The organism is Pseudomonas sp. NPDC087598, assembly GCF_044743525.1.
Lineage (GTDB): Bacteria > Pseudomonadota > Gammaproteobacteria > Pseudomonadales > Pseudomonadaceae > Aquipseudomonas.
The window spans coordinates 1-57,460 of record NZ_JBIUWQ010000040.1; the positions used below are offsets into that span (position 1 = coordinate 1).

Genomic DNA, 57,460 nt, shown 5'->3' on the forward strand with positions numbered 1-57,460 from the left:
AAAGAGCGCGGTATTACCATTCTGGCGAAAAACACCGCCATCAACTGGAACGGCTACCACATCAACATCGTGGACACCCCGGGCCACGCCGACTTCGGCGGCGAAGTTGAACGCGTAATGTCGATGGTTGACTCCGTTCTGCTGCTGGTTGACGCTCAAGACGGCCCTATGCCGCAAACCCGTTTCGTGACCAAGAAGGCTTTCGAAGCCGGCCTGCGTCCAATCGTGGTAATCAACAAGGTTGACCGTCCAGGCGCGCGTCCGGACTGGGTTCTGGACCAGATCTTCGACCTGTTCGACAACCTCGGTGCGACCGAAGAACAACTGGACTTCCAGGTTGTTTACGCTTCGGCCCTGAACGGCATTGCCGGTCTGGATCACACCGCCATGGGCGAAGACATGACTGCTCTGTACCAGGCAGTTGTTGACCACGTTCCACCTCCGGCCGTTGACCGTGACGGTGCGTTCCAGATGCAGATCTCCGCTCTGGACTACAACAGCTTCCTGGGTGTTATCGGTGTTGGCCGTATCGCTCGTGGTCGCGTCAAGCCGAACACTCCGGTTGTGGCTATCGGTGCCGACGGCAAACGCCGCAACGGCCGTATCCTGAAACTGATGGGTCACCACGGTCTGCACCGCGTTGACGTTGAAGAAGCTGCAGCAGGCGATATCGTTTGCATCAGCGGTATGGACTCGCTGTTCATCTCCGACACTCTGTGCCACCCGGACACTGTCGAGGCGATGAAGCCTCTGACCGTTGACGAGCCAACCGTTTCCATGACCTTCCAGGTAAACGACTCGCCATTCTGCGGTAAAGAAGGCAAGTTCGTGACCTCCCGTAACATCAAGGATCGTCTGGACAAAGAGCTGCTGTACAACGTTGCTCTGAAAGTTGAAGAAGGCGACACCGCTGACAAGTTCAAGGTTTCCGGCCGTGGTGAACTGCACCTCTCGGTACTGATCGAAACCATGCGTCGCGAAGGCTTCGAGCTGGCCCTGGGCCGTCCTGAAGTGATCATTCGTGAAGTTGACGGCGTCAAGCAAGAACCGTTCGAAAACGTGACCATCGACATCCCTGAAGAAGCGCAGGGCAAGGTCATGGAAGAGATGGGTCTGCGTAAGGGCGACCTGAGCAACATGGTGCCGGATGGCAAGGGCCGTGTTCGTCTGGAATACAACATCCCTGCTCGTGGTCTGATCGGTTTCCGTAACCAGTTCCTGACCCTGACCAACGGTGCTGGCATCCTGACCTCGATCTTCGATCGTTACGACACCGTGAAGTCGGGCCACATGTCCGGCCGTCAGAACGGCGTTCTGGTTTCGGTTGAAACCGGCAAGGCGCTGACCTACTCGCTGGAAACCCTGCAGGCTCGTGGCAAGCTGTTCGTAGAACACGGTCAAGAGATCTACAACGGTCAAATCGTTGGTCAGAACAGCCGCGACAACGACCTGGGTGTAAACCCAACCAAAGGCAAGAAGCTCGACAACATGCGTGCTTCGGGTAAAGACGAAACCATCGCTCTGGTTCCACCAGTGAAGTTCACTCTGGAACAAGCTCTGGAATACATCCAGGAAGACGAGCTGTGCGAAGTTACTCCTAAGTCCATCCGTCTTCGCAAGAAGATCCTGGACGAAAGCGAGCGTACCCGCGCTGCCAAGAAAGCCAAGGCGTAAGATTTAGCCAGGCTTAAAAAAACGCCCCCGGTCGCGAGACCGGGGGCGTTTTTGTTTGTCCGGGATTTAACTGAGGTCTTTACGGTGTTTGTGCTGGCCTCTTCGCGAGCAGGCTCGCTCCCACAGGGGAATGCATTTCAATGTGGGAGCGAGCCTGCTCGCGAAGGCGACCGATCAGCCGCCGAAAACTTCAGAGGAGATCAAAACTTCTCGATCGCCCGCGAGTTCTGCACCCGCTCCACTTCCTTAGGCTTGTACGCGCAATACCCCGGCCGTGGACCGATCTTCGGGTGGTTGCGGCAAGTGTCCGGGCGCTTGTCATAAATGGTGCACAGGCGGCTCTTACGATCCAGGTAGTAGCAGTCGTTGTTGCTCATGCGCTGGAGGGTGAAGATCCCCGACTTCTGATTGAAACGCTCGACCAGACCTTCCTTTTGCAGGCGCTTGGCGATGTTCTTCGGCGGATCGCCGAGTTCGAACTCGTCGACCACACCGATGCGCACCAGATCCTTGATCTTCACCTCGACCGGCAGCGTGCAGCAGCTGGAGATGCAGGAACCGCACATCGGGGCCGAATATTTGGCCCACGTATCGAGACGGTCGATCTCGGCGGCGGCAATCAGGTTGGGCTTCATCATCGGGAGTTACCAGGCGTGTGTGCATCAGGGCGCGCGATCATACCGGGACTGGTGGATTTTTGAACAACCTTTCGCCAGATTTTTTCTCGATGCAGGCACATTGCCGGACAATTCGGCACGGCCCCTGCATTCATTAGCCCATACGCCAGGGTAATGCCGGGCCATCTCACCGTCTCAGGAAAAACTGCCGAACCAGAGCCGCTACCGTCGGTCAGACCGTCTAGGCTCAGACAATTCCCCGCTCGCTCGAGGTCCTATCGATGACTCAAGAACCACTAGTTCGCGAAGCAGAGGTGGCCGCATTCCGCGACGCCGTCTTGACCAAACTCACCTACGCGGTGGGCAAAGACCCTGATCACGCCTTCGACCATGACTGGTTCGAAGCCATCGCTTTGGCTGCGCGCGATCACATGGTCGAACACTGGATGGACCACACCCGGCAGATTTACCGCAAAGGCCAGAAACGGGTGTATTACCTCTCGCTGGAGTTTCTCATCGGCCGTTTGCTCTATGACAGCCTGAGCAACCTAGGCCTGCTCGACGTCGCCCGTGAAGCGTTGACCGAACTCGGTGTCGATCTTGAACGCATTCGTTTGCTGGAGCCGGATGCGGCGCTTGGCAACGGTGGCCTCGGCCGCTTGGCGGCGTGCTTCATGGAAAGCATGTCGACCCTCGGCATTGCTGGCCACGGCTACGGCATTCGTTATGAACACGGCTTGTTCCGCCAAGCGATCGTCGACGGCTGGCAGCAAGAACAGACCGAGCACTGGCTGGATTTCGGCAACCCGTGGGAGTTCGAACGGCCAGAAGTCGTTTACAGCATCGGCTTTGGCGGCAGTGTCGAAACCGTCACCGATGCCGGCGGCAAAACCAAACAAGTCTGGTCCCCCGCAGAAACCGTACGCGCAATTGCCTATGACACACCCGTGGTCGGCTGGCGTGGAGCGAGCGTCAACACCTTGCGCCTATGGCGAGCCCGGGCCATGGAAGATTTGCACCTGGAGCGCTTCAATGCCGGTGACCACTTGGGCGCCGTTGCCGAAGTGGCCCGCGCCGAAAGCATTTCCCGCGTGCTTTACCCGGCAGACAGCACTGAAGCGGGGCAGGAACTGCGTCTGCGCCAGGAATACTTCTTCGTTGCCGCCTCCTTGCAGGATTTGCTGCGCCGTCATCGCAACATGCACACCTCGGTGCTGACCCTTGGCGATCACGCGGCGATCCAGCTCAACGACACTCACCCCTCGATTGCCGTGGCAGAACTGATGCGGCAACTGGTCGACGTTTACGACGTGGCTTGGGATGCGGCGTGGCAAGTGACCGTCGATACCCTGTCGTACACCAATCACACGCTGTTGCCGGAAGCACTGGAAACCTGGCCGGTCGGCTTGATGGAACGCATGCTGCCGCGGCACATGCAGATCATCTACCTGATCAACGCCCAGCACATCGATTCGCTGCGGGCCAAGGGCATTCACGATTTCGACGTGCTGCGCGCGGTGTCGCTGATCGAAGAGGACAACGGCCGCCGAGTGCGCATGGGCAACCTCGCGTTCCTCGGTTCGCACAGTGTCAACGGCGTGTCCGGGCTGCATACGCAACTGATGCGCAAGACCGTGTTTGCCGAACTGCACAAGCTCTACCCGGAGCGGATCAATAACAAAACCAACGGCATTACTTTCCGCCGTTGGCTGTTCCAGGCCAACGCCGAACTGACCTCGATGCTGGTCGATTCTCTCGGCCCGGATGTGCTCGATAACCCGGAAGAACGCTTGCTCGATCTCGAACCGTTCGCCGAGAAAACCGCTTTCCGCAAAGCCTTTGCCGAGCAGCGCTTGCACAGCAAAAAAGCCCTGGCCTATCTGATTCACGAACGTCTGGGCATTGCGGTCAATCCGGCGGCGATGTTCGACGTGCAGGTCAAACGGATCCACGAATACAAACGCCAGTTGCTTAACCTGCTGCACACCGTGGCGCTGTATCAGGCCATTCGTGCCGAGCCTGAAGTCGACTGGGTGCCGCGAGTGAAAATCTTCGCCGGTAAAGCGGCGGCGAGTTATCACCAGGCCAAGCTGATCATCAAACTGACCAACGACATCGCCCGGGTGGTGAACAACGATCCGACGGTGCGTGGTTTGCTGAAGGTAGTGTTCCTGCCCAATTACAACGTCAGCCTGGCGGAGAGCATTATTCCGGCGGCGGATTTGTCCGAGCAGATTTCCACCGCCGGGTTCGAAGCGTCGGGTACCAGTAACATGAAGTTCGGTCTCAACGGCGCGCTGACCATCGGCACGCTGGACGGTGCCAACGTGGAAATGTGCGAGCGCATCGGTGCCGAGCACATGTTCATCTTCGGCCTCAGTGCCCAGCAGGTTGAAGCGCGCAAACAGAACCACGAGTTCAGCGCCGCACCGGACATTGCCGCCTCCCATCGGCTGAACGATGTGCTGCAAGCGATCCGCAGCGGGGTGTTCTCGCCGGACGACACGTCGCGCTATACCGGGCTGATCGATTCGCTGGTGGACTACGACCGCTTCCTCGTTTGTGCCGACTTCGATTCGTACTGGGAAGCGCAGAAGCGTGTTGAAGAGCACTGGCACGACAGCAACAACTGGTGGCGTTCGGCGGTGCTCAACACCGCGCGAATGGGCTGGTTCTCGTCTGACCGGACGATTCGCGAGTACGCCACCGACATCTGGAAAGCGCTGGAGTAACTTTCCGCAACAATTGTGCGCAAGGCCCAACGTTTGTTGGGCCGGATCGATATACTGAGCGCCGGTTACCGGCAGCTTCAGTCATCGCATATCACTGAAAGAATTGAACCCTGTGGCGAGGGAATTTATCCCCGATGGACAGCGCAGCTGTCCCAAGATTCTTGGGGCCGCTGCGCACCCCATCGGGGATGAATCCCCTCGCCACAAAGGCTCACTCCTACAGGGGTTTGTGCCTAGACTGATGCAATCGCCGGACTCGCCCCGCCTTGGGGCCGCTTAGGGATATCGACCATGCAATGGATGTTCATGTTGATCGGGCTGGTGCTTGGCTGGCTGCTCGATGAGTCGTTCAGCTCGGCGCTGTTGGGCGCGTTGCTGGGTTTGGCGATCGGGCAGACGCTGCGGATTGCTCGGTTGGGCTCGCAGGCTGCTGAACAACAGCGTCAATTTGAACAGGCGAAAGTCGCCTTGCAGGCCGTCGAGCAGCGTCTGTTTTTGCTGGAAGGCGCGCCGCTCCGTGCGGCACCACCGCCGAGCGCGACAGCGGCCGCCGAGCCAGTCGTCGAACCCGTCAAAGTTGCCGAAGAGGCCCCGCTTCCAGCCCCTGAGTTGGTCTGGGAACTGCCGCTCGAACTCGAACCGATATCCGCCGTCGCCCGGCAAACCGGCCAACCGCTGCCGGACGATGTCTGGCGTCTGGACGCCGTTACGCCTGAACCGCAACCCCGACAACCTGCCGAACCCCGTGGCCCGAACCTTATCGAGCGCGGTATCAGCGCCGCTCGCAACTGGCTGTTCGGCGGCAACACCGTGCTGCGTGTCGGCGTGGTGCTGCTGTTCTTCGGCCTGGCATTCCTGTTGCGCTATGCCACTGAAGGCATGGTTGTGCCGATCGAGTTGCGCTACGCCGGGGTCGCGGCGGCGGCGCTGGGCCTGCTGGCGCTGGGCTGGTGGCTACGACATCGCAACAGCAATTACGCGTTGATGCTGCAAGGCACCGGGATCGCGGTGCTGTACCTGACGGTGTTTGCGGCGATGCGTTTGCATCCGTTGCTTGATCCTTCGGCGGCACTTGGCTTGCTGGTCGCGGTGACGGTGTTCTCGGCGATTCTGGCGATCACCCAAGACTCGCTGGCGCTGGCAGCGGTGGCCGCACTCGGCGGTTTCGCCGCGCCGATTCTGACCTCGACCGGCGCTGGCAACCACGTCGCGCTGTTCAGTTATTTCGCGTTGCTCAACGCCGGCATCCTCGCCATCGCCTGGTTCAAGGCGTGGCGGCTGCTCAACTTGATCGGCTTCGTCGGCACCTTCGGCATCGGTTTCGCCTGGGGCCTGCGTTCGTACACGCCGGAGTTGTTGTGGAGCACCGAGCCGTTCTTGATTCTGTTTTTCCTGATGTACCTCGCCATCGGCCTGCTGTTCGCCCGGCGCAAGTTGCTCGACATGCCCGACGCCCCGGCAGACGGCGACCGTGAGGCGCTGCTGCAGTGGTCGGCGCGCAAGGGCGATTACGTCGACGGGACGATGCTGTTCGGACCGCCGATTGTGGGCTTCGGACTGCAATTCGCGCTGGTTCAGCATCTGGAATTCGCCGCCGCGTTCAGTGCGCTGGCGCTTGGCATGATCTACATGGCGCTGGCCAAGGTGTTGATGGGCGGCCGCGCTGTGCTGCTGGGCGAAACCTGTCTGGCGCTTGGGGTGATTTTCGCCAGCCTGGCGATTCCGCTGGGGCTCGATGCGCGCTGGACGTCGGCGGCGTGGGCGGTGGAAGGTGCAGGGATTTTCTGGCTTGGTTTGCGTCAGCATCGACCGTTCGCCCGGGCCTTTGCCTTGCTGCTGCAACTCGGTTCGGCGCTGGCGTTCCTCAGTCAGTTGCGCGTCGGCGAAAGCAGTTTGCTCGACGCCGCGCCGCTGGGCGCGTTGATGCTAGGCCTGGCGTTGCTGTTCAGCTTCTATCAACTGCGCAAAGCCTCGCCGGAGCAGGCGTCGCCGTGGGAGCGCCAGGGCCTGCCGGTGTTGGCGTGTCTGGGGCTGACTTTCCTTTATCTGTTGGCGCCGCTGTTCTTCTTCGTTCAGGGCACGGCGATCAGTTGGGCGCTGGCAGGTTTAGCGACGTTGTTTGTCGGGCTGCGCCTGCACTCACGCACGTTCCTGTTCACCGCGTTTGCCGTGCAACTGCTCGGCGGCGCGTTGTTCCTGTTGCGTCTGCAAGGCGCGGGTGAGGATTCGGCGGCGGTGTTCAGCGCTGGCTGGAGCGGCTTGCTCAGTGCGTCGCTGATCGGTCTGGCGCTGATCGCCGGCATGTTGCTGGCGGCCCGCGACGAGATGGTGCGCGGCGATGTGCGTCTGCTGCGCGGCTTGTCGGTGGTGCTGTTGGCCGGTCTGGTGCTGATCAATCTGGCGGTGCTGTTCGTGCTGCCGTGGCAGACCGCGAGCGCGGTGTGGGCGGCCAGTGGTTTGCTGATTATCTGGCTGAGTCTGTACCTCAAGCAGCGCGTGAGTTTTGTTTTCGGTCTGCTGTTGCAGTTGATCGGTGGCGCGGCGTTTCTGCTGGCCGGTCCCGAGTTGCTCGGGCCACTGTCCAGCGAAGGACTGAAGCCGTTGGCCCATGGTGGATTCTGGACGCCACTGGTGCTGGGTCTGGCCGCAATGATCGGCGCGTGGCGTCTGCAACTGGGTAATCACGCTTCGGCGTTTGATGCGCTGAGTTTGCAGCGCTTGTCCGAAGTCTTGCTGGTATGGGGCGCCGGTTGGTGGGCACTGGCGTGGTTCAGCGAAGTGATGCGTTTTGCGCCGGTGAATCTGGAAAATTCGCTATTGCTGCTCGTCGCCGCGTTGATGGTCGCGTTGTGGGCGGTGTTGGCATTGCGCCTGAAATGGCCGTCGCTCGGTCTGCTCTGCACCTTGCTGATTCCAGTGGCCGGGCTGGTGTTGCTGGTCTCGTGGCATTCGCGTTATCACCCGGCTGCCAATTTCGGCTGGCTGGCGTGGGCACTGGTATTCGCCGTGCACTTCTTCAGCCTGCGACGGTTGGAATCGATGCTGCCGGCCCGCGCCTTGAGCACTGCGCATGTGCTCGGTTGCTGGCTGTTGATCGGCGTGTTGGCGCTGGAGTTGCGCTACGGCTTGCTGCTGTTGTCCGAGCAATACAACGCCTGGCGCTGGCTGGGCTGGGCGATTCTGCCGAGCCTGTATCTGCTGATGGCGGCCGCGCCGCGTAACTGGCCGTGGCCGGTGGCGGCGTTTTCTCGCGAATACCGTTTGTACGCGGCAGCACCGCTGGCGGTGCTGATGCTCGGCTGGTTCTGGCTGGCCAACGGTGTCAGCGATGGCAACGCCGAACCGCTGCCGTACGTGCCACTGCTCAATCCGCTGGAGCTGGGTCTGCTGTTTGCCTTGTTTGGTGTTTACGTGTGGTCGCGCAGTGCCGTGTCGCAACTGTCGATCCGCCAGGACTACGCCGATTACGCCACGCAACTGATCGCCGGGGTTTCGCTGTTCGCTTTCTGCACGGCATTGGTGACCCGCGCTGCACATCATTGGGCGGGCATTCCGTTCGAACTGGATCAACTGCTGGGGTCGATGCTGGTGCAGGCCGGGTTGTCCATCGTCTGGACGCTGATGGCGCTGGGGCTGATGATCGGCGGGCATCTGCGTCACCGTCGTGAGGTGTGGCTGATCGGCGCGGCGTTGATTGCGCTGGTGGTGGCCAAACTGATTTTTGTCGAACTGAGCAACCGTGGCGGTCTCGCCCGGATCGTCTCGTTTATCGGCGTTGGCGTGTTGCTGCTGGTGGTCGGCTATTTTGCTCCGCTGCCGCCTAAACGCGTCGACGCCGAGCCGGCGGCGGACAAGCCTGTCCCGGAAACCGAAGGAGTTTCATCTTGAGTCGAATGCGAAATCTGGGGTGGTTGGCGTTGGGCGTGGCGATGGCCGCCGGCGCCCAGGAAAAACCGGCGGACTTTGCCACGCAAGTGCCGCTGACGGTGAGCGGCAATGGTCCGTGGTATCGCCTCGAACTGCCACTGAGCGCGCAATTGCAGGCGCGCCAGACCGATCTCAGCGATCTGCGCGTGTTCAACGCCGCCGGTGAAGCGCAGGCCTATGCCCTGGCCCGCGAATCGGCGCAGACCCGCGACGACGGGCAGTTGCATGACGTCAAATGGTTCCCGCTGTACAACGCCGCCGACGCCAGCGAGCGCGCGCCGAACGTGCGCGTGCAATCGACCACCAACGGCACGCTGGTCGAAGTGCAACCGTCCAGTCAGCTGGAGGCCGGTGAAGAAGTGCTGCGTGGCTGGCTGCTTGATGCCAGTGCGATCAAGGCGCCGCTGCAGCAATTGATCCTCGACTGGACCAGCGAGCGCGATGGCTTCCAGCGTTTCAGCATCGAGGCCAGCGACGACTTGCAGCACTGGCAGCCGTGGGGCGCAGGGCAGGTGGCGCGGCTGACCTTTTCCGATGAGCGTATCGAACAGCACGAAGTGACGTTGCCGGGGCAATCCGCACGCTATTTGCGCTTGCTGTGGGAATCGCCGAATTCGGCACCGATCCTGACCTCGGCGCAACTGAAAAGCAGCGACCCGCGCAACGTGCCGCTGCCGTTGGTCTGGTCGCAAGAACTGGCCGGCAGCAGCACCAAGGCTGGCGAATACAGCTGGCAATTGCCGATGGGACTGAACGTCGAGCGGGTGCAGATTGAGTTGAAACAACCGAACAGTCTGGCGCCGGTGACGTTGGCGGGGCGACGCGAGAGCAGCCTGCCGTGGCAGACATTGAGCAGTGGTTTGCTGTACCGCCTGACTCAGAATGGTCAGGACGTGGTGCAGAATGAATTACAGCTTTACGGGCAAACCGTGCAACAACTGAAACTGACGGTCGATGAACGTGGCGGCGGTTTGGGTGAGCAGTCGCCCAGTCTTAAATACGCGGTGCGGGCGACTCAGGTGATCTTTCTCGCACGCGGGGAAGGGCCGTACAGCCTGGCGCTGGGCAATCCGAGTGTGAAAACGGCGAACCTGCCGTTGTCGACGCTGATCCCGGACTTCAAACCGGAGAAACTGGCGGCGCTGGGTAAGGCGACGATTGAAGGTGCGCCAGTGGCCACGCAGACTTCGACGGCAACCACGGCGGCAGTGGCTGAAACCAACTGGAAAAAGATCGGCTTGTGGGCGGTGTTGTTGCTGAGCGTGGTGTTTCTCGGGGCGATGGCGTTCAGCTTGTTGCGCAAGCCTGCTGCCAAATCCTGAAAAGGCGGGTGCTGCGCACCCGATCGCGAGCAGGCTCATTCCTACAGTTGATTGCATTTCTCCAGATGGAATGCGATCCCTGTAGGAGTGAGCCTGCTCGCGATAGCGGTCTCCCAGCCAACAAAAATCCTCAAACTGGCGCTTCACTCAACCACCACCCGTCCCGAACCGGTCTACGCTGAATCCGCTACCTGAACTCTCCACCGACAATCACGTCTCATGCAGGCAAATACACCCCAACGCACGTTACCGGGCGTCTTCGCTCGCTACGTTTTCAGACTCCCTGTAAACTGCGCGGGTTTTTAGCCCCCCATTCCACCGGAGCCGTCCATGTCCCGCGTTACCTTGAGTCGCTATTTGATTGAGCAGACCCGCAGCAACAACACTCCTGCCGATCTGCGCTTCCTGATCGAAGTGGTGGCGCGTGCCTGCAAGGAAATCAGCCACGCCGTGTCCAAAGGCGCCCTGGGTGGTGTTCTGGGCAGCATGGGCACTGAAAACGTGCAAGGCGAAGTGCAGAAGAAACTCGACGTGATCTCCAACGAGATTCTGCTCGAAGCCAACGAATGGGGCGGTCACCTGGCCGGCATGGCGTCCGAAGAAATGGACAACGCCTACCAGATTCCTGGCAAATACCCGAAAGGCGCGTACCTGCTGGTGTTCGACCCACTGGACGGTTCGTCGAACATCGACATCAACGCTCCGGTCGGCACCATCTTCTCGGTACTGCGTTGCCCGAACGAATACCTGAGCCAGAACGAGCCGCTGAACGAAAAAGCCTTCCTGCAGCCAGGCACTCAGCAAGTGGCTGCCGGTTACGCCATCTATGGCCCACAGACCATGCTGGTGCTGACCTTGGGCGACGGCGTCAAAGGCTTCACTCTGGACCGCGAGATGGGCAGCTTCGTCCTGACTCACGAAGACATCACCATTCCTGAATCCACCCAGGAATTCGCCATCAACATGTCCAACCAGCGTCACTGGGAAGCCCCGGTACAACGTTACGTTGGCGAATTGCTGGCCGGCGAAGAAGGTCCGCTGAAGAAAAACTACAACATGCGTTGGGTCGCGGCGATGGTTGCCGACGTTCACCGCATCCTGACCCGTGGCGGTCTGTTCATGTACCCACGCGACAGCCGTGAGCCATCCAAGCCAGGCAAACTGCGTCTGATGTACGAAGCCAACCCGATGTCGTTCCTCGTGGAGCAGGCGGGCGGCGCGTCCACCGACGGTCACCAGCGCATCCTCGACATTCAGCCGGAAGGCCTGCACCAGCGTGTAGCGGTGTTCCTCGGTTCAAAAGAAGAAGTTGCACGCGCTACGGCTTACCACAAGGAATAAACCATGAACGCGCCCTGGCAGCCGTTGCTCGATTGGTGGTTCGGACACGCCGAATCACCCGACGAGATATCGGCTGACAAGGGCAAGTTGTGGTTCGGCAAGCGAGACAGCCAAGACCTCGAAGCGCGTGAGCGTTTCGGGGTCTTTGTCGATCAGGCCCTGGCCGGCGAATTGACCGAGTGGACGCAACGTCCCGAAGGTTGGCTGGCAGTGGTGCTGTTGCTTGATCAACTGCCGCGAATGATCTTTCGCGATACCCCCAAGGCTTTTTCCGGTGATCTGCGTGCGCAGAAGCTTGTTGCGCAAGGCATTGCTGCAGATTTTGATCGGCAGTTAAAACCAATTCAGCGGGTATTCATTTATCTGGTGTTTGAACACTGCGAAAACCTCGCGGTGCAGAACGAAGCGGTTTCGCGATTCATCGATCTGGTGGCTGAGCAGCCGGAAGCGCAGCGGGCAGTGTTTGCCGACAATCTGGACTATGCCGAGCGGCATCAGAAAGTGATTGCCAGGTTTGGCCGGTTTCCGCATCGCAATGCGGTGTTGGGGCGGGAATCTACCACTGAGGAGTTGGTGTTTCTCGGTCAGCCTGGATCAAGATTTTAGTTTGCTCAAATTAATGTGCCGGGCTGAGTCCAGTTCATCTAGCTCCAGAAAAATGTCTTCAGCGTTTGTATAGTTTCCGCGATCGATTTCTTCGCTACCCAGCGCAAGAATTGCCAAGAATGTAATTTGATCTGGATGAACACCATTGTGGTTCTTGTTCATCTGGCAAAACTCCTGATGTTTGTATTGAAGGCATTCTGCGTCATGGAGGCCGTCTTCGCGAGCAGGCTCGCTCCCACAGGTTTGTTCGGTGTTTACACAATTTGTGTTCCACCACAAAACACTGTGGGAGCGAGCCTGCTCGCGAAGAGGCCTGTGGCAGCGTCTTAAATCCTGAAGCTGCCGACCAACTGCTTGAGACGCGCCGCCTGCTGCTCCAGATCCGAACAAGCCCGCAACGTCGCCTGCAAGTTCTCCACACCTTCTTGATTCAACGTGTTGATCTCGTTGATGTCGACGTTGATCGACTCGACCACAGCGGTCTGTTCTTCGGTTGCAGTGGCCACCGACTGGTTCATCCCGTCGATTTCGCCGATGCGCTGGGTCACGCTGCCCAAACGTTCGCCGGCCTGATTGGCGATGCCGACGCTACTTTCGCTCTCGCGCTGGCTCTCGGTCATGATGCTTACCGCCTGACGCGCGCCGACTTGCAGCTCTTCGATCATCTTCTGCACTTGCTGCGCCGAATCCTGAGTGCGGTGCGCGAGGTTGCGGACTTCGTCGGCGACCACGGCGAAACCACGGCCAGCCTCACCGGCGCGCGCGGCTTCGATCGCGGCGTTCAGCGCCAGCAGGTTGGTCTGCTGCGAGATGCTGGTGATCACTTCCAGAATCTGACCGATGTTCACGGTGTTGCTGTTCAGGGTTTCGATGTTGCCGCACGAATCGCTGATCTTCGCCGACAGCTGTTGCATCGCGTGGATGGTTTTATCCACAACCTGCTGACCGTCGACCGCCAGGCTGCGCGCATCGCTGGAATGCTGCGAGGCGAGGGCGGCATTCTGGGCGATTTCCTGGGCGGCGGCGCCGAGCTGGTTGATCGCCGCCGCGACGCTGTTGGTGCGGGTCGCTTGCTGATCGGAGTTGTACATCGACGAGTTCGAGGCCGCGACCACGCGCAGGGCGACTTCGTTGACTTGCCCGGTGGCCGAGGACACTTCGCGGATCGAGGTGTGAATACGCTCGACGAAACGGTTGAACGAAGTGCCCAGCGCGCCGAATTCGTCGTTGCCGTGAATCACCAGACGCTTGGTCAGGTCGCCTTCACCTTCGGCGATGTCATGCATGGCACGGCCCATGGTCAGCAGCGGTTGCATCAGTACGCGGATCAGCATGCCGAGCAGGGCGATGATGATCACCACGGCAATGACCATGGCGATCAGCGCCGAGGTGCGGAATTCGCTGAGCATCGAGAACGCGGTGTCTTTGTCCAGCACCAGCGCCACGTACCAGTCGGCCGACGGCACGCCGTTGACGCGGGTAAAGGAGATCAATTGAGTCTTGCCGTCGAACTCGACTTCTTTCAGACCCGGGCTGACTTTCGGCGCGCCGTTGGGGTAGGCCTCGGCGAGGGTCTTGAGCACCAGTTTGCTGTCCGGGTGGATCAGGATTTTACCGTCGGCGCTGACGATGAACGCGTGGCCATGGCCGCCGAAGTTCAGCGAGTTGATGATCGCGCTGACACTGGTCAGGTCGATGTCGGCACCGGCCACACCAATCATCTGGCCCTGGCGCTGTACCGGAGTGGCGACGGTGATCACCAGTTTGCCCGACGAGGCGGCAATGTACGGCTCGGTGACGATGGTCTGCTGCGCGCTGTTGGCCGCTTTGTACCAGCCACGGGCACGTGGATCGTAATCCGGCGCGCGGTTGCCGGCGGGCACAGAGAACATCACGCCGTCAGCCCCGCCGAAGTAGCTCAGCTGGAAATTGCCGGTGTAGGCGGGCAGGTCGATGATGCGTTTCAGGCTGGCCGGTGCGTTACCGTCGGCAGCGACTTGCTGGGACAGCGATTGCAGCAATTGAATGCGGCTTTCCAGCCAGGTCTGGATATTGCTGGTGGTCAGGCTGCCCAGCTCCTGCATCGAGGCTTCGGTGCTGCTGCTCAGGGCTTCGCGTTGTCGATAGTCGTTGAAGAAAATGAAACAGGCGAACGCAACGGCCACCACGAGGGCGGCAGCCAACAAGATCTTGTGGCTGAATTTCATGTTTCTGGTCATCGAATGAACTACCGCGAAGGGGCTGGTCAAGAAAGGGCGGCAATTTGCCACACTCGGGGGCTTTGCGCTGCTCTTATTTCGACCGCGGCGCGCCAAAGATTAGGCGTCTTTTATGAAATGCGACGAAATGCTCAATAGCCCTACAAAGTGTCTGATTTACCGACAAATGCCGGACGAGTGGAGGGATAAATAGCCCTCGGTCGAGGGAACCAGATGAGGGTTTTCTCTTCTAAGCTTCTGGTTGGCACCATGCCATCCCCCCTCGTTCCAGGAGTTACACCATGTCGCTGCGATCCCTCGCCCTGCTGTCGTTTTGCGTGCTGTTGGCCGCATGCAGCAAGGTCAATCAGGAAAACTACTCGAAACTGTCTGCCGGCATGGCCAAGGCCGAAGTGGAAACGTTGCTCGGCAAACCGGCCGATTGTTCCGGTGCGCTCGGCATGTCCAGTTGCACCTGGGGCGACAAGAACAGCTTTATCAGCGTGCAGTACGCCGGTGACAAAGTGCTGATGTTTTCCGGCCAAGGCCTGAAGTAAACCGGGGCTTCGCGCCCACGGAGAAGAAAAATGAAGCGGTTATTGCTAATCCTTTTTGCTGGCCTGGTACTGGCCGGCTGCGCCAGTTCCGGCGTAGATCCGTTGGCGCCGAAGACCGTCAACAGCGTCAATCTCAAGCGTTACCAGGGCACCTGGTATGAACTGGCGCGTCTGCCGATGTACTTCCAGCGCAATTGCGCGCAATCCGAAGCCCGCTACACCCTCAAGCCCGATGGCAACGTTGCGGTGTTCAATCGCTGCATAACCACGGACTGGCAGTGGGAAGAGGTCAAAGGCACGGCTTATCCACAGGTGCCGGGCAAGACCGACAAGTTGTGGGTCGAATTCGATACCTGGTTCTCGCGGTTGATTCCGGGTGTGGCGAAGGGCGAATACTGGGTGCTGTACGTCAGCGACGACTACAAGACCGCCATTGTCGGCGATCCAAGTCGCAAGTACTTGTGGCTGCTGTCGCGTACGCCGACCGTCAACGGTGTGGTACGTGAGGAGCTGCTGAGCAAGGCGCGGCAACAGGGTTACGACACCACGCGACTGATCTGGCGAGCCTCGGATCGGCAGATGGCAAAGACTTCTAATTAAGCATCGCCACCCATCGAAATGTGGGAGCGAGCCTGCTCGCGAAGAGGGTGTGTCAGTCGACGAATATGTTGACGGATACAGCGCTTTCGCGAGCAGGCTCACTCCTACATTTGGTTATGTGTCAGCCTAAAAGGTCGCGCAGAACTTGGGTGAAGGCGCGAGCGCTGTCCTCTTCCCCGGCATGCCGGCCATCGCGCACCACCCACTGGCCGTTGACCAGCACGTCACGCACCTGACGATCCCCGCCAGCAAACAACCAGCGATTCAAAATTCCGTCACCACTGGCGGTCGCCAGATACGGATCGTTGCCATCGAGCACAATCCAGTCGGCACGCTTGCCGACTTCCAGCGCACCAATCGGCTGCCCCAATGCCTGAGCACCACCGTCCAGCGCCGCGTCGTACAGCGTACGGCCGACCATCGGCTGATCCGCGCCATACAAACGGTTACGCCGCTGATCACGCAGACGCTGACCGTATTCCAGCCAACGCAACTCCTCGACCACGCTGAGCGACACATGACTGTCGGAACCGATGCCCATGCGTCCGCCCTGAGCGAGGAAATCCACGGCCGGGAAAATCCCGTCGCCCAGATTCGCTTCGGTGGTCAGGCACAGCCCGGCAATGGCGCGACTCTTGGCCATCAGCGTGACTTCTTCCGGGTTGGCGTGGGTGGCGTGCACCAGGCACCAGCGCTGATCGACTTCGGTGTTTTCATAGAGCCATTGCAGTGGGCGACGACCACTCCAGCTCAGGCAATCGTCGACTTCCTTTTGCTGTTCGGCGATGTGGATGTGCACCGGGCATTGCTTGTCGCTGGCTGCCAGCACTTCGCTGATCTGCTGCGGAGTGACTGCGCGCAACGAGTGGAAGCACAGACCCAGTGATTGCGCCTTTTGCTGCGCCAGTAATGGCTGCAAGCGCGATTGCAGATTCAGATAGTTTTCGGTGCTGTTGATAAAACGGCGTTGGCCGTCATTGGGTGTCTGGCCGCCGAAACCGGAGTGGCTGTAAAGCACCGGCAGCAGGGTCAGACCGATGCCGCTTTCGCTGGCGGCCTGGCTGATGCGCAACGCCAGTTCGGCCGGATCCGCATACGGCTGGCCGTTGCTGTCATGGTGCACGTAATGGAATTCGGCGACCGATGTGTAACCGGCCTTGAGCATTTCGATGTAGAGCTGACGGGCGATGACGCCGAGTTGATCCGGACTGATTTTTCCGACGAGCCGATACATCAGATCGCGCCAGGTCCAGAAACTGTCGTTCGGGTTGCCGGCCACTTCAGCCAGTCCGGCCATTGCGCGCTGGAAGGCGTGGGAGTGCAGGTTGGGCATCCCCGGCAGCAACGGACCGCTCAACCGTTCGGCGCCATCTGCGGTGGAATCGGCCTGGATTTGGGTCAGCAGGCCATCGGCGCTGACCTCAAGACGTACATTGTTGGCCCATCCGTTAGGCAGCAGCGCGCGTTCGGCAAAGAAAGCGGACATGGTTCAGCACCCCATCGTGTGTTATTTGTATATACATATACAGACGTTTGCCTGCCCGGTAAACTCCGGCAAGCTAGCAACCTCTACCGACGAACAAGGATCAACCGTGCCGACTCCGCCTCCAGTTTCCCCGTTGGCCGCGAACATGGGCGACAGTCCGGCGCCCTTGTATGCCCGCGTCAAACAGATGATCACCCAGCAGATCGACAGCGGTAACTGGCCGCCGCACTACCGCGTGCCGTCGGAGAGCGAGCTGGTCAATCAGCTTGGTTTCAGCCGCATGACCATCAACCGTGCATTGCGTGAGATGACCGCCGACGGTCTGCTGGTTCGTATGCAAGGTGTCGGTACGTTCGTCGCCGAGCCGAAGAGCCAGTCTGCCTTGTTCGAAGTGCACAACATTGCCGACGAAATCGCCTCACGCGGTCACCGCCATACTTGTACGGTCATCACCCTCGAAGAAGAGGCCGCCGGTTCCGAGCGCGCCCTGGCGCTGGACATGCGTGAAGGGCAGAAGGTTTTCCACTCGCTGATCGTGCATTACGAAAACGACATTCCGGTGCAAATCGAAGACCGCTTCGTCAACGCGCTGGTCGCCCCGGAATACCTCAAGCAGGACTTCACCCTGCAAACGCCATACGCCTATCTGAACCAGGTCGCGCCGCTGACCGAAGGCGAGCATGTGGTCGAGGCGATTCTTGCCGAGCCGTCCGAGTGCAAGTTGCTGCAGATCGAGAAAGGCGAGCCTTGCCTGTTGATCCGTCGCCGTACCTGGTCGGGTCGCCAGCCTGTTACCGCTGCGCGTTTGATTCACCCCGGTTCTCGTCATCGTCTGGAAGGACGCTTTCATAAATGAGCAGTGAAGTGAAAGTTTTACGCGCCGAAGGCTACCCGCGCATGCCGTGGAAAAACGGCGGCGGCAGCACTGAAGAAATCACCCGTGACGCGGGTGCCGGTCTGGATGGTTTCGGCTGGCGGCTGTCGATTGCCGACATCGCCGAGTCAGGCGGCTTCTCCACATTCGCCGGTTACCAGCGCGTGATCACCGTATTGCAAGGCGATGGCATGACCTTGTGTGTCGACGGTGACGATACTCGTCCGTTGTTACCGCTGGACCCATTCGCTTTCAGTGGCGAGAGCCAGGTGTCGTGCACGCTGCTCGGTGGCGCGATCCGCGACTTCAACCTGATCTACGCGCCGCAGCGTTATCGCGCGCGGTTGCAGTGGCTGGACGGCGAACAGCGGTTTTTCAGTTCGGCATCGACCGTGTTGGTGTTCAGTGTCAGTGAACTGCTGCAAGTGAAGGTCGGTGACAGCGCTGCGCAACTTGGCCGGCATGATTGCCTGCAACTGGACGGTAACACCGCACTGGTTGAAGTCACCACCAATGCCGCTTGCTGCGTGATCGAACTGACGGCTCGCTGATTCCTGGATTCTGCAAAACCCCTGTGGCGAGGGAGCTTGCTCCCGCTGGGCTGCGAAGCGGCCCCAAAATCGGTACATGCCGAAATTGGGAGTCCTCCGGCCTCCAGCGGGAGCAAGCTCCCTCGCCACAAGTGCATTCACACTTCTTGTTTCTTCGGTGCACCAACTTGTTACCGAACGCCCCAGCGTGACGCAAAACCACGGCCACGTAACAACCATCAGCCTTCCGCAAAATCCCTCACGAAAAATTTCATCAACGCCAGAACCCTTGTTTCAGGCGCTCTCCAGCCCTGTCCGCGATTTTTCTTGAACACCCCTTCAACAAGTTGGCCGCTTGATTGCATATGCTTGTATGTACAAGTAAAGACGTATGCGTATAAGTCCGCAGCGTCCACTGATTCGCTTGTCGCGCATTGAAGCGCACAGGCTGCTTGCCCACTGCCAGGGTTGGTTTGAATTGATCGCTGAGGAGTCTTTTTCGTGACTGACAATAAGCCTACTAAATACCGCAACGTCGAGATCCGCGCTGCCCGCGGCAACAAGCTGACCGCCAAGAGCTGGCTGACCGAAGCGCCGCTGCGGATGCTGATGAACAACCTCGACCCGGAAGTCGCCGAGAACCCTAAAGAACTGGTGGTCTACGGTGGTATCGGTCGCGCCGCGCGTAACTGGGAATGCTACGACAAGATCGTCGAGAGCCTGACCAACCTGAACGACGACGAGACCCTGCTGGTGCAATCCGGCAAGCCGGTCGGCGTGTTCAAGACTCACAGCAATGCCCCGCGCGTACTGATCGCCAACTCCAACCTGGTTCCACACTGGGCGAGCTGGGAACACTTCAACGAACTCGACGCCAAAGGCCTGGCCATGTACGGCCAGATGACCGCCGGCAGCTGGATCTATATCGGCAGCCAGGGCATCGTCCAGGGCACCTACGAAACATTCGTTGAAGCCGGTCGCCAGCACTACAACGACAACCTCACCGGCAAGTGGGTCCTCACCGCCGGTCTGGGTGGCATGGGTGGCGCACAACCTCTGGCTGCAACCCTGGCCGGCGCTTGCTCGCTGAACATCGAATGCCAGCAGGTCAGTATCGATTTCCGCCTGAAGAGCCGTTACGTCGACGAGCAAGCCAAAGACCTCGACGACGCCTTGGCGCGCATCGACAAATACACCAAAGAAGGCAAAGCGATCTCCATCGCGCTGCTGGGTAACGCGGCAGAAATCCTTCCGGAACTGGTCAAGCGCGGCGTGCGCCCGGACATGGTCACCGACCAGACCAGCGCCCACGATCCATTGAACGGTTACCTGCCAGCCGGCTGGACCTGGGACGAATACCGTGCCCGCGCCAAGACCGAGCCGGCCGCTGTGATCAAAGCCGCCAAACAGTCGATGGCCGTGCACGTCAAAGCCATGCTGGAATTCCAGAAGCAGGGCATTCCGACCTTCGACTACGGCAACAACATCCGTCAGATGGCGCAGGAAGAAGGCGTCGAAAACGCGTTCGATTTCCCGGGCTTCGTACCAGCCTACATCCGTCCGCTGTTCTGCCGTGGCATTGGCCCGTTCCGTTGGGCGGCACTGTCGGGTGATCCGCAAGACATCTACAAGACCGACGCCAAGGTCAAAGAACTGATCCCGGACGATGCCCACCTGCATAACTGGCTGGACATGGCCCGCGAGCGCATCAGCTTCCAAGGCCTGCCGGCACGTATCTGCTGGGTTGGCCTGGGCCTGCGCGCCAAGCTCGGTCTGGCGTTCAACGAAATGGTCCGCAGCGGCGAGCTGTCGGCGCCCATCGTGATCGGTCGCGACCACCTCGACTCCGGCTCGGTGGCAAGCCCGAACCGTGAAACCGAATCGATGCAGGACGGTTCCGACGCAGTCTCCGACTGGCCACTGCTCAACGCTCTGCTCAACACCGCGAGCGGCGCGACCTGGGTTTCCCTGCACCACGGCGGCGGCGTCGGCATGGGCTTCTCGCAGCACTCGGGCATGGTGATTGTCTGCGACGGTACTGACGAAGCGGCCGAGCGTATCGCACGCGTGCTGCACAACGACCCGGCCACCGGCGTCATGCGTCACGCCGATGCCGGTTACCAGATCGCCATCGACTGCGCCAAGGAGCAGGGCCTGAACCTGCCGATGATTACCGGTCAATAAACGCAAAACCCCTGTAGGAGTGAGCTGCTCGCGATGAGGCCGGCCCATTCAGCAAATGTGCTGACTGACACACCGCAATCGCGAGCAGGCTCACTCCTACAAAAGCCAAAACAAGAACAAAACCCGGAACAATCCACAGAGGTTGAATCATGGCTGTTAACACCGATCGTGCAGGCAACAAACCGTTGATCGAAAGGCGTTCGATCGACTACATCCCGGAAGCGGAAAGACACGGTCGTCTGTTTAGCCAGTTCACCCTGTGGATGGGTGCCAACCTGCAAATCACTGCAATTGTCACCGGGGCCCTGGCCGTGGTGCTGGGCGGTGATGTGTTCTGGTCGTTGATCGGTCTGTTGATCGGTCAACTGCTCGGCGGCGGGGTGATGGCGCTGCATGCGGCGCAAGGGCCGAAGCTCGGTCTGCCGCAGATGATTTCCAGCCGTGTGCAGTTCGGGGTTTATGGCGCGGCCATTCCGATCGTGCTGGTGTGCCTGATGTATTTGGGTTTCACCGCCACCGGCACGGTACTTTCCGGTCAGGCGCTGGGCCAGTTGTTTGGCGTCAGCGACACCGTGGGTATCCTGCTGTTCGCCAGTGTCATTGTGGTGGTCACGGTGCTCGGTTATCGGGTGATCCACTGGATCGGCCGTGTCGCCAGTGTCGTTGGTGTGATCGCCTTCGTTTATCTGTTCAGCCGGCTGATCAGTCAGGTTGATGTGGGCGCACTCCTGCAGATCCGTCACTTCAGCTGGAGCAGCTTCCTGCTCGCGGTATCGCTTGCCGCGTCGTGGCAGATCGCTTTCGGCCCTTACGTGGCTGATTATTCCCGTTACCTGCCGAGCAAGACCTCGGCGGTAAAAACCTTCTTCGCCGCCGGTGCAGGCTCCGTGGTTGGCGCACAAGTGGCGATGATTCTCGGCGTGTTCGCCGCAGCGTCCTCCAACGGCCAGTTCGCCGGTCATGAGGTTGCTTACATCGTTGGTCTGGGCGGCGCCGGTGCCACCGCTGCGCTGCTGTACTTCAGCATCGCGTTCGGCAAGGTGACCATCTCGACGCTGAACTCCTACGGCAGTTTCATGTGCATCGCGACCATCATCAGCGGCTTCCGTGGCCACTTGCAGGTCTCGCGTTTGCAGCGTCTGGTCTTCGTACTGTTCATCGTTGGCGCAGCAACCCTGATTGCCTTGCTCGGTCAGCACTCTTTCCTCGGTGCGTTCAAGTCTTTCATCCTGTTCCTGCTCGCATTCTTCACACCGTGGAGTGCGATCAACCTGGTGGACTACTACTGCATCACCCGTGAGCGCTACGACGTGCCGGCGCTGGCCGATCCGAACGGTCGCTACGGCCGCTGGAACATCCTCGGGATCAGCGTCTATGTGTTCGGCGTGCTGGTGCAGCTGCCGTTCATCTCCACCAAGTTCTACACCGGTCCGCTGGTGGCAGCGCTGGGTGATGTGGATATCTCCTGGATCATCGGTCTGGTGTTGCCGGCCGTCGTCTACTACGTGTGCGCGAAAAAATGGCACAGCGCGGTACCTGATCAGCTGATTCTGCCGGTCGAGCAGAACAGCCATGCACAACCTGAAAAAAGCGGGGCCAGTCGCGTAGCGGCGCAGGCCTGATTGGACGTGGACAGGGCTGGATGCCTCTTGACTGCCGTAAGCCCAATTCATGATTAGGAGCGTCACGACAATGAAATCGAACAAGACCCTGCTGACCGCATTGCTTTCCATGGGCCTGCTTGCCAGTGCCGGCGCCACTCAGGCCGCCGGCTGGTGCGAATCGGGCAAACCGGTGAAATTCGCCGGGCTGAACTGGGAAAGCGGCATGCTGCTGACCGACGTGCTGCAAGTGGTGCTGGAAAAAGGTTACGACTGCAAGACCGACAGCCTGCCAGGCAACTCCATCACCATGGAAAACGCCCTGAGCAGCAACGATATTCAAGTGTTCGCCGAAGAGTGGGTCGGCCGCAGCGAAGTCTGGAACAAGGCCGAGAAGGCCGGCAAGGTTGTTGGTGTCGGCGCTCCGGTGGTTGGCGCGGTGGAAGGCTGGTACGTGCCGCGTTACGTGATCGAAGGCGACGCCAAGCGCAAGCTGGAACCGAAAGCCCCGGACCTGAAAAACATCGCTGACCTAGGCAAATACTCCGCTGTGTTCAAGGACGCCGAAGAACCATCCAAGGGCCGTTTCTACAACTGCCCGGCCGGCTGGACCTGCGAGCTGGACAACAGCGAAATGCTCAAAAGCTACGGTCTGGAAAACAGCTACACCAACTTCCGTCCGGGCACCGGCCCGGCACTCGATGCGGCGGTACTGTCGAGCTACAAGCGTGGCGAACCGATCCTGTTCTACTACTGGTCGCCAACCCCGCTGATGGGCCAGGTCGATCTGGTCAAGCTTGAAGAAAAACCGGGCGTCGACAAGAGCGTAAGCATCAAGGTCGGTCTGTCGAAAACCTTCCACGAACAAGCGCCGGAGCTGGTGGCCGTGCTGGAAAAGGTCAACTTGCCGATCGACCTGCTGAACCAGAACCTGGGACGCATGGCGAAGGAACGTATCGAGTCGCCAAAACTGGCGAAAATCTTCCTCAAGGAACATCCTGAGGTCTGGCACGCGTGGGTCAGTGACGACGCAGCCAAGAAAATCGACGCGGCGCTGTAGGTCGATACCTCCCGGCTAACCGTGAGGCTGGCCGGGAGATATGCCGTAATCGCTTGATTGAGATTTCTGATTGAGAGCCGCTTATGTTTCCCGAAAGCTTTACCTTTTCCATCGCCGACTGGGTCAACGGTTGGGTCGATTCGCTGGTCACCAACTACGGTGATGTGTTCCGTCACATCTCCGACACCCTGTTGTGGGCCATCGTCAATCTCGAAGGCCTGCTGCGTGCGGCGCCGTGGTGGTTGATGCTGGCGATCGTCGGTGTCGTTGCCTGGCACGCCACACGCAAAGTGCTGACCACGGCGGTCATCGTCGGTCTGCTGTTCCTCGTCGGCGCCGTTGGCCTGTGGGACAAACTCATGCAGACCCTGGCGCTGATGATGGTCGCGACGATCATTTCGGTGCTGATCGGCATCCCGCTGGGGATTCTCTCGGCACGCAGCAATCGCCTGCGTTCGGTGTTGATGCCGCTGCTCGACATCATGCAGACCATGCCAAGTTTCGTGTACCTGATTCCGGTGCTGATGCTGTTCGGTCTGGGCAAGGTGCCGGCGATTTTCGCCACCGTCATTTACGCCGCTCCACCGCTGATTCGCCTGACCGATCTGGGTATTCGCCAGGTTGACGGCGAAGTCATGGAAGCGATCAACGCCTTCGGTGCCAACCGCTGGCAGCAACTGTTCGGCGTGCAACTGCCGCTGGCCCTGCCAAGCATCATGGCCGGGATCAACCAGACCACCATGATGGCCCTGTCGATGGTGGTGATCGCCTCGATGATCGGCGCCCGTGGTCTGGGTGAAGATGTGCTGGTGGGGATTCAGACCCTCAACGTCGGACGTGGCCTCGAGGCCGGTCTGGCGATCGTGATTCTCGCAGTGGTCATCGACCGCATTACTCAGGCGTACGGTCGGCCACGGCATGAGGTGAGCAAATGAGCAACGCAACCGTGAGCAAGATCGAAGTCAAAAACGTCTTCAAGATTTTCGGCAACCGTGCCAAGGATGCGTTGGCCATGGTCGGTCAGGGCAAGACCAAGGATCAGGTGCTGAACGAAACCGGTTGTGTGGTCGGCGTTAACGACCTGTCGCTGAGCATCGGCACCGGCGAAATCTTCGTGATCATGGGCTTGTCCGGCTCCGGCAAATCGACGCTGGTGCGCCACTTCAATCGCCTGATCGACCCGACCAGCGGCGCGATCCTCGTCGATGGCGTGGACATCCTGCAATACGACATGGAAGCCCTGCGCGAATTTCGCCGGCACAAGATCAGCATGGTGTTCCAGAGCTTCGGCCTGCTGCCGCACAAGACCGTGCTCGACAACGTCGCCTACGGCCTGAAGGTGCGCGGCGAGAGCAAGCAAATGTGCTCCGAACGCGCGCTGCACTGGATCAATACCGTGGGCCTCAAGGGCTACGAAAACAAATACCCGCACCAGCTCTCCGGCGGCATGCGTCAGCGCGTCGGCCTGGCCCGGGCCTTGGCGGCGGACACCGACATCATCCTGATGGACGAGGCGTTCAGTGCGCTGGATCCGCTGATCCGCGCCGAGATGCAGGATCAGTTGCTGGAACTGCAAAAGACTCTGCACAAGACCATCGTCTTCATCACCCACGACCTCGATGAGGCGGTGCGCATTGGTAATCGCATTGCGATTCTCAAGGATGGGCGATTGATTCAGGTCGGCACGCCGCGCGAGATCCTGCATTCGCCAGCGGATGAGTACGTCGACCGGTTCGTGCAGCGGCGGGCGGCGGTGGTTTAAACAGTTTTGTGTTGGCTGAGCTGGCCTCTTCGCGAGCAGGCTCGCTCCCACAGGGGATTGCATTCCAATGTGGGAGCGAGCCTGCTCGCGAAAGCGTCGGCACAGCTGCATCAATGTTCGGATGAGGTTGAAGATGTCCCAGGCTGAAAAAATCGTCATCACCGGCAGCCCCCTGCGTTGGCAGGACGTGGTTGCCGTCGCCCGTCATGGCGCGCAACTGGAGCTGTCGAACGAGACCTGGGCGCGCATCGAAAACGCGCAGGGCATCGTTCAGCGCATCGTCGAAAGCGGCGAGCGCGCCTATGGCGTCAACACCGGTCTGGGCGGCCTGTCCAACGTCTCGCTCAAGGACGAACAGCTCAGCCAGCTCTCGCGTAATACCCTGCTCAGCCACGCCTGTGGCGTCGGCCCGGTACTCGCCGACGAGCAGACCCGCGCAATCATCTGCGCCGCCATTCACAACTACAGCCACGGCAAATCCGGGATTCATCGCCGGGTGGTCGAAGCGCTGCTGGCGCTGCTCAATCGTGGCATCACCCCGCAAGTGCCGTCGCAAGGTTCGGTGGGCTATCTGACCCACATGGCGCACATCGGCATCACGCTGCTGGGCGTCGGCAATGTCAGCTATCGCGGGCAAATCACTTCTGCGCAACAGGCGCTGGCCGAAGAAGGCCTGCAACCGGTGCAACTCGGTGCGAAGGATGGCTTGTGCCTGGTCAACGGTACGCCGTGCATGACCGGTCTCAGCTGTCTGGCGATTGCCGATGCCACGCGTCTGGTGCAGTGGGCCGACGTCATCGGTGCCATGAGTTTCGAAGCGCAACGCGGGCAGATCGACGCGTTCGATGCCGAGATCATCGCGCTCAAGCCGCATCCGGGCATGCAGCACGTCGGAATCAATCTGCGTGCGTTGCTCGATGGCAGTGAAGTGATTGCGTCGAGCAAAGGCATTCGTACGCAGGATGCGCTGAGCATTCGCTCCATCCCGCAGGTGCATGGCGCCGCACGCGATCAACTGGATCACGCGATCAAACAGGTCGAAGCCGAACTCAACGGCTGCACCGATAACCCATTGCTGCTCGGCACGCCGGACAATTTCCGGGTGATGTCGCAAGCCAACCCGCACGGCCAATCGGTGGCGATGGCAGCGGATCTGCTGGCCATCGCCATGGCCGAAATCGGCTCGATTGCCGAGCGTCGCCTCGATCGTCTGGTTAACCCGCACGTCAGCGGTCTGCCAGCGTTTCTGGTGGCCAATCCGGGGGTGAACTCCGGGATGATGATCGTGCAATACGTCGCCGCGTCGCTGTGTGCGGAAAACCGCCAATTGGCGCAACCAGCGGTGCTCGACAACTACATCACTTCAGGCCTGCAGGAAGATCATTTGAGCATGGGCACCAACGCCGCGCTCAAGCTGCACCGTGCACTGGAAAACTGCACGCAGATCCTCGCCATCGAATATCTGCTCGCGGCGCAGGCGTTTGAATTCCTCAAGGAACAACGCTTCGGCGCGGGCACTGATGTGGCGTGGCGACTGCTGCGTGAAAAGGTCCCGGCCTACGATCAGGATCGTTGGCTGGCGCCGGACATCGCCGCCGCTGCGAGCGTGTTGAAAGACCCGAATCTGCCGCACAACGTGTTACCGAATTTGCACTGACAACTACCCATACCAGCGTGCCAAGGCGTGGATCGTCCACAAGATGAGAAACGACGGATAACGGAATGCTCCGGAGCGACTGGTAGTTAATAACAATGTTCAAAAGGAGCATTTTAATGACTGCGCTGAACCTGATTCCCGGCCAACTGAGCCTGGCCCAACTGCGTGACGTCTTTCAGAACCCGGTCAAACTGAGCCTCGACAACAGCGCCTCGGCGCAAATCGAAGCCAGTGTTGCCTGCGTCGAGCAGATCCTCGCCGAGAACCGCACCGCGTACGGCATCAACACCGGTTTTGGCCTGCTGGCCTCGACCCGCATCGCCAGCGAAGACCTGGAAAACCTGCAGCGCTCGCTGGTGCTGTCCCACGCCGCCGGCGTTGGTCAGCCGATCAGCGATGAGCTGGTGCGCCTGATCATGGTGCTCAAGGTCAACAGCCTCAGCCGTGGTTTTTCCGGCATCCGCCGCGTGGTGATCGATGCGCTGATCGCGCTGATCAATGCCGAGGTTTACCCGCACATTCCATTGAAGGGCTCGGTCGGTGCTTCCGGCGATTTGGCGCCGCTGGCGCACATGTCGCTGGTGCTGCTGGGCGAGGGCAAGGCGCGTTACAAGGGCGAGTGGATGGAGGCGACCGAAGCGCTGAAAGTCGCTGGCCTGACCCCACTGACCCTGGCCGCCAAAGAAGGTCTGGCGCTGCTGAACGGCACGCAGGTTTCCACGGCGTTTGCGCTGCGTGGTCTGTTTGAAGGTGAAGATTTGTTTGCCGGTGCGATTGCGCTAGGCGGTCTGACGGTTGAAGCGGTACTCGGTTCGCGCTCGCCGTTCGACGCACGCATTCACGCGGCTCGCGGCCAGAAAGGTCAGATCGATGCCGCCGCCGCTTATCGTGATCTGCTCGGCGAGCGCAGCGAAGTCTCCGACTCGCACCAGAACTGCGAAAAGGTCCAGGACCCGTATTCGCTGCGCTGCCAGCCACAAGTCATGGGCGCCTGCCTGACCCAGTTCCGTCAGGCCGCTGAAGTGCTGGCGGTCGAAGCCAACGCCGTGTCGGATAACCCATTGGTATTCGCGGCTGAGGGCGACGTGATTTCCGGCGGTAACTTCCACGCCGAACCGGTGGCCATGGCGGCTGACAACATGGCCTTGGCGATTGCCGAAATCGGCTCGCTGAGCGAACGCCGTATCTCGCTGATGATGGACAAGCACATGTCGCAACTGCCGCCGTTCCTGGTGGCCAATGGCGGCGTGAACTCCGGTTTCATGATTGCTCAGGTAACCGCAGCGGCACTGGCCAGCGAAAACAAGGCGCTGTCCCATCCGCATTCGGTCGACAGCCTGCCGACTTCCGCCAACCAGGAAGACCACGTATCCATGGCCCCGGCGGCTGGCAAGCGCCTGTGGGAAATGGCTGAAAACACTCGCGGCATTCTCGCGGTGGAATGGCTGGCGGCGGTGCAGGGTCTGGATCTGCGCAACGGTCTGAAGACCTCGGCGAAGCTCGAACAGGCGCGGGCGATTCTGCGTCGCGAAGTGCCGTTCTACGAGAAGGACCGGTTCTTTGCGCCGGACATCAATGCGGCGACTGAACTGCTGGCTTCGCGGTGCCTGACCGAACTGGTTCCGGCCAAGCTTTTGCCTAGCCTGTGATGGACTCTTCGCGAGCAGGCTCGCTCCCACAGGGGTACGCATTCCAAATGTGGGAGCGAGCCTGCTCGCGAAATCGATTTTGAATACTGTGGAGACTAAGGGATGAAAACCCTCTGGCAACACTGCCACGTCGCAACCATGGCGCAAGGCGTCTACTCGATCATCGAGGATGCGGCCATCGTGACGTCCGGTGCGCTCATCGAGTGGATCGGTCCGCGTGATCAATTGCCGTCCGGCGAATACCCGGACGTCAATGATCTGCAAGGCGCATGGGTCACCCCCGGCTTGATCGACTGCCACACCCATACGGTGTTCGGCGGCAACCGCAGCGGTGAATTCGAAAAACGCCTGCAAGGCGTCAGCTACTCCGAAATCGCCGCGCAGGGTGGCGGTATCGCCAGCACCGTGCGTGCGACTCGCGAAGCGACTGAAGACGAGTTGTTTACCAGCGCCGCCAAACGCCTGAAAAGTCTGATGCGCGACGGCGTGACCACCGTCGAAATGAAATCCGGCTACGGCCTCGATCTGGCCAACGAACGCAAGATCCTCCGGGTCATCCGGCGCTTGGCCAAGGAGTTGCCGATCAGCGTGCGCAGCACTTGTCTCGCCGCTCACGCGTTGCCACCGGAATACAAGGACCGCGCTGACGATTACATCGATCTGATCTGCACCGAGATGCTGCCGGCACTGGCCGCCGAAGGTCTGGTCGATGCCGTGGATGCATTTTGCGAATACCTGGCGTTCTCGCCGGAGCAAGTCGAGCGTGTGTTCGTCGCGGCACAAAAACTCGGTCTGCCGGTGAAGCTGCACGCCGAACAACTGTCGTCGCTGCACGGTTCCAGCCTCGCTGCGCGCTATCACGCGTTGTCTGCCGATCACCTGGAGTTCATGGATGAGGCTGACGCCATCGCCATGGCCGCATCCGATACCGTCGCGGTGCTGCTGCCGGGCGCGTTCTATTTCCTGCGCGAAACCCAGTTGCCGCCGATGGATGCGCTGCGCAAGCACAACGTGAAGATCGCCATCGCCAGCGACCTCAACCCCGGCACCTCGCCAGCGCTATCGTTGCGCCTGATGCTGAATATGGCCTGCACCTGTTTCCGCATGACCCCGGAAGAAGCCCTGGCCGGCGCGACGATTCATGCCGCGCAAGCGCTGGGCATGGCCGCCACCCACGGTTCGCTGGAAGTCGGCAAGGTTGCCGATTTTGTTGCCTGGCACATTGATCGCCCGGCGGATCTGGCTTACTGGCTCGGTGGTGATCTGGACAAACGCGTCGTGCGTCACGGCGTTGAATCAAGTCTGTAGGAGAGCGGTTGTGGATAAGGTTCTGAACTTCAAACAAGGTCGCGTGCCGTTGCTGATCAGCATGCCCCATGCCGGTGTGCGATTGACGCCTGTAGTCGAGGCCGGACTGATCGCAGACGCGAAAAGCCTGCCGGACACCGACTGGCATATTCCGCAGCTCTACGATTTTGCTGAAGAGCTGGGCGCCAGCACCCTGGCCGCCGAATATTCGCGCTTCGTCATCGACCTGAATCGCCCGTCCGATGACAAGCCGCTGTACGCCGGCGCCACCACCGGCTTGTACCCGGCGACGCTGTTCGATGGCATCCCGCTGTTCAAGGAAGGGCTGGAGCCCTCGAAAGAAGAGCGCGCAACTTATCTGAAACAGATCTGGACGCCTTATCACCGCACCTTGCAGGAAGAGCTGGCGCGGCTGAAAGCTGAATTCGGCTATGCATTGCTGTTCGATGCGCATTCGATTCGCTCAATCATCCCGCACCTGTTCGACGGCAAGCTGCCGGACTTCAACCTCGGCACTTTCAACGGCGCGAGTTGCGATCCACAACTGGCCACGCAACTGGAAGCAATCTGCGCGCGTCACGGTGATTACAGCCATGTGCTCAACGGGCGCTTCAAGGGTGGCCACATCACTCGCCATTACGGCAACCCGGCCGAGAACATCCACGCCGTACAGTTGGAACTGGGCCAGTGCACGTACATGGAAGAGTTCGAACCGTTCCGCTATCGCCCTGATCTTGCCGAGCCGACGCGGGTGATCCTCAAGGAGTTGCTGCAGCACTATCTGGCCTGGGCAAAGTCTCAGTACACCGCATGACCCCCTGTGGGAGCGAGCCTGCTCGCGAAGGCGTCCGGTCAGCCAACATTTACGTTGACTGACACACCGCATTCGCGAGCAGGCTCGCTCCCACAGGATGGTGTACACACTACGAAGTTGATGGCTGACAAACGGTGACTGCGCTGGAGCATGCTCATTGATGTAAATCGGGTTTATGATGCCCAACGGCAGAATAATAGAAGTCCCCCCAGGGATGACCTCGACCCCTTACGGAGCGCGCAATGCAGACTTTGTTTCCGCAGATCAAACCTCACGCCCGGCACGATCTGGCTGTCGATGACACCCATACACTGTACGTCGACGAAAGCGGTTCACCAGAAGGCTTGCCGGTCGTGTTCATCCACGGCGGCCCCGGCGCCGGTTGCGACGCGCAGAGCCGTCGCTATTTCGATCCGAACCTGTATCGCATTGTCACCTTCGACCAGCGCGGCTGTGGCCGCTCCACGCCGCACGCCAGCCTGGAAAACAACACCACCTGGGATCTGGTCGCCGACCTTGAGCGCATCCGCAAACACCTGGGCATCGACAAATGGGTGCTGTTTGGCGGCTCGTGGGGTTCGACCCTGGCGCTGGCCTATGCGCAAACTCACCCGGAGCGCGTGCATGGCCTGATCCTGCGGGGGATCTTTCTTTGCCGTCCGCAGGAAATCGAATGGTTCTATCAGGCCGGCGCGAGTCGTCTGTTCCCTGATTACTGGCAGGACTACATCGCGCCGATCCCGCTGGACGAGCGCAACGACCTGCTCAGCGCCTTCCATAAACGCCTGACCGGCAACGACCAGATCGCCCAGATGCACGCGGCCAAAGCCTGGTCGACCTGGGAAGGACGCACCGCGACCCTGCGGCCGAATCCGCTGGTGGTCGATCGCTTCTCCGAGCCACAACGCGCCTTGTCGATTGCGCGGATCGAATGCCACTACTTCACCAACAATGCATTCCTTGAGCCGAATCAACTGATTCGCGACATGGGCAAGATCGCCCATCTGCCGGGCGTGATCATTCACGGTCGTTACGACGTGATCTGCCCGCTCGACAATGCCTGGGAATTACACCAGGCCTGGCCGAACAGCGAGCTGCAAGTGATCCGCGATGCCGGCCATGCCGCGTCTGAACCGGGCATCACCGATGCACTGGTACGCGCCGCGAGCAAAATGGCCCGACGCCTGCTCGACCTGCCGCCCGAAGAAGCATGAAGGGGCTTTTACAGCGCGTGCAGGGTGCGCGAGTCGAAGTGGCGGGCGAGGTGGTTGGCGCGGTTGATCAGGGTTTGCTGGTGCTGGTAGCGGTCGAACCCGACGACACGCGTGCGAGCGCCGACAAACTTCTGCATAAGCTGCTTAACTATCGGGTATTCAGCGACGCCGAGGGCAAGATGAACTTGTCCCTGGCGGATGTTGGCGGCGGGTTGCTGCTGGTCTCTCAGTTCACTCTGGCTGCCGACACCAAAAGCGGATTGCGACCGAGTTTTTCGACGGCGGCTCCTCCGGCCCTGGGCGAGGAATTGTTCGACTATCTATTAAGCAAAGCGAAACAGATGCATGGCACTGTGGCATCAGGTAGATTCGGCGCGGATATGCAGGTGCACCTGGTCAATGATGGCCCGGTAACCTTCCTGTTACAGACGTGAAAGCGCTTGAAACATCTTTTTAAGGGCATTTCGACTGAAAACAGGCATTTTTCGCGATAAATACTTTGTTACCCCTGATGCGTTGTCATGCGGGCTACTAGATAATCGCGCGCTACGGGGATCAGCGTTCGTTGGTCCATTTTGACTTAGGTAGAGACTTGTCCGGATCCGATTGGGGAATCATTTTGCCCCAGCGGAGTCGGAACAATGCTCGCCAACTTGGCAAGAGTGTTCTGGAAGGTCGGTTTTTTACTGCCGAAAACCCTACAGGCACTTCATCTGGCCGTTGGTTTATTGATCTGTTTTCGGCGAGGGTTGCTCGTGATTGTTAGTCCCTGTAATGCAGCAAAATTGTCTGCCAAACGCATGCGAAGTGCCCTGGTAGCGGGTTCGGCGCTCCTGTGCCTGCTCAGCGCCGGTCAGCTTTGGGCGTTCAATCTTGACGATGTATCGACCAAGGCCAAAGAGCTTGCCGGGCAGAAATTCGAAGCCCCGCGCAGCAACCTGCCGAACGAATTCCGCGATATGAAGTTCGCGGACTATCAGAAAATCCGCTTCCTCACCGAAAAGGCTGAGTGGGCTGATCAGAAGACCCCGTTCAAACTGTCCTTCTATCACCAGGGTATGCACTTCGATACACCGGTGAAAATCAACGAAATCACGGCGAACACCGTCGAAGAGATCAAATATGATCCTTCCCGCTTCGATTTCGGCGACCTGAAATTTGATCCTAAAGCCACTGAACAACTGGGTTATGCCGGTTTCCGTGTGCTGTACCCGATCAACAAGGCCGACAAGCAAGACGAAATCATGACCATGCTCGGCGCGAGCTACTTCCGCGTCGTCGGCAAGGGTCACACCTACGGTCTGTCGGCTCGTGGCCTGGCCATTGATACCGCGCTGCCGTCGGGTGAAGAGTTCCCGCGTTTCCGCGAATTCTGGATTCAGCAGCCGAAGCCGGGTGACAAGCATCTGGTGATCTTCGCGCTGCTCGACTCGCCGCGTGCCACCGGTGCCTATCGTCTGATTCTGCGTCCGGGCAGCGACACCATTGTTGACGTCAAGGCGCAGGTGTTCCTGCGTGACAAGGTCGGCAAACTGGGCATCGCGCCGCTGACCAGCATGTTCCTGTTCGGCGCCAACCAGCCGTCGAAAGTCCTCAACTATCGTCGTGAACTGCACGACTCCAGTGGCCTGTCGATCCATGCCGGCAACGGCGAGTGGATCTGGCGTCCGCTGAACAACCCGAAACACCTGGCCGTGAGCAACTTCAGCGTCGAGAACCCGCGTGGTTTCGGTCTGCTGCAACGTGGCCGCGACTTCAGCCACTACGAAGACCTCGACGACCGCTACGACAAGCGCCCAAGCGCCTGGATCGAGCCGAAGGGCGAGTGGGGCAAGGGCACTGTTGATCTGGTAGAGATTCCGACCGCCGACGAAACCAACGACAACATCGTTGCGTTCTGGAGCCCGGAAACCATGCCGGAGCCAGGCAAGCCTCTGGACTTCGCCTACCGCCTGCACTGGACCATGGACGAAGCGGCGATTCACGCGCCGGACAGCGCCTGGGTTTCGCAGACACTGCGTTCGACTGGTGACGTCAAGCAATCGAACCTGATCCGTCAGCCGGATGGCAGCGTTGCCTACCTGGTCGACTTCGAAGGCCCATCGCTGGCGGCTCTGACCCCGGACGCCGACGTGCGCAGCCAGGTCAGTGTTGGCGACAACGCCGAACTGGTTGAAAACAGCGTGCGCTACAACCCTGAGACCAAGGGCTGGCGTTTGACCCTGCGGATGAAAATCAAGGACGCGAGCAAGTCGACCGAGATGCGTGCCGCGCTGGTACAGCCAGTCGTGACCGCTGATCTGGCGAAATCGGTGCCGGCGTCCAATTCGTCCGTCGCCAAGGCCGACAAGGTCGCTGCCAAGCAACAAGAGAAACTCGACAAGGAAGCCAAGGCCGCCGAGGCCAAACAGGCTGACGCCAAGCCTGTAGCTGATGCCAAGGACAAGGCCAACAAAGACGCCAAGCAGCCAGCGGCTGCGGACGCGGCCCCAGCCACACCGGAATCGGCACCGACTGAAGAAGTCCTGACCGAGACCTGGAGCTATCAGTTGCCTGCCGATGAGTAACTCTCAAGTACAGCCAGAGACTCTGTCCGAGTACCTGGCGCATCTGCCGATGACCGACGAGCAGCGCGCGGAACTCGCGGGCTGCCAGTCGTTCAGCGAGCTGCACCAACGCTTGTCGTCCTCGACGTTCGACGCCCCTGCCGAAGCCGCCCAGGCTTCGGTGGGTAAGCGCCTGACCCTGAGCACCGCCGAAGAACTTGAAGATGCGGAGATGCTGGCGCTCGACGCCAGCGGTCGCGTCAGCATGAAGGCGACGCCGCCGATCCGTCGGACCAAAGTTGTGCCGGAGCCATGGCGCACCAATATTCTGGTGCGTGGCTGGCGCCGGCTGACCGGTCGCACCAACCCACCGCAGCCGCCGAAGGACGAGAACGTCCTGCCGGCCGCGCGCTGGCGCACCGTCGGTTCGATCCGTCGCTACATTCTGTTGCTGCTGATGCTTGGCCAGACCATCGTCGCCGGCTGGTACATGAAAGGCATCATGCCGTACCAGGGCTGGTCGTTCGTCGATCTCGACGAAGTCCTGCATCAACCGCTGATGCAAACAGCCACGCAAGTGCTGCCGTATGCGCTGCAAACCAGCATCCTGATTCTCTTCGGGATTCTGTTCTGCTGGGTATCGGCCGGTTTCTGGACCGCGCTGATGGGCTTCCTTGAGCTGCTCACCGGTCACGATAAATACCGTATCTCCGGCAAAAGCGCCGGCAACGAGCCGATTGCCAAAGACGCCCGTACCGCGCTGGTCATGCCGATCTGCAACGAAGACGTGCCGCGTGTATTCGCCGGTCTGCGGGCGACGTTCGAATCGGTAGCCGCGACTGGTGATCTGGATCGCTTCGACTTCTTCGTCCTCAGCGACAGTAACGACACCGACATCTGTGTCGCCGAGCAACAGGCCTGGCTGGACGTCTGCCGCGAGGCCAAAGGCTTCGGCAAGATCTTCTACCGCCGCCGTCGCCGTCGTGTGAAACGCAAGAGCGGCAACCTCGACGACTTCTGCCGTCGTTGGGGCGGTGACTACAAGTACATGGTTGTGCTCGACGCCGACTCGGTGATGAGCGGCGAGTGCCTGACCAGTCTGGTGCGCCTGATGGAAGCCACGCCGGACGCCGGGATCATCCAGACCGCGCCGCGTGCGTCGGGCATGGACACCCTGTATGCACGCATGCAGCAGTTCGCTACCCGCGTTTACGGTCCACTGTTTACCGCCGGTCTGCACTTTTGGCAGTTGGGTGAATCCCACTACTGGGGTCACAACGCGATCATCCGCATGAAGCCGTTCATCGACCACTGCGCCCTGGCGCCGTTGCCGGGCAAAGGCGCGTTTTCCGGTGCGATCTTGTCTCACGACTTCGTTGAAGCCGCGCTGATGCGCCGTGCCGGTTGGGGCGTGTGGATTGCCTATGACCTGCCGGGCAGCTACGAAGAACTGCCGCCGAACCTGCTGGATGAACTCAAGCGTGACCGTCGCTGGTGTCACGGCAACCTGATGAACTTCCGTCTGTTCCTGGTCAAAGGCATGCACCCGGTGCACCGTGCGGTGTTCCTCACCGGCGTGATGTCTTACCTGTCGGCGCCGTTGTGGTTCTTCTTCCTGGTGCTGTCGACCGCGCTGTTGGCGGTGAACACGCTGATGGAGCCGCAGTACTTCCTTGAACCGCGTCAGCTCTATCCGCTGTGGCCACAATGGCACCCGGATAAAGCCATCGCGCTGTTCTCGACAACTATCGTGCTGCTATTCCTGCCGAAACTGTTGAGCATCATCCTGATCTGGGCCAAAGGCGCGAAAGAGTTCGGCGGCAAGTTCAAAGTGACCCTGTCGATGCTGCTGGAGATGTTGTTCTCCATGCTGCTGGCGCCGGTGCGGATGATTTTCCACACCCGTTTCGTCCTGGCCGCGTTCCTTGGCTGGGCCGCGACCTGGAACTCGCCGCAACGTGACGACGACTCGACGCCATGGAGCGAAGCGGTCAAGCGCCACGGCCCGCAAACCCTGCTGGGTTTCTGCTGGGCGCTGCTGGTGATCTGGCTGAACCCGAGCTTCCTGTGGTGGCTGGTGCCGATCGTTGGTTCGCTGATGTTGTCGATTCCGGTGTCGGTGATTTCCAGCCGTGTCGGTCTGGGCCTCAAATCCCGTGACGAGAGCCTGTTCCTCATCCCCGAGGAATACAATCCGCCACAGGCGTTGCTGGCGACCGATCAGTACACCCATGAAAATCGTTACCACGCCCTCAACGACGGTTTTGTCCGCGCGGTGGTCGATCCACAGCAGAACGCTCTGGCGTGCTCGCTGGCGACTTCCCGTCACGGTCAGGCCGAGCCGATCGAGTGGCTGCGTCAGGAGCGTGTCCGTCACGCCCTGAAGGTGGGACCGGCGGCGCTGAGCAACCACGAGCGCCTGCAACTGCTGAGCGATCCGGTGGCTCTGGCGCGACTGCACGAGCTGGTCTGGGCCGAAAGTCACGCCGAGTGGCTGGACGCCTGGCGCGCTTCGGTGAAAGCCGATCCGCATGCGCCGTTGCTGCCGCTGCGACCGCTGAGCATGCAGGCGCAACCGGCCTGATGAAGAAACCCCGCTAATCAGCGGGGTTTTTTTATGGAGCTGAAAGCCCCTCACCCTAACCCTCCCGAAACGTCGGACCGCCCGTAGGGAGAGGGGACTGACCGAGTTGGATGTGCGAGTTACGCCGACCTGAGATATCGAGTCGAACTCAAGTTTTGAATATTCTTCGATCTGCTCCCTTTCCCCCTCGCCCCCTTGGGGGCGGTCCGACGTTTCGGGAGGGCTGGGGTGAGGGGGAGCGATCTTGATTGTTAAACAAATCGTCCATTAAACCTTGTGCAAAAAAACGAGTGCGTTAGCATCCGTCCCCGAATTGGCGCACCCGGGCTTTTTGGCCCGCCTCTGTTGGTTTTCGCGCCGCAAACGCAATGGTTTTGGGGACTTGAAGATGAAGAAGTATCTGTCGATGCTGCTGGTCGGCGTCACGGCACTGGTTGCAGTCAATGCGGCGCACGCTGGCGCAATCGATGACGCGGTCAAGCGCGGCACATTGAAAGTCGGTATGGATCCGACCTACATGCCGTTCGAAATGACCAACAAGCGTGGCGAGATCATCGGTTTCGAAGTCGACATCCTCAAAGCCATGACCAAGGCCATGGGCGTCAAGCTGGAGCTGGTCTCCACCGGCTACGACGGCATCATCCCGGCCTTGATGACCGACAAGTTCGACATGATCGGCAGCGGCATGACCCTGACTCAGGAACGCAACCTGCGCCTGAACTTCAGCGAACCGTTCATCGTCGTCGGCCAGACCCTGCTGATCCGCAAGGAGCTGGAAGGCACCATCAAGTCTTATAAAGACCTGAACACTGCCGACTACCGCATCACCTCCAAGCTCGGCACCACCGGTGAGATGGTCGCCAAGAAGCTGATCGCCAAAGCCAAATACCACGGCTACGACAACGAGCAGGAAGCGGTACTCGACGTGGTCAACGGCAAGGCTGACGCCTTTATTTATGACGCGCCGTACAACGTTGTGGCAGTGAACAAGGTCGGCGCCGGCAAACTGGTGTTCCTCGACAAGCCGTTCACCTACGAGCCGCTGGCCTTTGGTCTGAAGAAGGGCGACTACGACAGCATCAACTTCATCAACAACTTCCTGCACCAGATCCACGAAGACGGCACCTACGATCGCATCCATGACAAGTGGTTCAAGAGCACCGAGTGGCTCAAGGACATGGAATAACGCCGGTCAGTCAGACCGCGTCGCCCCTTTCGCGAGCAGGCTCGCTCCCACATTTGAAATGCATTCCAATGTGGGAGCGAGCCTGCTCGCGAAGAGGGCCTTGTAAGCAACACAAAATCCGGAACCTGCAATGAAACATAAAAAAGCCCAATGGCCCTGGCACGTCCTCACCGTGCTGGTGCTGATCGGCCTGGCCGGCGCGTTGTATTACGCGACGTCGCTGATGTCCTACGAATGGCGCTGGAACCGCGTGCCGCAGTACTTCGCCTATCAGGCCGAGGAAACCCAGCGCGCTGCCGATATTTCCACGGTCAGCGAACTGGTGCGCAAGGGTGGCAGCGCGCAAGTCACCCTGCGCAACGATGCCGGTGACGAGCAGCACCTGACCGTCGACGAAAACAGCCTGCAATTCGCTCAGGGCGACGATGTCGCGGAAGGCGACGTCGTGGGCGTGACCCGGCATTGGGCGGCAGGGCCGCTGTTGTGGGGGTTGTGGACGACGCTTTGGCTGTCGGTGGTCTCCGGGGTTCTGGGTCTGCTGATCGGCCTGGTCACCGGATTGTGCCGCTTGTCGAGCAACCCGACCTTGCGCGACTTGTCGAGCATTTACGTCGAGCTGGTGCGCGGTACGCCGCTGCTGGTGCAGATCTTCATTTTCTACTTCTTCATCGGCACGGTGATGAACCTGTCCCGCGAGTTCGCCGGGATCGCCGCGCTGTCGCTGTTCACCGGCGCTTACGTGGCCGAGATCATCCGTTCCGGCGTGCAATCGATTGCACGCGGTCAGAACGAAGCGGCGCGCTCGCTCGGTCTGAGTGCCGGCCAGTCGATGCGTCATGTGGTGCTGCCGCAAGCGTTCAAACGCGTGCTGCCGCCGCTGGCCGGGCAGTTCATCAGTCTGGTCAAGGACACCTCACTGGTGTCGGTGATCGCCATCACCGAGCTGCTGAAAAGTGGCCGTGAAGTCATCACCACTTCGTTCTCGCCGTTCGAGATTCTGTTCTGCGTCGCCGGCCTGTACCTGTTGATCAACCTGCCGCTGTCGAAAATCGCCAGCCGGCTTGAGCGGAGGCTCGCGCAAAGTGATTGAAGTCCGCGATCTGGTAAAAGTCTTCGACACCCGTGGCCAGGTGGTGCGCGCGGTGGATAACGTCAGCACGACGGTCGCCAAGGGCGAAGTGCTGGTGGTGATCGGCCCGTCCGGTTCCGGCAAATCGACCTTCTTGCGTTGCCTTAACGGCCTGGAAGAGTTCGACTCCGGTTCGGTGAGCATCGACGGCCTGCAACTGGCCGACCCGAAAACCGACGTCAACGCCTACCGCCGCGAAGTCGGCATGGTGTTCCAGCACTTCAACCTGTTCCCGCACATGACTGTGCTGGAAAACCTCTGTCTGGCGCAGAAAGTCGTGCGCAAGCGCGGCAAGAAAGAGCGTGAAGCCAAGGCCATGGAGCTGCTGAAAAAGGTCGGCATCGCACAGAAGGCCAACGAGTTTCCGTCACGTTTGTCCGGCGGTCAGCAGCAGCGCGTAGCGATTGCCCGGGCGCTGGCAATGGAGCCGAAGGTCATGCTGTTCGATGAGCCGACTTCGGCGCTCGACCCGGAAATGGTCGGCGAAGTGCTGGATGTGATGAAAAACCTGGCCGTGGAAGGCATGACCATGGTCTGCGTGACCCACGAAATGGGTTTTGCTCGGGAGGTAGCGGATCGGGTGCTGTTCTTCGATCACGGCAAATTGCTCGAAGATGCCTCGCCGGCAGAGTTCTTTGATGCGCCGAAGGATCCCCGGGCTCAGGCCTTCCTGCGTCAGGTTCTGTAACCGCGGCGTCTTTCAGAACGCCTTCGCGAGCAGGCTCGCTCCCACAGTTGACCGAGTTGTCCAAGCGGACACGGTCCAATGTGGGAGCGAGCCTGCTCGCGAATGGCATCACCTCGGTCCACAGCGAACCGAGGCAGATGAGTTACCTCAAACCTTGAACCGGCCCACCAGCATCTGCAGATGCGTCCCCAACCGCGCCAGCTCAACGCTGGACGCCGCTGTCTCTTCACTCGCCGCCGAAGTCTGGTCCGACACATCGCGCACATTCAACACGCTACGGTTGATCTCTTCAGCCACCGCACTCTGCTGTTCTGCCGCCGCCGCAATCTGCTGGTTCATCGCCTGAATCGCCGACACCGTGCGGGTGATGCTTTCCAGCGAACCACCGGCACGACGGGTCAGCTCGACGCTGCTGTCGGTCAGGGTGCGGCTGTTGTCCATGATCGTTGCGACTTGCTGGGTGCCGTTTTGCAGGCCGACGATCAGCTCTTCAATCTCTTCGGTGGACTTCTGAGTGCGCTGGGCGAGGCTGCGCACTTCGTCGGCAACCACGGCAAAACCACGTCCGGCTTCACCGGCACGGGCGGCCTCAATGGCGGCGTTGAGGGCCAGCAGGTTGGTTTGCTGGGCCACAGATTTGATTACGTCGAGGACGCTGCCGATCTTGTCGCTTTCGCGCTTGAGCTCGCCCATGGCTTCGGTGGAGTGACCGACTTCAACGGCCAGGCGTTCGATCTGCGCAATGGCTTCGCCGACCACTTTGTCGCCTTCGCGAGCTTGCTGGTCGGCGGCGACAGCGGCTTCGGACGCTTCCTCGGCGTTGCGCGCGACTTCCTGCACGGTGGCGGCCATTTCGTTCATGGCGGTGGCGACCTGGTCGGTCTCGATTTTCTGATTGTTGACCCCAGCGCTGGTCTGTTCGGTAACCGCCGACAGCTCTTCGGCAGCGCTGGCGATCTGGGTGACACCGTCGCTGATCCCGCCGATCAAGTCGCGCAGGCCTTGGGTCATGCTTTGCATCGAACGTTGCAACTGGCCGAGTTCATCGCGGCGCTGGGATACCAGGTTGTGCGTGAGGTCGCCGGCGGCAACGCGCTCGGCGACTTTCAGGGTCTGGTTCAGCGGAATGATGATCTGCCGGGTGATCGCCCAAGCCGCCAACAGACCGAAGGCCACGGCCAGCAAGGTAGCGATGATCAGCATGTTCTTGGCGTGAGCGGCGTCGGTGTCGCGCACCACGGTCTGCGATTCGGTGAGTTTCTTGCTGACGTCGAGAAGGATGTCGCCCTGAGTCGACATACGTGCCTGGGCCTTGGCATTGTTGACCTGCGAGTCGCGGAACTGAGCGACCGCCGCACGGTAGGCCTTGATCGAGTCGGTCGCCTGTTGCAGGTTGGCGATGTGCTGTTCCGGCAGTTTCGATGGCAGGCTTTCGAGGTTTTTCAGGGCATTGTCGATGGCGTCCAGCGCCGGCTGCTCAGCATCAGCCTTGCCGCTGTAGGTGTAGCCACGCACTTGATAGCGCGCCTGTTGCAGCAGTTTGCTCAGTTCGATCACGCTGTTGAATTGGGCGACGCTGTCACCCTGCAGCATGGATTTTTCCACTTCCGCGACTTTCGCCACGGCGTTGTCGGCACTGGCGCCGAGCTTGCTGCGGGCGTCTTCGCGTTGCACGGTGGCTTGGGTCATGTCGGCAAAGGCGCGCTTGTATTCGGCAACGGCAGCCAGTTGCTGATCGACCATCGCCGCGTCGGACGGTTGTTCAATCAGGCTGCGCGCCGTTTGCAGACCACTGTCGAGTTTGCTCAGCAGTTCATTGACCGCGCCCGGGCCTTGTTCGCCACGGCGCGCTTCATAATCCAGGCGCGCCAGGCGCAGGTCCTTGGTCAGCTCGTTGAGGCTGGAGATGAAACCGAGCTTGTCGCCACGGCTGATGATGCCGCTCATACCGGTCCAGCCGGTGAAGGTGATCAACAGTGTCAGCAACAGCACCAGGCCGAAACCGATTCCCAGCTTGCGTTTGACGCTGACGTTCCCAAGATTCTCGGCTAACCAACGGTACATGCGACGACTCCCCTCGGACCACTAATTGGACTTATGGGGACTGTATCGGCTGAGTGATGGCAATCTGTAACACCATTTATCTGATGCGGAGCGAGATCGCTGTGGCGAGGGAGCTTGCTCCCGCTCGGCGGCGCAGCCGTCGTAAACGGCTGAATGCGGTGTGCCAGCTGAATGAAAAGCGGTGGTCGCTGCGCGCCCAAGCGGGAGCAAGCTCCCTCGCCACAGAGGTTCTGTGGCGGGTTCTAGAAGAGGCGAGCGAGGAGGGCAGTGACGGCGGTTTCGACGCGCAGGATGCGATCGCCCAGTTGTACCGGTTGCAGGCCGGACTTGGCCAGCAGGTCGATTTCGTAAGGGATCCAGCCACCTTCAGGGCCGATGGCCAGGGTCACTGGTTCGCTTAGCGCACGTGGACACGGTGCGTAGTTACCGGGATGGCCGACCAGGCCAAGGGTGCCTTCGGTAATCGCCGGCAGCCGATCTTCGACAAACGGCTTGAAGCGCTTCTCGATGATGATTTCCGGCAGCACCGTGTCGCGGGCCTGTTCGAGGCCGAGGATCAAATTCTCGCGAATCGCTTCCGGTTCGAGAAACGGCGTCTGCCAGAAGCTCTTTTCGACGCGGTAGCTGTTGACCAGAATGACCTTCGACACGCCCATGGTCGCCACGGTCTGAAAGATTCGACGGAGCATTTTCGGACGCGGCAGGGCCAGCACCAGGGTCAACGGCAGTTTGGCCGGCGGTGGCTGATCGAGGCTGACGCGCAGTTCAGCCTCACCCGCCTCCAGTCGCAACAACTCAGCCGAACCCATCAGCCCGTTGATACGGCCAACGCGCAGGCTGTCACCGACTTCCGAGCGGTGAACCTCCTGCATGTGGGTCAGACGACGATCACGCAAGACCACGCGGTCAGCCGCAATGAAATCGGCCTCTTCGAGCAACAGCAGGTTCATGCCTGCGTCGCTGGCGGCTGGTCGTTATGATCGTCGGCGGTTTCGTCCGGGCGTTCGCGCTTGCTGATCAGACCACCGAACAGAATGCCGATTTCAAACAGCATCCACATCGGCACAGCCAGCAGCGTCTGCGAAAAGATGTCCGGCGGCGTCAGGATCATGCCGACCACGAAGCAGCCGATGATCACGTACGGGCGAATTTTCTTCAGGTATTTGACGTCGACCACGCCGATCCACACCAGCAGCACCACGGCCACCGGGATTTCAAACGCCACGCCGAAGGCGAAAAACAGCGTCATGACGAAATCGAGGTAGCTGGCGATGTCGGTCATCATTTCCACGCCGGCCGGGGTGGCGGCGGCGAAGAACTTGAAGATCAGCGGGAACACGAAGTAATAGGCGAACGCCATGCCGGTGTAAAACAGCAGGATGCTGGAGACCAGCAACGGCACCGCGATGCGCTTTTCATGCTTGTACAGACCCGGCGCAATAAAGCCCCAGATCTGATGCAGGATCACCGGAATCGCCAGAAACAGCGAAACCATCATCGTCAGTTTCAGCGGCGTCAGGAACGGCGACGATACGTCGGTGGCGATCATCGTCGCGCCGACCGGCAGGTACTGGCGCAGCGGCGTCGAGACGAAGGTGTAGATCTGCTGGGTGAAGGCGAACAGCCCGGCGAAGATGATGAAGATCGCCGCCACACAACGCAGCAGGCGGGTGCGCAACTCGGTGAGGTGCGAAACCAGCGGCATGTGCTGGTCGTTTTCGGGGAGATCGCTCATGGGGCTCGCGGCGGCAAAGTGGTGTCGTGAGGCGCTGGTGTGATCGGCGCGGCGTTTGGCGCAACGTGTTCAACCGAAGCTTCTGCGGCAACGGGCACAGGTTCTGTCGGCGCTACAACGGCAGCAGGTGCTGGTGTTGGCGCAGGTGCAGGTGCAGCAGGCGCGGTTGGCGCATGAATCGTCTGCTGTCCGACATGTTCAACTTCAACCGGCGTCGGCTCCTGCTGAACCGGCTGGAAGATCTTCCGTGCCTCTTGTTCCAGCGACAGAATGTGCTCGTTGTGCAGTTGCCGACGAATCTCGTCGGCACCGATTTCACGTTCAACTTCCTGTTTGATCGCGTTGAAGCTGCGCTTCAGCCGTCCGACCCACAGGCCAGCGGTGCGTGCAGCGCCCGGCAGACGCTCGGGGCCGAGCACCAGCAGGGCAACGAGGCCGACGAGCAGCAGTTCAGAGACGCTGATACCCAACATTAGTCAGTGCTCACACGTCTTTGCGGATCGGCTCTTCGACTTTCTGCGCCTGCACGTCGATGGTGTGCGGCGGGTTGGCCTGAGCGGTGGCTTGCGGCTGAACCGGTGGCACCGGTTGCGCAGGCGTCACGGTTGGATCAGCGGCGGATTTCTCGTCATCGTTCATGGCTTTGCGAAAGCCCTTGATCGATTCGCCGACGTCGGTGCCGAGGTTTTTCAGTTTCTTGGTGCCGAACACCAGCACCACGACAACCAGAATGACGATCCAGTGTTTCCAGTCAAAAATGCCCATGTTGCTGTTCCTCTCTAAAAATTGTTCAGGCGGACGGACGCGAGGCTTTCTCGACGTGTCCGGAAAGGCCGAAGCGACGATCCAGTTCATCCAGCACGGCCTGCGGATGCTGCCCCAGTTGGGCGAGCATGACCATGCTGTGGAACCACAGGTCGGCGGTCTCGTAGATCACCTCGCTGCAGTCGCCGCTGATGGCGGCGTCCTTGGCGGCAATAATGGTTTCGACCGACTCTTCGCCGACTTTCTCCAGAATCTTGTTCAAGCCCTTGTGATACAGACTAGCTACATATGAGCTGTCGGCAGCAGCGCCCTTGCGCTCTTCAAGCACCTGAGCGAGGCGGGTCAGGGTGTCACTCATGTTTGTGTCCTGCGGAATAGATAGCGTGCGGGTCTTTCAGAATCGGGTCGACGGTTTTCCAGTCGCCGTTTTCGAAGACGCGGTAAAAGCAGCTTTGACGGCCGGTATGGCAAGCGATGTCGCCGATCTGTTCAACCATCAGGATGATCACGTCGGCGTCACAGTCCAGACGCATTTCATGCAGGGTCTGCACATGGCCGGACTCTTCGCCCTTGCGCCACAGCTTGCCACGGGAACGTGACCAGTAGATTGCACGGTTCTCCGCAGCGGTCAGTTCGAGCGCTTCGCGGTTCATCCAGGCCATCATCAGCACGCGTCCGGTCTTGTGATCCTGGGCAATCGCCGGCACCAGGCCATCAGCGTCCCACTTGATCTCGTCCAGCCAGTTTTTCATCTTCGACTCCGACAGCGAACCCACACTTCAATAGTCGGGTTCAGGCGTTGAAACAGTGTGCCAGCCGATCACGGAACTGGCTATCGGCGAACGACCAGATACAAGCCGACTGCCACCATGATTCCCGCCGGCCAATGCCCCAATTCATGCATCGGGCCACCGGCGGCGAGGATCGTGCCGCCCGCCAGATGGGCGCTGCCGAGCAGCCGCAGGAACCAGTCGTCCTTGCGCTTGTGCCACGGTGGCGGTGGGTCGTTGGCGTGCGGTTGCGACATGCGTTCGAGCAGATCGCGGGCCATGTTGGCCAGGTGCGGAATTTGTTCAAACTGGCTCTGCACGTTGCCGAGCAAGGCTTTCGGGCTGACGCGCTCGCGCATCCAGCGTTCGAGGAACGGTTGCGCGGTGTTCCACAGATCCAGATCCGGATACAGCTGACGACCGAGACCTTCGATGTTCAACAGGGTCTTTTGCAGCAGCACCAGTTGCGGCTGCACTTCCATGTTGAAACGCCGTGCGGTCTGGAACAGGCGCATCAGCACCTGGCCAAATGAAATATCTTTTAACGGTTTTTCGAAGATCGGCTCGCACACGGTACGGATCGCCGCTTCGAACTCGTTGAGCTTGGTTTCCGCCGGCACCCAGCCCGAATCGATGTGCAACTGCGCCACGCGACGGTAGTCACGCTTGAAGAAGGCGAACAGGTTGCGTGCCAGATAGTCCTGGTCTTCCGGGGTCAGGCTGCCGACGATGCCGCAGTCGATCGCGATGTACTGCGGGCTCCACGGGTTGACGGTGCTGACGAAGATATTGCCCGGGTGCATGTCGGCGTGGAAGAAACTGTCGCGGAAAACTTGGGTGAAGAAGATCTCCACGCCGCGCTCGGCAAGCATTTTCATGTCGGTTCGCTGGTCGGCGAGGGTCGCCAGATCGGTCACCTGAATCCCGTAGATGCGCTCCATCACCAGCACTTTCGGCCGGCACCAGTCCCAATAGACTTGCGGTACGTAGAGCAGCGGCGAACCTTCGAAGTTGCGCTTCAACTGGCTGGCATTCGCCGCCTCACGTAGCAGATCGAGTTCGTCGTAGATGGTTTTTTCGTAGTCCTGCACAACGTCCACCGGGTGTAGCAGTCGGGCGTCGGCCGAGACCTTTTCGGCGGTGCGGGCGAGGATGAACAGCCACGCCAGATCCTGGGCGATGATCGGCTTCAAGCCCGGGCGGATCACCTTCACCACGACTTCTTCGCCGCTTTTCAGCTGCGCAGCATGCACCTGCGCCACCGAAGCGGACGCCAGCGGTTCAACGTCGAAACGGCTGAACACTTCGCTGATTTTCTTGCCAAGCTGCTCTTCGATCAGTTTGATCGACAGCTGCGAATCGAACGGCGGTACGCGGTCCTGCAGCAGCATCAGCTCATCGGCGATGTCTTCCGGCAGCAGGTCACGGCGAGTCGAGAGGATCTGCCCGAACTTGATGAAAATCGGCCCGAGATCCTGCAACGCCAGGCGCAAACGCGCGCCACGGCTCAGCTCCAGCGGCTTGCGCGGAAACCAGCGCCACGGCAGCACGTAACGCAGCGCCAGCAGGAACCAGGGCAGCGGCAGATCGAACAGCAGATCATCGAGACGGTAGCGGATCACGACGCGCTGGATGCGCAACAGACGGCGGACGGCAAGCAGCTTCATGCGTTATCGCTTGGGTCGAGGGATCGGGAAAGGCGCTCGAAACGCGCCTCGAGACGTTCCAGATCAAGTTTGATCCGGTCCAGTTCACTGAATCGCGCTTCGGCTTCGCGCTGCCCGACGAGGGTGCGCGATTCTTCGGCGAGGTATTCGGCGAGGTTCTGGTTAAGGCTGGCAAATCCTTGTTGATACCAGCGGGCGCGGCTGCGCAGGTGGCCACCGACCAGTTGCGTGGCGACCGGGCCGAGCCAGCGCGAGAGTTCGTACTCCCAGTCCAGCTCGAGATCCTGCAGCACGCCGGCCAGCTCCAGCAGCACGCCGCTGTCGCCATCAAGTTCGACTTCCGGGGCGTGCAGCACCGCAGTCTTGTCCTTGCTCACGGCCAGTTTGATCAGGCTGGAAGCCGGCGCACGCAAGGTGCAGTCGACGCCGGTTTCCCAGTGAGAGGCCAGCATCAAGCCTTCGTCGCTCGGCAAAATGAACAGTTGCAGCGCCGGGCTACGGCAATCCACGGCAATCACCTTGCCGGTCAGGTGCGCCAGCCGCGGCAGCGCCGTGCTGTCGAGACGCAGCACCCGGTTGAGGCCGAGTTCGACGCTGGCGAGCAGCCCGGTGAGCAGCATCAGGGCTTGATGCCGCGGTGCAGGGCAACAATGCCTGCGGTCATGTTGTGATAGGTCACGCGGTCAAAACCGGCGTCGACCATCATCGACTTCAGGGTTTCCTGATTCGGGTGCATTCGGATCGATTCGGCCAGGTAGCGATAGCTTTCCGAGTCATTGGTGATCAGCTTGCCCATCAGCGGCATGAAGGCGAACGAGTAAGCGTCGTAGGCTTTCGACATCAGCGCGTTGGTCGGCTTGGAGAACTCCAGCACCAGCAGGCGACCGCCGGGCTTGAGCACGCGCAGCATCGAGCGCAGGGCGTCTTCCTTGTGCGTCACGTTGCGCAGGCCGAAGGCGATGGTCACGCAGTCGAAGTGGTTGTCCGGGAACGGCAGTTTTTCCGCGTCCGCCTGAACGAATTCGACGTTGCCCGACACACCCAGATCCAGCAGGCGGTCACGACCGACCTTGAGCATGGATTCGTTGATGTCGGCCAATACGACCTGACCGGTAGGGCCAACCAGGTGCGAAAACTTTTTGGTCAGGTCGCCGGTGCCGCCGGCGATGTCCAGCACGCGGTTACCACTGCGCACGCCCGACAGTTCGATCGCAAATCGCTTCCACAGACGGTGCATGCCGCCCGACAGAAGGTCGTTCATCAGGTCGTACTTGGCGGCTACCGAGTGGAAAACCTCAGCTACTTTTTCCGCTTTCTGGCTTTCCGGAACGTTTTTGAAGCCGAAGTGAGTGGTGGGTTCGGCCTCGCTGCCTTTGCGCTGATCAGTCATATCGCTGTCACCAAAAGAGAATGCGCGACATTCTAATCCCCAAGCCATGCTTTGTCTTGGAATGGCTAAAGGTAAGATGGGCAACCTTCGGGACGATTTGCCGCAGATGCGGTCAAGATTTACCGACAAGCATTCATCGTCATCTTCAAAAATCAGGAGTCATTCAATGGCCAAAATCAGTGTTGAGCGTGCGCACAGCCTGGGCAAGGAAGCCGCCCGCGAGAAGGCCGACAAACTGGCGCAGAAACTCTCCGATCAATATGGCCTGGAGCCGCAGTGGTCAGGCGACACCCTGAACCTCAAACGCTCGGGCGTGAAAGGCGCGGTGCACGTGGCGGAAGACTCGATCAAGGTCGACGTGGAACTGGGCCTGATGATGTCGGCCATGAGCGGCATGATCAAAGCCGAGATCGAGAAGGCGCTGGATAAAGCGCTGGTCTGACCGCGATTTTTCGCTAACCCGAGATCTCCTGTGGGAGCGAGCCTGCTCGCGAAAGCGGTGTGACAGTCGATTCAGATATTGACTGATACACCGCTTTCGCGAGCAGGCTCGCTCCCACATTTGTTTTGTGGTGCCCCTGCTGTTTATGTCAGTTGTTAGGGTGCCGTTTCTAATTTTTCTGCCTACTTTGTGCCTGAGCCCGACAAACCTGCGGGCAGTTCCTCAAACCTTCTGCGCGTGAGGTGCACCATGGCCAAAGTTATTTTGAAGAAAAAAATCGACGCTTCGACTTCTGCTCTGAGCGACGTCAAATCCTATGCCCGCAAGATCTGGCTGGCAGGCCTGGGTGCCTACGCCAAGGTCGGCCAAGAGGGCAGCGAGTACTTTCAAGAGTTGATCAAGGCTGGTCAAACTGTTGAAAAGAAAGGCAAAAAAGTAGTTACCGAAAAACTCGAAGCGGCCAACGCCGAGATCGACGATGCCAAGAGCGAAGTCAGTTCTTTCAAAGGTCGTGTCGAAGTTCAGCTCGACAAGGTCGAGAAGGCGTTCGACTCCCGTGTAGCAAGCGCCTTGAATCGTATCGGCATTCCGTCTAAACATGACGTTGAGACACTCTCTGCTAAGCTCGATGAGCTGACGGCATTGCTCGAACGCGTCGCGCGTAAATCTTAAGGAGAACGGGATGGCTGGTAAAAAGAACACCGATAAAGAAGGCAGCTCGTGGATTGGGAAGGTCGAAGACTACTCCCGTAAAATCTGGCTGGCTGGTTTAGGCGTGTACTCGAAGATCGACACTGACGGCAGCAAGCTCTTCGATACATTGGTCAAAGACGGCGAGAAAGCCGAGAAGCTCACCAAGTCTGCAGTCGGCAAAAAAGTCGATGCCGCCAAGGATTCCGCTTCTTCGGCCAAATCGCGCATCAGCGGCGTGAAAGATCGCGCACTGGGCAAGTGGGACGAGCTGGAAGGGGCTTTCGACAAGCGCCTGAACAGCGCGATTTCGCGCCTGGGCGTACCGAGCCGCAATGAAGTGAAAGCTCTGCACAGCAAGGTAGAAAACCTCACCAAGCAGATCGAAAAACTCACCGGTCTGAAAACTCAGCCTGTGGCGGCGAAAACCGCAGCGGCAAAACCGGCCGCTAAAACTGCCGCAGCTAAACCAGCAGCGAAAACCGCGGCCAAGCCACTGGCCAAAGCGGCAGCTAAACCTGCAGCGAAAGCAGCGGCCAAGCCGGCAGCCAAAACTGCCGCCGCCAAGCCGGCCACCAAAGCGGCAGCCAAACCGGTCGCGGCCAAAGCCGCAGCCAAACCTGCTACCAAACCTTCTGCGAAGCCAGCTGCAAAACCAGCCGCCAAGCCAGCAGCGAAAACCGCTGCCGCCAAACCGGCTGCCAAGCCAGCGGCCAAACCCGCTGCGGCGAAAAAACCGGCAGTGAAAAAACCGGCCGCGCCGAAAGCCGCTGCGCCGAAACCGGCAGCGCCTGCCGCCGTCAAACCTGCCACTCCGCCAGCTCCGGTCAGCGCGTCAAACTCCGCCGCTGCACCGACTCCGGCGGCAACCCCGACTGCCGCATCGACCCCGTCGACGCCAACCAGTCAGTCCTGATTTTTCAGGGCAAAACAAAACGCCCGGCCTGTGAAGGTCGGGCGTTTTTGTTTGTGCAGATAATTTCAAACCACTGCGAATCCCTGTAGGAGTGAGCCTGCTCGCGATAGCGGTCTATCCGTCAAAAGGGTGTCGACTGACAGATTGCTATCGCGAGCAGGCTCACTCCTACAGGGTATGGGTTGGCTCAGATTATTCGTTATCTTCGAGGTACTGCAGGGCCATCCGTTCGGTCGCCACTTTCACGGATGGCAACAGATGCGGTGCCACCAGCATCATGATCTGATAAACCACCAACCGAACCTCTCCCTCACGATCCAGAATCCGCTGATAGTCCAGTGAAAACAGCAAGGTCATGGTGATCTGCTCCACCAACTGTCCCAGCGCCTGCGTATCACTGACCAACTGCCCCGACGCCTTCAACCGCGCCAGCAACGACGCCAGCGTGCGCTTTAGCGCGTTGAGCAAATGACGAATCCCCTTCGCCAGTTTCGGCAGCCGTCCGGCCAGGTTCGACAGGTCCTGAAACAGGAACCGATACTGCGCCAGGCGCTCGACGATCAGGTGCAGGAACAGCCAGTAATCCTCCGGCGCCAGTTCGACATCCGAGGGCGGATCGAGCAGCGGTGCCAGTTCATTCTGGAAGCGTTCGAACAAGCCGAGTATCAGCGGCTCCTTGCCGTGGAAATGGTAGTAGAGGTTGCCGGGGCTGATCCCCATTTCGTTGGCCACCTCCATGGTGGAGACGTTCGGCTCGCCCTTTTCGTTGAACAATTGCAAAGCACATTCGAGAATCCGGTCGCGGGTTTTCATCCAGTCTTCTTAGAAAAGTTCGGTTAAGCGTCAGCGCACACGCACGTATGTACCGGGTGCCGCCTCCATCGGTGGATAGTTCGGGTTGCCTAGAGTCATCTGGGTTTCATGCTGGGCGCCCGAGCGTTGTTGAATCCATTCCAGCCACTGCGGCCACCAGCTGCCGTCGACGTGTTTGGCGTCGTAGTACCAGGCGCGTGGGTCGCTGCTCATCTTGCCGTTCTCGACGTACGCGGCTTTCGGGTTGCTCGGCGGGTTGAGGATGCTTTGCACGTGGCCGCTATTGGACAGCACGAAACGGCGCTCGCCACCCAGCAGCAAGGTTGAGCGATACACCGCGTCCCACGGCGTGATGTGGTCGTTCATGCCGGCGACGCTGAAGCTGTCGACGGTGACTTTCTGCAGGTCGATCGGCGTACCGCACACTTCCAGCCCGCCCGGATGGGTCAGCGGGTTGTGTTTGAAGAAGTCCAACAGGTCACCGTGAAACGCGGCGGGCAGACGGGTGTTGTCGTTGTTCCAGTAAAGGATGTCGAAGGCCGGCGGTTCTTTGCCCAGCAGGTAGTTGTTGACGAAGTAACTCCAGATCAAATCGTTCGGACGCATCCAGGCGAAGACCTTGGCCATGTCGCGGCCGTCCAGCACGCCTTTCTGATAGGAGCGACGCTTGGCCGCTTCCAGCGTCTGCTCATCGGCAAACAGGGTCGCCGGGGTTTCGATCTGACTGTCGAGCAGGCTGACCAGATAGGTCGCGCTGGAGATGCGCCGCAACTGCCGTTTGGCCTGCAAATGCCCTTGCAAGGCTGCGATGGTCAGCCCGCCAGCGCAGGCGCCCATCAGGTTGACCTCGCGGGCGCCGGTGATTGCCCGGCACACGTTCATCGCTTCCTCCACCGCTTCGACGTAGGTCGAAAGACCCCACTCGCGATGGCGTACATCGGGGTTGCGCCAACTGATCATGAAAGTCTGCAAGCCGTTCTTCAGCGCGTACTGGACGAAGCTGTTGTGTGGGCTCAGGTCGAATATGTAGTACTTGTTGATTTGCGGCGGCACCACCAGCAGTGGCTTGGCGTACTGCTTTTCACTCATCGGCTTGTACTGGATCAGCTCCAGCAATTCGTTGCGAAACACCACTGAGCCGGTGGTGGTGGCAACGGTCTTGCCGACTTCGAAAGCCTGGCGGGTGACCTGGCGTGGCAAGCCATCGTTGTGCAGCAGGTCATCGAACAGATGACTGAGGCCGCGCACCAGACTGTTGCCGCCGGAGTTGAACAGCTCCTTGATCGCCAGCGGGTTAAGCAAGGTGTTGGACGGCGCCACGGCGTCGTTGAGCAGGGTGAAGGCAAAGTGAGCACGGGCGCGGTCGTCCGGGTTCATGTTGCTGTCATCGATCCAGCTCTTGACCTGTTTCTGCCAGGCCAGATACGCCTGCAGGCTGCGCCGGTAAAACGGATTGAGGCTCCATGCCGGGTCGGCGAAGCGGGTGTCCTGCGGATTGGTCGGGTGCAGGGTTTCGCCAAGCAGCACGCGGCCCAATTGGCCGCCAAGTTTCAAGGCGTGCTTCGCACTGTGAACCGGGTTGCGCAGACCGTGGACGGCGACACTGCGCAGCGTCGAAATCAGATCGCGGCCACGCAGGCCGGTGATCGCACTTTGTGCGTTGATGAACACGGCGGGGCTGGGCACTACGCCCGTCGCTGGTTTGTCGCGCATGACTCAACACTCCTTCGTCTTCAGGCCAAAAACAAACTCACCGAACCAGAACACCATAGACGCTGTTGCGGGTTGCTGCCTGCGCGGCGTCCTGCCGCGCACTTTGTAGAAAGTCCTGCATAAAGCCTGCCGCCGCGGTCAACCGCCCAGCGGGGTCGGATGCGGATGCATCACCGCGCGTTGACGCTCCTCCTGGAGGAATTTCATGATGATCGGCGCCACTGCTTCGGCGCGGGTAATCAGGAACAGATGACCGTCGTCGATGATGTGCAACTGCGCATTGGGAATGCGCCAGGCGAGCATGCGCATGTTGATCAGCGGGATCAGCGGATCGTCGTCACCGGCCAGCACCAGCGTCGGTTGATGGATCTTGTGCAGCCAGTGAATGCTGGTCCAGCCGAGGCCTGCAAACAGTTGCCAGTAGTAACCGAGCTTGCCCGCCGAACGCACTTTCGCCGCATGGCTGGCGGCCAGCGTCGGATCACGGCGGAACGAGCCGCCGTAGATCAATGGCGCGATGCGGATGACATGGGATGGCTGGATGTAGCGCCGGGGACTGGCCATCATCCACAGCACTTTCGGTTTGCCCGGCACCATCACCGCACCGGCAGCGGTTGCCGCCAGCACCAGTTTCTTGCAGCGCTCGGGGTAGTCGTAGGCGAATTGCTGCGCCAGTGCGCCGCCCCACGACACGCCGATGACGTTGACCTGGCCGTAGTCGAGGTAATCAAGCATCCGCGAGGTCAGCTTGGCCAGTCCGGGAAAGCGATACGGCCGGTTCGGCGTCGAGGAACCGCCGACACCGGGTACGTCGAATGCGATCACTTCCAGATCCGGGTCCAGCGCCGCGACGAACGGAAACACCAGCTCCAGGTTGGCGCCGATGCCGTTGAAAATCAGCAAGGGCGTCAAGTGAGGCTTGCCGGGGCGTACTGCCGTGCGAAGGGTCTGGCCATCCAGGTCGACGGTACGGAATATGAACGGTTGCGGCATGCGTCAGGCCCTGTGGATTAATCATCCCCGATCCCTGTAGGAGTGAGCCTGCTCGCGATAGCGGACGTTCAGTCAACAGATTCGTTGAATTTGACGCCGTCATCGCGAGCAGGCTCACTCCTACAGATGGAGTCGAGTGGTGTCAGTTACCGCTCGTGAACGTAGGTGCCCGGCGAGGCTTCACCGGCCGGATGCGCCTTGTTGCCCAGTTTCAGCGGGGCTTTTTTCAGGTTGCCCGAGCGCTCGGCCTGCCACGCCTGCCAGTACAGCCACCAGGAATCGGTGTGCTTGGTCGAGTTCTCTTGCCAGTCATCGGCATTGGCCGCCATCTCTTCGCCAGTCATGTAACGCGATTTCGGGTTGCCCGGCGGGTTCAGAATGCTCTGGATATGGCCGCTGCTCGACAACACGAACTCGACCTTGCCACCAAACAGCTGCGCCGACTTGTAGCAGGACTTCCACGGGGTGATGTGGTCGTTGGTGCCAGCCAGCGAGAAGATGTCGGCCGTGACCTGCTTGAGGTCGATCGGTGTACCGCACACTTCCAGTGCATTGGGGCGAATCAGTGGGTTGTTTTTGAACATTTCGATCAGGTCGCCGTGGAACGCGGCCGGCAACCGTGTGGTGTCGTTGTTCCAGAACAGGATGTCGAACACCGGCGGCTCGTTGCCGAGCAGGTAGTTGTTGACCCAGTAGTTCCAGATCAGGTCGTTCGGACGCATCCACGCGAAGACCTTGGCCATGTCTTTGCCTTCGAGCACGCCGGCCTGATACGAATGGCGCTTGGCGGTCTCCAGGGTCTGCTCGTCGACGAACAGGGCGACGTCGCTGTCCAGTGTGGTGTCGAGGACGCTGACCAGCAGCGTGAGGGCGTTGACCTTCTTCTCGCCGATCGCCGCGTAGTGGCCGAGCAGGGCGGTGCAGGTGATGCCACCGGAGCAGGCGCCGAGCATGTTCACATCTTTGCTGCCGGTGATGGCGGTGACCACATCGACCGCTTCCTTCAGCGCATCAATGTAGGTCGACAGGCCCCACTCGCGTTGCGCCTTGGTCGGGTTGCGCCAACTGACGATGAAGGTCTGCACGTTGTTGCGCAGGCAGAAGCGCGCCAGGCTCTTGTCCGGGCTGAGGTCGAAAACGTAGAACTTGTTGATCTGCGGCGGCACCACCAGCAATGGACGCTCGTGGACTTGCTCGGTGATCGGCTTGTACTGGATCAGTTCCAGCACGTCGTTGCGGAACACCACCGCGCCTTCGGTGACACCGAGGCTCTTGCCGACCTCGAACGCGCCCATGTTGACCTGGCTCGGCATGCCGCCGTTGTGGACCAGATCCTTGGCCAGATGCGAGAGGCCATCGAGCAGGCTCTTGCCACCGGTTTCGAAGAAGCGTTTGACCGCAGCAGGGTTGGCCGCCGTGTTGGTCGGGGCCATGGCTTCGGTCATCAGGTTGATCACGAAGTGGCCGCGCGCGATGTCTTTGGGTGACAGGCTGCTGTCATCGATCCAGGAATGGAGTTCCTTGCGCCATGCCAGGTAAGTTTGCAGATAACGTTTGTACAGCGGGTTTTGACTCCACGCCGGATCGGCAAAGCGACGGTCATCGCCGGCCGGTTGCAGTTCGGATTTGCCGAACAACACGTTCTTCAGTTCGAGGCCGAAATGGGTGACGTGTTTGACACTATGGATCGGTTGTTTGATGGCCTGTTTCAGCACCATACGAGCAGAGGCCAGCAGATCCTTTCCGCGTAGCCCAACGACGGGATTAAGCCCCAGGGTGTTTTCCGAGGCTTGGTACTTCAGGTCATCGTTATTCTTGTTACTCATCTACGACGCTCCATTGTCCTGAGACGAGTACCCGGTTTTCTGCTGTGCAGTTCCACAGCCAATGCCAGGTACTACTGCTCGGGTGACCGTTAATTCTGCATAGCTGCTTTACAGTCGTAGAGCACTGCAGGGAACTTGCCAGCTCCATTGGTTACCCGAGTTTAATTTTTTTCGCAAGCAGGCCGATCCTCGGCCACACAGCGGAGCATTCAAACAGATGAATTTAGAAAATGCCCTCTAATGAGCGCAAGGCTCGGGCTAGAGCATCAGCTTGACAATCGACTCGTCCGGGTCGCGGGTTTTTCCGGCGGCTTTGAGCTCGGCCAGATAATCGGCCCAGAGTGCGTCATAACGTCGCCCCAGCTCGTAGAGATAATCCCAGGTGAACAAGCCGCTGTCGTGACCGTCGTCGAAGGTCAGTTTCAGTGCGTAGTGACCGGCCGGTTCCAGCTTGCTCAGACCAACGTTGAGCTTGCCGAATTGCAGGATCGGTTTGCCGTGGCCCTGGACCTCGGCGGAGGGGGAATGCACGCGCAGAAATTCGGCGGGCAGGGTGTATTCCTCGCCGGACGCGTAGGTGAGCGTCAGGGTTTTCGAGGCTTTGTGCAGTTTGATTTCTTTGGGGATCATGATCAGGTATCCGTCTAGTGCGGAACCTTGTGGGAGCGAGCCTGCTCGCGAATGCGGTGGTTCAGTCAACACAGGGTTGAATGTACTGCCGTCCTCGCGAGCAGGCTCGCTCCCACAGTTCCATTACATCTGTAAGAGTGGCTTACAGGATATAACGGGACAGGTCTTCGTTCTGCGCCAATTCACCGAGGTGACTGTTGACGTACTCGGCGTCGATCAGGATCGGCTTCTCGTCGTGCGTGCTGGCCATATCACCGGCGCTGAACGACACCTCTTCGAGCAGACGCTCAAGCAGGGTGTGCAGACGACGGGCACCGATGTTCTCGGTCTTCTCGTTGACCTGCCAGGCGATCTCGGCAATGCGCTTGATACCTTCAGGCTGGAACTGGATGTTCAGGCCTTCGGTTTTCAGCAGTGCGCAGTATTGCTCGGTGAGTGAGGCGTGCGGTTCGCTGAGGATGCGCTCGAAGTCTTCCGGGGTCAGCGCCTTGAGTTCGACGCGGATCGGCAGACGACCTTGCAGTTCCGGCACCAGATCGCTTGGCTTGCTCAGGTGGAACGCGCCGGAAGCGATGAACAGGATGTGGTCGGTCTTGACCATGCCCAGTTTGGTGTTGACGGTGCAGCCTTCGATCAGCGGCAGCAGGTCGCGCTGAACGCCTTCACGGGACACATCGGCGCCACCGACGTTACCGCGCTTGGCGACTTTGTCGATCTCGTCGATGAACACGATGCCGTGCTGTTCAACCGCTTCCAGCGCCTTGGCCTTCAGCTCTTCTTCATTGACCAGACGCCCGGCTTCTTCGTCGCGCACCAGCTTCAGCGCTTCTTTGACCTTGAGCTTGCGGGACTTCTTCTTGCCCTTGCCCATGTTGGCAAACAGGCTTTGCAACTGGTTGGTCATCTCTTCCATGCCTGGCGGCGTGGCGATTTCGATGCCGGACACTTCGGCGACTTCGATTTCGATTTCCTTGTCGTCCAGCTGACCTTCGCGCAGGCGCTTGCGGAACAGCTGACGGGTGTTGGAATCCGAGCTTGGAGCTTCTTCGTTGCTGAAGCCCATGCGTGCCGGCGGCAGCAGCGCGTCGAGGATACGGTCCTCGGCGGCGTCTTCGGCGCGGTGGCGCACGCGGGTCATTTCCTGCTCGCGCAGCATCTTGATCGCCGCGTCGGCCAGATCACGGATGATCGATTCGACGT

At 60.0% G+C, this 57,460-nt stretch carries 49 protein-coding genes and 2 pseudogenes (1 of these 51 cut by a window edge); 29 read left to right on the forward strand and 22 right to left on the reverse strand.

Annotated elements, in window-relative coordinates; genetic code table 11:
• The coding region (gene typA, locus ACIOWE_RS20260) for a translational GTPase TypA (protein WP_401395015.1) at window positions 1-1,674 on the forward strand (1,674 nt) is incomplete at its 5' end.
• A gap of 200 nt (window positions 1,675-1,874) precedes the next feature.
• Here typA and ACIOWE_RS20265 read toward each other — a convergent pair.
• A complete protein-coding gene (locus ACIOWE_RS20265) occupies window positions 1,875-2,312 on the reverse strand; it encodes a YkgJ family cysteine cluster protein (protein WP_401395018.1) in 438 nt (145 codons plus the stop codon).
• Window positions 2,313-2,572: 260 nt separating this feature from the next.
• On the opposite strand from ACIOWE_RS20265, the gene ACIOWE_RS20270 reads away from it, so the two are divergent.
• The 5 genes from ACIOWE_RS20270 (at window position 2,573) to ACIOWE_RS20290 (ending at window position 12,219) form a co-directional block, all read left to right on the forward strand.
• Window positions 2,573-5,023, forward strand: coding sequence for a glycogen/starch/alpha-glucan phosphorylase (locus ACIOWE_RS20270; protein ID WP_401395021.1), 2,451 nt, complete (start codon window positions 2,573-2,575; stop codon window positions 5,021-5,023).
• A 291-nt stretch (window positions 5,024-5,314) separates the two neighbouring features.
• Entirely contained in the window at window positions 5,315-8,911 is a 3,597-nt protein-coding gene (locus ACIOWE_RS20275) for a DUF2339 domain-containing protein (RefSeq protein ID WP_401395024.1), read from the forward strand.
• Entirely contained in the window at window positions 8,908-10,272 is a 1,365-nt protein-coding gene (locus ACIOWE_RS20280; RefSeq protein WP_401395027.1) for a DUF3999 domain-containing protein, read from the forward strand. The genes ACIOWE_RS20275 and ACIOWE_RS20280 overlap by 4 nt, the downstream gene beginning before the upstream one ends.
• Before the next feature lie 330 nt (window positions 10,273-10,602).
• A complete protein-coding gene (locus ACIOWE_RS20285; RefSeq protein WP_007909265.1) occupies window positions 10,603-11,613 on the forward strand; it encodes a class 1 fructose-bisphosphatase in 1,011 nt (336 codons plus the stop codon).
• A 3-nt stretch (window positions 11,614-11,616) separates the two neighbouring features.
• A complete protein-coding gene (locus ACIOWE_RS20290; RefSeq protein ID WP_401395030.1) occupies window positions 11,617-12,219 on the forward strand; it encodes a DUF924 family protein in 603 nt (200 codons plus the stop codon).
• Here ACIOWE_RS20290 and ACIOWE_RS20295 read toward each other — a convergent pair.
• The 3 genes and pseudogenes from ACIOWE_RS20295 to ACIOWE_RS20305 form a co-directional block, all read right to left on the reverse strand.
• Window positions 12,208-12,381: a hypothetical protein gene (locus ACIOWE_RS20295; RefSeq protein ID WP_201232003.1), complete on the reverse strand. Its 174-nt coding sequence runs from the start codon at window positions 12,379-12,381 to the stop codon at window positions 12,208-12,210. The genes ACIOWE_RS20290 and ACIOWE_RS20295 overlap by 12 nt on opposite strands.
• 164 nt (window positions 12,382-12,545) lie before the next feature.
• Complete coding sequence (locus ACIOWE_RS20300; RefSeq protein WP_371917810.1) at window positions 12,546-13,310, reverse strand: methyl-accepting chemotaxis protein; 765 nt, start codon at window positions 13,308-13,310, stop codon at window positions 12,546-12,548.
• Between the two features lie 93 nt (window positions 13,311-13,403).
• Window positions 13,404-14,438 (reverse strand): annotated as a pseudogene (locus ACIOWE_RS20305) (cache domain-containing protein); the annotation flags it as partial.
• A 281-nt stretch (window positions 14,439-14,719) separates the two neighbouring features.
• Here ACIOWE_RS20305 and ACIOWE_RS20310 point away from each other — a divergent pair.
• Window positions 14,720-14,974, forward strand: a complete 255-nt coding sequence (locus ACIOWE_RS20310; protein ID WP_201232005.1) for a hypothetical protein — start codon at window positions 14,720-14,722, stop codon at window positions 14,972-14,974.
• A 30-nt stretch (window positions 14,975-15,004) separates the two neighbouring features.
• Window positions 15,005-15,574 carry a lipocalin family protein gene (locus tag ACIOWE_RS20315; RefSeq protein ID WP_401395034.1) on the forward strand — a complete coding sequence of 190 codons (570 nt, stop codon included), beginning with the start codon at window positions 15,005-15,007 and terminating at the stop codon, window positions 15,572-15,574.
• 121 nt (window positions 15,575-15,695) lie between these two features.
• Here ACIOWE_RS20315 and ACIOWE_RS20320 read toward each other — a convergent pair whose 3' ends face one another.
• Window positions 15,696-17,060, reverse strand: coding sequence for a formimidoylglutamate deiminase (locus ACIOWE_RS20320; protein ID WP_401395037.1), 1,365 nt, complete (start codon window positions 17,058-17,060; stop codon window positions 15,696-15,698).
• Between the two features lie 145 nt (window positions 17,061-17,205).
• On the opposite strand from ACIOWE_RS20320, the gene hutC reads away from it, so the two are divergent.
• The 18 genes from hutC (at window position 17,206) to ACIOWE_RS20410 (ending at window position 39,846) form a co-directional block, all read left to right on the forward strand.
• Window positions 17,206-17,916, forward strand: a complete 711-nt coding sequence (gene hutC / locus ACIOWE_RS20325) for a histidine utilization repressor (protein ID WP_166218791.1) — start codon at window positions 17,206-17,208, stop codon at window positions 17,914-17,916.
• The gene (locus ACIOWE_RS20330) at window positions 17,913-18,485 is read left to right on the forward strand and encodes a HutD family protein (RefSeq protein ID WP_401395040.1); all 573 of its coding nucleotides are present in this window, start codon (window positions 17,913-17,915) and stop codon (window positions 18,483-18,485) included. The genes hutC and ACIOWE_RS20330 overlap by 4 nt, the downstream gene beginning before the upstream one ends.
• Before the next feature lie 480 nt (window positions 18,486-18,965).
• The gene (gene hutU / locus ACIOWE_RS20335; RefSeq protein ID WP_401395043.1) at window positions 18,966-20,648 is read left to right on the forward strand and encodes a urocanate hydratase; all 1,683 of its coding nucleotides are present in this window, start codon (window positions 18,966-18,968) and stop codon (window positions 20,646-20,648) included.
• Between the two features lie 149 nt (window positions 20,649-20,797).
• A complete protein-coding gene (locus ACIOWE_RS20340; RefSeq protein ID WP_401395046.1) occupies window positions 20,798-22,270 on the forward strand; it encodes a purine-cytosine permease family protein in 1,473 nt (490 codons plus the stop codon).
• A 70-nt stretch (window positions 22,271-22,340) separates the two neighbouring features.
• Window positions 22,341-23,309: an ABC transporter substrate-binding protein gene (locus ACIOWE_RS20345; protein ID WP_201147600.1), complete on the forward strand. Its 969-nt coding sequence runs from the start codon at window positions 22,341-22,343 to the stop codon at window positions 23,307-23,309.
• 83 nt (window positions 23,310-23,392) lie between these two features.
• Window positions 23,393-24,244, forward strand: a complete 852-nt coding sequence (locus ACIOWE_RS20350) for a proline/glycine betaine ABC transporter permease (RefSeq protein ID WP_027611284.1) — start codon at window positions 23,393-23,395, stop codon at window positions 24,242-24,244.
• Window positions 24,241-25,071 (forward strand): glycine betaine/L-proline ABC transporter ATP-binding protein, encoded by an 831-nt coding sequence (locus tag ACIOWE_RS20355; protein WP_401395050.1) that lies wholly within the window; start codon window positions 24,241-24,243, stop codon window positions 25,069-25,071. Before ACIOWE_RS20350 ends, ACIOWE_RS20355 begins: the two co-directional genes overlap by 4 nt.
• 133 nt (window positions 25,072-25,204) lie before the next feature.
• Window positions 25,205-26,728 carry a histidine ammonia-lyase gene (gene hutH / locus ACIOWE_RS20360; RefSeq protein ID WP_401395052.1) on the forward strand — a complete coding sequence of 508 codons (1,524 nt, stop codon included), beginning with the start codon at window positions 25,205-25,207 and terminating at the stop codon, window positions 26,726-26,728.
• A 116-nt stretch (window positions 26,729-26,844) separates the two neighbouring features.
• Window positions 26,845-28,377, forward strand: coding sequence for a histidine ammonia-lyase (gene hutH / locus ACIOWE_RS20365; protein ID WP_401395055.1), 1,533 nt, complete (start codon window positions 26,845-26,847; stop codon window positions 28,375-28,377).
• Window positions 28,378-28,479: 102 nt separating this feature from the next.
• Window positions 28,480-29,685, forward strand: a complete 1,206-nt coding sequence (gene hutI, locus ACIOWE_RS20370) for an imidazolonepropionase (protein WP_401395058.1) — start codon at window positions 28,480-28,482, stop codon at window positions 29,683-29,685.
• 10 nt (window positions 29,686-29,695) lie between these two features.
• The gene (gene hutG, locus ACIOWE_RS20375; RefSeq protein WP_401395061.1) at window positions 29,696-30,499 is read left to right on the forward strand and encodes an N-formylglutamate deformylase; all 804 of its coding nucleotides are present in this window, start codon (window positions 29,696-29,698) and stop codon (window positions 30,497-30,499) included.
• A gap of 242 nt (window positions 30,500-30,741) precedes the next feature.
• The gene (gene pip, locus ACIOWE_RS20380) at window positions 30,742-31,713 is read left to right on the forward strand and encodes a prolyl aminopeptidase (RefSeq protein WP_201235914.1); all 972 of its coding nucleotides are present in this window, start codon (window positions 30,742-30,744) and stop codon (window positions 31,711-31,713) included.
• On the forward strand, window positions 31,710-32,147 hold the full coding sequence (gene dtd / locus ACIOWE_RS20385) for a D-aminoacyl-tRNA deacylase (protein ID WP_401395064.1): 438 nt from the start codon (window positions 31,710-31,712) through the stop codon (window positions 32,145-32,147). The genes pip and dtd overlap by 4 nt, the downstream gene beginning before the upstream one ends.
• Window positions 32,148-32,513: 366 nt before the next feature.
• A complete protein-coding gene (locus ACIOWE_RS20390) occupies window positions 32,514-34,280 on the forward strand; it encodes a glucan biosynthesis protein G (RefSeq protein WP_201235912.1) in 1,767 nt (588 codons plus the stop codon).
• On the forward strand, window positions 34,273-36,843 hold the full coding sequence (mdoH, locus tag ACIOWE_RS20395; RefSeq protein ID WP_401395067.1) for a glucans biosynthesis glucosyltransferase MdoH: 2,571 nt from the start codon (window positions 34,273-34,275) through the stop codon (window positions 36,841-36,843). Before ACIOWE_RS20390 ends, mdoH begins: the two co-directional genes overlap by 8 nt.
• A 388-nt stretch (window positions 36,844-37,231) precedes the next feature.
• Entirely contained in the window at window positions 37,232-38,029 is a 798-nt protein-coding gene (locus tag ACIOWE_RS20400) for a transporter substrate-binding domain-containing protein (RefSeq protein ID WP_103304231.1), read from the forward strand.
• 130 nt (window positions 38,030-38,159) lie between these two features.
• Window positions 38,160-39,119, forward strand: coding sequence for an amino acid ABC transporter permease (locus ACIOWE_RS20405; RefSeq protein WP_401395070.1), 960 nt, complete (start codon window positions 38,160-38,162; stop codon window positions 39,117-39,119).
• Window positions 39,112-39,846, forward strand: a complete 735-nt coding sequence (locus ACIOWE_RS20410; protein WP_077570385.1) for an amino acid ABC transporter ATP-binding protein — start codon at window positions 39,112-39,114, stop codon at window positions 39,844-39,846. The genes ACIOWE_RS20405 and ACIOWE_RS20410 overlap by 8 nt, the downstream gene beginning before the upstream one ends.
• 147 nt (window positions 39,847-39,993) lie before the next feature.
• On the opposite strand, the gene ACIOWE_RS20415 is transcribed toward ACIOWE_RS20410, so the two are convergent.
• From ACIOWE_RS20415 to ubiE, 11 genes and pseudogenes are all read right to left on the reverse strand, one after another.
• Window positions 39,994-40,866 carry a methyl-accepting chemotaxis protein gene (locus tag ACIOWE_RS20415; protein ID WP_401395107.1) on the reverse strand — a complete coding sequence of 291 codons (873 nt, stop codon included), beginning with the start codon at window positions 40,864-40,866 and terminating at the stop codon, window positions 39,994-39,996.
• Window positions 40,849-41,910 (reverse strand): annotated as a pseudogene (locus ACIOWE_RS20420) (methyl-accepting chemotaxis protein); the annotation flags it as partial. The gene ACIOWE_RS20415 and the pseudogene ACIOWE_RS20420, both read right to left, overlap by 18 nt.
• Before the next feature lie 242 nt (window positions 41,911-42,152).
• Window positions 42,153-42,860 carry a 16S rRNA (uracil(1498)-N(3))-methyltransferase gene (locus ACIOWE_RS20425; protein WP_401395074.1) on the reverse strand — a complete coding sequence of 236 codons (708 nt, stop codon included), beginning with the start codon at window positions 42,858-42,860 and terminating at the stop codon, window positions 42,153-42,155.
• Window positions 42,857-43,645, reverse strand: a complete 789-nt coding sequence (gene tatC / locus ACIOWE_RS20430; RefSeq protein ID WP_213027288.1) for a twin-arginine translocase subunit TatC — start codon at window positions 43,643-43,645, stop codon at window positions 42,857-42,859. The genes ACIOWE_RS20425 and tatC overlap by 4 nt, the downstream gene beginning before the upstream one ends.
• A complete protein-coding gene (tatB, locus tag ACIOWE_RS20435; RefSeq protein WP_401395077.1) occupies window positions 43,642-44,118 on the reverse strand; it encodes a Sec-independent protein translocase protein TatB in 477 nt (158 codons plus the stop codon). Before tatB ends, tatC begins: the two co-directional genes overlap by 4 nt.
• Window positions 44,119-44,128: 10 nt before the next feature.
• Window positions 44,129-44,410, reverse strand: coding sequence for a twin-arginine translocase TatA/TatE family subunit (locus ACIOWE_RS20440; RefSeq protein WP_201235906.1), 282 nt, complete (start codon window positions 44,408-44,410; stop codon window positions 44,129-44,131).
• A 25-nt stretch (window positions 44,411-44,435) separates the two neighbouring features.
• Entirely contained in the window at window positions 44,436-44,768 is a 333-nt protein-coding gene (locus ACIOWE_RS20445; protein WP_401395080.1) for a phosphoribosyl-ATP diphosphatase, read from the reverse strand.
• A complete protein-coding gene (hisI, locus tag ACIOWE_RS20450; protein ID WP_007952421.1) occupies window positions 44,761-45,162 on the reverse strand; it encodes a phosphoribosyl-AMP cyclohydrolase in 402 nt (133 codons plus the stop codon). Before hisI ends, ACIOWE_RS20445 begins: the two co-directional genes overlap by 8 nt.
• Before the next feature lie 80 nt (window positions 45,163-45,242).
• Window positions 45,243-46,847: a ubiquinone biosynthesis regulatory protein kinase UbiB gene (gene ubiB, locus ACIOWE_RS20455; RefSeq protein WP_401395084.1), complete on the reverse strand. Its 1,605-nt coding sequence runs from the start codon at window positions 46,845-46,847 to the stop codon at window positions 45,243-45,245.
• Entirely contained in the window at window positions 46,844-47,467 is a 624-nt protein-coding gene (locus ACIOWE_RS20460) for an SCP2 domain-containing protein (RefSeq protein WP_007909360.1), read from the reverse strand. The genes ubiB and ACIOWE_RS20460 overlap by 4 nt, the downstream gene beginning before the upstream one ends.
• On the reverse strand, window positions 47,467-48,237 hold the full coding sequence (ubiE, locus tag ACIOWE_RS20465) for a bifunctional demethylmenaquinone methyltransferase/2-methoxy-6-polyprenyl-1,4-benzoquinol methylase UbiE (protein ID WP_401395087.1): 771 nt from the start codon (window positions 48,235-48,237) through the stop codon (window positions 47,467-47,469). Before ubiE ends, ACIOWE_RS20460 begins: the two co-directional genes overlap by 1 nt.
• Before the next feature lie 166 nt (window positions 48,238-48,403).
• On the opposite strand from ubiE, the gene ACIOWE_RS20470 reads away from it, so the two are divergent.
• From ACIOWE_RS20470 to ACIOWE_RS20480, 3 genes are all read left to right on the forward strand, one after another.
• Entirely contained in the window at window positions 48,404-48,679 is a 276-nt protein-coding gene (locus ACIOWE_RS20470; protein ID WP_083367255.1) for a polyhydroxyalkanoic acid system family protein, read from the forward strand.
• Between the two features lie 249 nt (window positions 48,680-48,928).
• Window positions 48,929-49,351, forward strand: a complete 423-nt coding sequence (locus ACIOWE_RS20475; protein WP_201235902.1) for a phasin family protein — start codon at window positions 48,929-48,931, stop codon at window positions 49,349-49,351.
• A gap of 10 nt (window positions 49,352-49,361) precedes the next feature.
• Window positions 49,362-50,285 (forward strand): phasin family protein, encoded by a 924-nt coding sequence (locus ACIOWE_RS20480; protein WP_401395091.1) that lies wholly within the window; start codon window positions 49,362-49,364, stop codon window positions 50,283-50,285.
• 192 nt (window positions 50,286-50,477) lie between these two features.
• On the opposite strand, the gene ACIOWE_RS20485 is transcribed toward ACIOWE_RS20480, so the two are convergent.
• The 6 genes from ACIOWE_RS20485 to hslU all read right to left on the reverse strand — a co-directional run.
• Complete coding sequence (locus ACIOWE_RS20485) at window positions 50,478-51,098, reverse strand: TetR/AcrR family transcriptional regulator (RefSeq protein ID WP_401395094.1); 621 nt, start codon at window positions 51,096-51,098, stop codon at window positions 50,478-50,480.
• A 30-nt stretch (window positions 51,099-51,128) separates the two neighbouring features.
• Window positions 51,129-52,811 carry a class II poly(R)-hydroxyalkanoic acid synthase gene (gene phaC / locus ACIOWE_RS20490; protein WP_401395097.1) on the reverse strand — a complete coding sequence of 561 codons (1,683 nt, stop codon included), beginning with the start codon at window positions 52,809-52,811 and terminating at the stop codon, window positions 51,129-51,131.
• Between the two features lie 138 nt (window positions 52,812-52,949).
• Window positions 52,950-53,804, reverse strand: a complete 855-nt coding sequence (phaZ, locus tag ACIOWE_RS20495) for a poly(3-hydroxyalkanoate) depolymerase (protein ID WP_034152967.1) — start codon at window positions 53,802-53,804, stop codon at window positions 52,950-52,952.
• 146 nt (window positions 53,805-53,950) lie between these two features.
• Window positions 53,951-55,630: a class II poly(R)-hydroxyalkanoic acid synthase gene (phaC, locus tag ACIOWE_RS20500; protein WP_401395100.1), complete on the reverse strand. Its 1,680-nt coding sequence runs from the start codon at window positions 55,628-55,630 to the stop codon at window positions 53,951-53,953.
• A 258-nt stretch (window positions 55,631-55,888) separates the two neighbouring features.
• A complete protein-coding gene (locus ACIOWE_RS20505; RefSeq protein ID WP_401395110.1) occupies window positions 55,889-56,263 on the reverse strand; it encodes a gamma-butyrobetaine hydroxylase-like domain-containing protein in 375 nt (124 codons plus the stop codon).
• 139 nt (window positions 56,264-56,402) lie between these two features.
• The coding region annotated (gene hslU / locus ACIOWE_RS20510) for an HslU--HslV peptidase ATPase subunit (RefSeq protein ID WP_401395103.1) crosses the window boundary (this coding region is incomplete at its 5' end): on the reverse strand, window positions 56,403-57,460 show 1,058 of its 1,206 nt. The annotated region continues 148 nt past the right edge of the window.

What these genes read in the sequence shown, in the direction of transcription:
- ACIOWE_RS20265 (WP_401395018.1), bottom strand. Translation starts at nt 2,312, where the DNA reads ATGATGAAGCCCAACCTGATTGCCGCCGCCGAGATCGACCGTCTCGAT.
- ACIOWE_RS20270 (WP_401395021.1), top strand. Translation starts at nt 2,573, where the DNA reads ATGACTCAAGAACCACTAGTTCGCGAAGCAGAGGTGGCCGCATTCCGC.
- ACIOWE_RS20275 (WP_401395024.1), top strand. Translation starts at nt 5,315, where the DNA reads ATGCAATGGATGTTCATGTTGATCGGGCTGGTGCTTGGCTGGCTGCTC.
- ACIOWE_RS20285 (WP_007909265.1), top strand. Translation starts at nt 10,603, where the DNA reads ATGTCCCGCGTTACCTTGAGTCGCTATTTGATTGAGCAGACCCGCAGC.
- ACIOWE_RS20290 (WP_401395030.1), top strand. Translation starts at nt 11,617, where the DNA reads ATGAACGCGCCCTGGCAGCCGTTGCTCGATTGGTGGTTCGGACACGCC.
- ACIOWE_RS20295 (WP_201232003.1), bottom strand. Translation starts at nt 12,381, where the DNA reads ATGAACAAGAACCACAATGGTGTTCATCCAGATCAAATTACATTCTTG.
- ACIOWE_RS20300 (WP_371917810.1), bottom strand. Translation starts at nt 13,310, where the DNA reads ATGTACAACTCCGATCAGCAAGCGACCCGCACCAACAGCGTCGCGGCG.
- ACIOWE_RS20310 (WP_201232005.1), top strand. Translation starts at nt 14,720, where the DNA reads ATGTCGCTGCGATCCCTCGCCCTGCTGTCGTTTTGCGTGCTGTTGGCC.
- ACIOWE_RS20315 (WP_401395034.1), top strand. Translation starts at nt 15,005, where the DNA reads ATGAAGCGGTTATTGCTAATCCTTTTTGCTGGCCTGGTACTGGCCGGC.
- ACIOWE_RS20320 (WP_401395037.1), bottom strand. Translation starts at nt 17,060, where the DNA reads ATGTCCGCTTTCTTTGCCGAACGCGCGCTGCTGCCTAACGGATGGGCC.
- hutC (WP_166218791.1), top strand. Translation starts at nt 17,206, where the DNA reads ATGGGCGACAGTCCGGCGCCCTTGTATGCCCGCGTCAAACAGATGATC.
- ACIOWE_RS20330 (WP_401395040.1), top strand. Translation starts at nt 17,913, where the DNA reads ATGAGCAGTGAAGTGAAAGTTTTACGCGCCGAAGGCTACCCGCGCATG.
- ACIOWE_RS20340 (WP_401395046.1), top strand. Translation starts at nt 20,798, where the DNA reads ATGGCTGTTAACACCGATCGTGCAGGCAACAAACCGTTGATCGAAAGG.
- ACIOWE_RS20345 (WP_201147600.1), top strand. Translation starts at nt 22,341, where the DNA reads ATGAAATCGAACAAGACCCTGCTGACCGCATTGCTTTCCATGGGCCTG.
- ACIOWE_RS20350 (WP_027611284.1), top strand. Translation starts at nt 23,393, where the DNA reads ATGTTTCCCGAAAGCTTTACCTTTTCCATCGCCGACTGGGTCAACGGT.
- ACIOWE_RS20355 (WP_401395050.1), top strand. Translation starts at nt 24,241, where the DNA reads ATGAGCAACGCAACCGTGAGCAAGATCGAAGTCAAAAACGTCTTCAAG.
- hutH (WP_401395052.1), top strand. Translation starts at nt 25,205, where the DNA reads ATGTCCCAGGCTGAAAAAATCGTCATCACCGGCAGCCCCCTGCGTTGG.
- hutH (WP_401395055.1), top strand. Translation starts at nt 26,845, where the DNA reads ATGACTGCGCTGAACCTGATTCCCGGCCAACTGAGCCTGGCCCAACTG.
- hutI (WP_401395058.1), top strand. Translation starts at nt 28,480, where the DNA reads ATGAAAACCCTCTGGCAACACTGCCACGTCGCAACCATGGCGCAAGGC.
- pip (WP_201235914.1), top strand. Translation starts at nt 30,742, where the DNA reads ATGCAGACTTTGTTTCCGCAGATCAAACCTCACGCCCGGCACGATCTG.
- dtd (WP_401395064.1), top strand. Translation starts at nt 31,710, where the DNA reads ATGAAGGGGCTTTTACAGCGCGTGCAGGGTGCGCGAGTCGAAGTGGCG.
- ACIOWE_RS20390 (WP_201235912.1), top strand. Translation starts at nt 32,514, where the DNA reads ATGCGAAGTGCCCTGGTAGCGGGTTCGGCGCTCCTGTGCCTGCTCAGC.
- mdoH (WP_401395067.1), top strand. Translation starts at nt 34,273, where the DNA reads ATGAGTAACTCTCAAGTACAGCCAGAGACTCTGTCCGAGTACCTGGCG.
- ACIOWE_RS20400 (WP_103304231.1), top strand. Translation starts at nt 37,232, where the DNA reads ATGAAGAAGTATCTGTCGATGCTGCTGGTCGGCGTCACGGCACTGGTT.
- ACIOWE_RS20405 (WP_401395070.1), top strand. Translation starts at nt 38,160, where the DNA reads ATGAAACATAAAAAAGCCCAATGGCCCTGGCACGTCCTCACCGTGCTG.
- ACIOWE_RS20415 (WP_401395107.1), bottom strand. Translation starts at nt 40,866, where the DNA reads ATGCAAAGCATGACCCAAGGCCTGCGCGACTTGATCGGCGGGATCAGC.
- ACIOWE_RS20425 (WP_401395074.1), bottom strand. Translation starts at nt 42,860, where the DNA reads ATGAACCTGCTGTTGCTCGAAGAGGCCGATTTCATTGCGGCTGACCGC.
- tatC (WP_213027288.1), bottom strand. Translation starts at nt 43,645, where the DNA reads ATGAGCGATCTCCCCGAAAACGACCAGCACATGCCGCTGGTTTCGCAC.
- tatB (WP_401395077.1), bottom strand. Translation starts at nt 44,118, where the DNA reads ATGTTGGGTATCAGCGTCTCTGAACTGCTGCTCGTCGGCCTCGTTGCC.
- ACIOWE_RS20440 (WP_201235906.1), bottom strand. Translation starts at nt 44,410, where the DNA reads ATGGGCATTTTTGACTGGAAACACTGGATCGTCATTCTGGTTGTCGTG.
- ACIOWE_RS20445 (WP_401395080.1), bottom strand. Translation starts at nt 44,768, where the DNA reads ATGAGTGACACCCTGACCCGCCTCGCTCAGGTGCTTGAAGAGCGCAAG.
- hisI (WP_007952421.1), bottom strand. Translation starts at nt 45,162, where the DNA reads ATGAAAAACTGGCTGGACGAGATCAAGTGGGACGCTGATGGCCTGGTG.
- ubiB (WP_401395084.1), bottom strand. Translation starts at nt 46,847, where the DNA reads ATGAAGCTGCTTGCCGTCCGCCGTCTGTTGCGCATCCAGCGCGTCGTG.
- ACIOWE_RS20460 (WP_007909360.1), bottom strand. Translation starts at nt 47,467, where the DNA reads ATGCTGCTCACCGGGCTGCTCGCCAGCGTCGAACTCGGCCTCAACCGG.
- ubiE (WP_401395087.1), bottom strand. Translation starts at nt 48,237, where the DNA reads ATGACTGATCAGCGCAAAGGCAGCGAGGCCGAACCCACCACTCACTTC.
- ACIOWE_RS20470 (WP_083367255.1), top strand. Translation starts at nt 48,404, where the DNA reads ATGGCCAAAATCAGTGTTGAGCGTGCGCACAGCCTGGGCAAGGAAGCC.
- ACIOWE_RS20475 (WP_201235902.1), top strand. Translation starts at nt 48,929, where the DNA reads ATGGCCAAAGTTATTTTGAAGAAAAAAATCGACGCTTCGACTTCTGCT.
- ACIOWE_RS20480 (WP_401395091.1), top strand. Translation starts at nt 49,362, where the DNA reads ATGGCTGGTAAAAAGAACACCGATAAAGAAGGCAGCTCGTGGATTGGG.
- ACIOWE_RS20485 (WP_401395094.1), bottom strand. Translation starts at nt 51,098, where the DNA reads ATGAAAACCCGCGACCGGATTCTCGAATGTGCTTTGCAATTGTTCAAC.
- phaC (WP_401395097.1), bottom strand. Translation starts at nt 52,811, where the DNA reads ATGCGCGACAAACCAGCGACGGGCGTAGTGCCCAGCCCCGCCGTGTTC.
- phaZ (WP_034152967.1), bottom strand. Translation starts at nt 53,804, where the DNA reads ATGCCGCAACCGTTCATATTCCGTACCGTCGACCTGGATGGCCAGACC.
- phaC (WP_401395100.1), bottom strand. Translation starts at nt 55,630, where the DNA reads ATGAGTAACAAGAATAACGATGACCTGAAGTACCAAGCCTCGGAAAAC.